General features: G+C 37.6%; 52 protein-coding genes and 1 pseudogene (2 of these 53 running past the window's edge). 6 read left to right on the forward strand and 47 right to left on the reverse strand.

Going from position 1 to position 57,671, the window contains the following annotated elements; all coding sequences use genetic code 11:
* From DWV85_RS03555 to DWV85_RS03770, 44 genes and pseudogenes are all read right to left on the reverse strand, one after another.
* A protein-coding gene (locus tag DWV85_RS03555) for a LicD family protein (RefSeq protein WP_077708315.1) crosses the window boundary here: on the reverse strand, window positions 1-841 show its 5' portion. It extends 26 nt beyond the left edge of the window; 841 of the gene's 867 nt are visible here — the first part of the coding sequence; the start codon lies at window positions 839-841; its stop codon lies beyond the left edge, outside the window.
* A gap of 11 nt (window positions 842-852) precedes the next feature.
* The gene (locus DWV85_RS03560) at window positions 853-1,539 is read right to left on the reverse strand and encodes a sugar transferase (protein WP_077708314.1); all 687 of its coding nucleotides are present in this window, start codon (window positions 1,537-1,539) and stop codon (window positions 853-855) included.
* A complete protein-coding gene (locus DWV85_RS03565; RefSeq protein ID WP_123138065.1) occupies window positions 1,533-2,732 on the reverse strand; it encodes a DegT/DnrJ/EryC1/StrS family aminotransferase in 1,200 nt (399 codons plus the stop codon). Before DWV85_RS03565 ends, DWV85_RS03560 begins: the two co-directional genes overlap by 7 nt.
* Before the next feature lie 77 nt (window positions 2,733-2,809).
* A complete protein-coding gene (locus DWV85_RS03570) occupies window positions 2,810-3,421 on the reverse strand; it encodes a CpsD/CapB family tyrosine-protein kinase (RefSeq protein ID WP_123138038.1) in 612 nt (203 codons plus the stop codon).
* A 1-nt stretch (window position 3,422) separates the two neighbouring features.
* The gene (locus DWV85_RS03575) at window positions 3,423-4,868 is read right to left on the reverse strand and encodes a GNVR domain-containing protein (RefSeq protein WP_123138039.1); all 1,446 of its coding nucleotides are present in this window, start codon (window positions 4,866-4,868) and stop codon (window positions 3,423-3,425) included.
* Window positions 4,869-5,018: 150 nt separating this feature from the next.
* A pseudogene (locus tag DWV85_RS03580) lies at window positions 5,019-6,846 on the reverse strand (nucleoside-diphosphate sugar epimerase/dehydratase).
* Between the two features lie 37 nt (window positions 6,847-6,883).
* The gene (locus DWV85_RS03585; protein WP_123138040.1) at window positions 6,884-7,627 is read right to left on the reverse strand and encodes a polysaccharide biosynthesis/export family protein; all 744 of its coding nucleotides are present in this window, start codon (window positions 7,625-7,627) and stop codon (window positions 6,884-6,886) included.
* Window positions 7,628-8,037: 410 nt separating this feature from the next.
* Window positions 8,038-8,748, reverse strand: coding sequence for an ABC transporter ATP-binding protein (locus tag DWV85_RS03590; protein WP_004693374.1), 711 nt, complete (start codon window positions 8,746-8,748; stop codon window positions 8,038-8,040).
* Window position 8,749: 1 nt separating this feature from the next.
* On the reverse strand, window positions 8,750-9,511 hold the full coding sequence (locus tag DWV85_RS03595; protein WP_024061204.1) for an ABC transporter ATP-binding protein: 762 nt from the start codon (window positions 9,509-9,511) through the stop codon (window positions 8,750-8,752).
* A gap of 11 nt (window positions 9,512-9,522) precedes the next feature.
* Window positions 9,523-10,536, reverse strand: coding sequence for a branched-chain amino acid ABC transporter permease (locus tag DWV85_RS03600; RefSeq protein ID WP_123138041.1), 1,014 nt, complete (start codon window positions 10,534-10,536; stop codon window positions 9,523-9,525).
* Entirely contained in the window at window positions 10,536-11,417 is an 882-nt protein-coding gene (locus DWV85_RS03605) for a branched-chain amino acid ABC transporter permease (RefSeq protein ID WP_024061206.1), read from the reverse strand. Before DWV85_RS03605 ends, DWV85_RS03600 begins: the two co-directional genes overlap by 1 nt.
* 14 nt (window positions 11,418-11,431) lie before the next feature.
* Window positions 11,432-12,580, reverse strand: a complete 1,149-nt coding sequence (locus DWV85_RS03610) for an ABC transporter substrate-binding protein (protein WP_123138042.1) — start codon at window positions 12,578-12,580, stop codon at window positions 11,432-11,434.
* Between the two features lie 120 nt (window positions 12,581-12,700).
* Window positions 12,701-14,620 carry an ABC-F family ATP-binding cassette domain-containing protein gene (locus tag DWV85_RS03615; protein WP_123138043.1) on the reverse strand — a complete coding sequence of 640 codons (1,920 nt, stop codon included), beginning with the start codon at window positions 14,618-14,620 and terminating at the stop codon, window positions 12,701-12,703.
* A gap of 28 nt (window positions 14,621-14,648) precedes the next feature.
* Entirely contained in the window at window positions 14,649-15,971 is a 1,323-nt protein-coding gene (locus tag DWV85_RS03620) for a type II secretion system protein GspD (RefSeq protein ID WP_024061209.1), read from the reverse strand.
* A complete protein-coding gene (locus DWV85_RS03625; protein WP_024061210.1) occupies window positions 15,953-16,801 on the reverse strand; it encodes a hypothetical protein in 849 nt (282 codons plus the stop codon). Before DWV85_RS03625 ends, DWV85_RS03620 begins: the two co-directional genes overlap by 19 nt.
* A gap of 125 nt (window positions 16,802-16,926) precedes the next feature.
* Window positions 16,927-17,916 (reverse strand): UDP-glucose 4-epimerase GalE, encoded by a 990-nt coding sequence (galE, locus tag DWV85_RS03630; protein WP_004693359.1) that lies wholly within the window; start codon window positions 17,914-17,916, stop codon window positions 16,927-16,929.
* 9 nt (window positions 17,917-17,925) lie between these two features.
* Entirely contained in the window at window positions 17,926-19,362 is a 1,437-nt protein-coding gene (locus DWV85_RS03635; protein WP_123138044.1) for a glucose-6-phosphate isomerase, read from the reverse strand.
* 83 nt (window positions 19,363-19,445) lie between these two features.
* The gene (locus DWV85_RS03640; protein ID WP_120054621.1) at window positions 19,446-19,724 is read right to left on the reverse strand and encodes a DUF1294 domain-containing protein; all 279 of its coding nucleotides are present in this window, start codon (window positions 19,722-19,724) and stop codon (window positions 19,446-19,448) included.
* Window positions 19,725-19,744: 20 nt separating this feature from the next.
* Entirely contained in the window at window positions 19,745-20,668 is a 924-nt protein-coding gene (locus DWV85_RS03645; protein ID WP_008600611.1) for an NAD-dependent epimerase/dehydratase family protein, read from the reverse strand.
* Window positions 20,669-20,690: 22 nt separating this feature from the next.
* The gene (locus tag DWV85_RS03650; RefSeq protein WP_021147963.1) at window positions 20,691-21,416 is read right to left on the reverse strand and encodes a ribonuclease H family protein; all 726 of its coding nucleotides are present in this window, start codon (window positions 21,414-21,416) and stop codon (window positions 20,691-20,693) included.
* 9 nt (window positions 21,417-21,425) lie between these two features.
* Complete coding sequence (gene ybaK, locus DWV85_RS03655) at window positions 21,426-21,917, reverse strand: Cys-tRNA(Pro) deacylase (RefSeq protein WP_021147962.1); 492 nt, start codon at window positions 21,915-21,917, stop codon at window positions 21,426-21,428.
* A gap of 88 nt (window positions 21,918-22,005) precedes the next feature.
* Window positions 22,006-23,004: a nucleoid-associated protein gene (locus DWV85_RS03660; RefSeq protein WP_123138045.1), complete on the reverse strand. Its 999-nt coding sequence runs from the start codon at window positions 23,002-23,004 to the stop codon at window positions 22,006-22,008.
* A 26-nt stretch (window positions 23,005-23,030) separates the two neighbouring features.
* Window positions 23,031-24,326, reverse strand: a complete 1,296-nt coding sequence (locus DWV85_RS03665; RefSeq protein ID WP_123138046.1) for an AMP-binding protein — start codon at window positions 24,324-24,326, stop codon at window positions 23,031-23,033.
* 1 nt (window position 24,327) lies between these two features.
* Entirely contained in the window at window positions 24,328-25,434 is a 1,107-nt protein-coding gene (locus DWV85_RS03670) for an acetyl-CoA C-acyltransferase (protein ID WP_123138047.1), read from the reverse strand.
* A 62-nt stretch (window positions 25,435-25,496) separates the two neighbouring features.
* On the reverse strand, window positions 25,497-26,009 hold the full coding sequence (locus DWV85_RS03675) for a biotin transporter BioY (RefSeq protein ID WP_004693338.1): 513 nt from the start codon (window positions 26,007-26,009) through the stop codon (window positions 25,497-25,499).
* Window positions 26,010-26,017: 8 nt separating this feature from the next.
* A complete protein-coding gene (locus tag DWV85_RS03680) occupies window positions 26,018-26,584 on the reverse strand; it encodes a hypothetical protein (RefSeq protein WP_123138048.1) in 567 nt (188 codons plus the stop codon).
* A gap of 173 nt (window positions 26,585-26,757) precedes the next feature.
* Complete coding sequence (gene galU, locus DWV85_RS03685) at window positions 26,758-27,621, reverse strand: UTP--glucose-1-phosphate uridylyltransferase GalU (RefSeq protein ID WP_060918985.1); 864 nt, start codon at window positions 27,619-27,621, stop codon at window positions 26,758-26,760.
* Window positions 27,622-27,634: 13 nt separating this feature from the next.
* Window positions 27,635-29,188: an organic solvent tolerance protein OstA gene (locus DWV85_RS03690; protein ID WP_008600604.1), complete on the reverse strand. Its 1,554-nt coding sequence runs from the start codon at window positions 29,186-29,188 to the stop codon at window positions 27,635-27,637.
* Window positions 29,189-29,225: 37 nt separating this feature from the next.
* On the reverse strand, window positions 29,226-30,338 hold the full coding sequence (locus tag DWV85_RS03695; protein WP_004693331.1) for a hypothetical protein: 1,113 nt from the start codon (window positions 30,336-30,338) through the stop codon (window positions 29,226-29,228).
* Between the two features lie 108 nt (window positions 30,339-30,446).
* Window positions 30,447-30,893 carry a hypothetical protein gene (locus DWV85_RS03700; protein ID WP_004693328.1) on the reverse strand — a complete coding sequence of 149 codons (447 nt, stop codon included), beginning with the start codon at window positions 30,891-30,893 and terminating at the stop codon, window positions 30,447-30,449.
* Between the two features lie 261 nt (window positions 30,894-31,154).
* Window positions 31,155-32,162, reverse strand: a complete 1,008-nt coding sequence (gene hypE / locus DWV85_RS03705) for a hydrogenase expression/formation protein HypE (protein ID WP_123138049.1) — start codon at window positions 32,160-32,162, stop codon at window positions 31,155-31,157.
* 1 nt (window position 32,163) lies between these two features.
* Window positions 32,164-33,282 (reverse strand): hydrogenase formation protein HypD, encoded by a 1,119-nt coding sequence (hypD, locus tag DWV85_RS03710; protein ID WP_008713626.1) that lies wholly within the window; start codon window positions 33,280-33,282, stop codon window positions 32,164-32,166.
* The gene (locus tag DWV85_RS03715; protein WP_004693324.1) at window positions 33,242-33,493 is read right to left on the reverse strand and encodes a HypC/HybG/HupF family hydrogenase formation chaperone; all 252 of its coding nucleotides are present in this window, start codon (window positions 33,491-33,493) and stop codon (window positions 33,242-33,244) included. The genes hypD and DWV85_RS03715 overlap by 41 nt, the downstream gene beginning before the upstream one ends.
* 233 nt (window positions 33,494-33,726) lie before the next feature.
* Window positions 33,727-36,006, reverse strand: a complete 2,280-nt coding sequence (hypF, locus tag DWV85_RS03720; protein ID WP_008600598.1) for a carbamoyltransferase HypF — start codon at window positions 36,004-36,006, stop codon at window positions 33,727-33,729.
* 35 nt (window positions 36,007-36,041) lie between these two features.
* The gene (gene scfB, locus DWV85_RS03725) at window positions 36,042-37,451 is read right to left on the reverse strand and encodes a thioether cross-link-forming SCIFF peptide maturase (RefSeq protein WP_039964878.1); all 1,410 of its coding nucleotides are present in this window, start codon (window positions 37,449-37,451) and stop codon (window positions 36,042-36,044) included.
* A 166-nt stretch (window positions 37,452-37,617) separates the two neighbouring features.
* Window positions 37,618-37,761 (reverse strand): six-cysteine ranthipeptide SCIFF, encoded by a 144-nt coding sequence (gene scfA / locus DWV85_RS03730; RefSeq protein WP_004693318.1) that lies wholly within the window; start codon window positions 37,759-37,761, stop codon window positions 37,618-37,620.
* A 100-nt stretch (window positions 37,762-37,861) separates the two neighbouring features.
* Window positions 37,862-38,623 carry an ECF transporter S component gene (locus DWV85_RS03735; RefSeq protein ID WP_039964875.1) on the reverse strand — a complete coding sequence of 254 codons (762 nt, stop codon included), beginning with the start codon at window positions 38,621-38,623 and terminating at the stop codon, window positions 37,862-37,864.
* Between the two features lie 49 nt (window positions 38,624-38,672).
* Complete coding sequence (locus tag DWV85_RS03740; protein WP_008600577.1) at window positions 38,673-39,515, reverse strand: hypothetical protein; 843 nt, start codon at window positions 39,513-39,515, stop codon at window positions 38,673-38,675.
* Complete coding sequence (locus DWV85_RS03745; protein ID WP_008600576.1) at window positions 39,508-39,912, reverse strand: hypothetical protein; 405 nt, start codon at window positions 39,910-39,912, stop codon at window positions 39,508-39,510. Before DWV85_RS03745 ends, DWV85_RS03740 begins: the two co-directional genes overlap by 8 nt.
* Before the next feature lie 116 nt (window positions 39,913-40,028).
* Complete coding sequence (locus DWV85_RS03750) at window positions 40,029-42,167, reverse strand: heavy metal translocating P-type ATPase (RefSeq protein WP_008600575.1); 2,139 nt, start codon at window positions 42,165-42,167, stop codon at window positions 40,029-40,031.
* Window positions 42,168-42,181: 14 nt separating this feature from the next.
* Window positions 42,182-42,442 (reverse strand): DUF6110 family protein, encoded by a 261-nt coding sequence (locus tag DWV85_RS03755; RefSeq protein WP_005376730.1) that lies wholly within the window; start codon window positions 42,440-42,442, stop codon window positions 42,182-42,184.
* Between the two features lie 104 nt (window positions 42,443-42,546).
* On the reverse strand, window positions 42,547-42,753 hold the full coding sequence (locus DWV85_RS03760) for a FeoB-associated Cys-rich membrane protein (protein WP_060918993.1): 207 nt from the start codon (window positions 42,751-42,753) through the stop codon (window positions 42,547-42,549).
* A 231-nt stretch (window positions 42,754-42,984) separates the two neighbouring features.
* Window positions 42,985-45,357: a ferrous iron transport protein B gene (feoB, locus tag DWV85_RS03765; RefSeq protein WP_060918994.1), complete on the reverse strand. Its 2,373-nt coding sequence runs from the start codon at window positions 45,355-45,357 to the stop codon at window positions 42,985-42,987.
* Window positions 45,358-45,366: 9 nt separating this feature from the next.
* Window positions 45,367-45,600 (reverse strand): FeoA family protein, encoded by a 234-nt coding sequence (locus DWV85_RS03770; protein WP_021147945.1) that lies wholly within the window; start codon window positions 45,598-45,600, stop codon window positions 45,367-45,369.
* A gap of 537 nt (window positions 45,601-46,137) precedes the next feature.
* On the opposite strand from DWV85_RS03770, the gene DWV85_RS03775 reads away from it, so the two are divergent.
* Entirely contained in the window at window positions 46,138-47,436 is a 1,299-nt protein-coding gene (locus DWV85_RS03775; protein ID WP_008600559.1) for a DEAD/DEAH box helicase, read from the forward strand.
* A gap of 212 nt (window positions 47,437-47,648) precedes the next feature.
* Here DWV85_RS03775 and DWV85_RS03780 read toward each other — a convergent pair whose 3' ends face one another.
* Window positions 47,649-49,958: a DNA topoisomerase 3 gene (locus DWV85_RS03780; RefSeq protein ID WP_123138050.1), complete on the reverse strand. Its 2,310-nt coding sequence runs from the start codon at window positions 49,956-49,958 to the stop codon at window positions 47,649-47,651.
* Window positions 49,959-50,136: 178 nt separating this feature from the next.
* Between DWV85_RS03780 and DWV85_RS03785 the strand changes: the two genes are divergently transcribed.
* Together DWV85_RS03785 and DWV85_RS03790 are read left to right on the forward strand one after the other, a co-directional pair.
* Window positions 50,137-51,732: a peptide chain release factor 3 gene (locus tag DWV85_RS03785; protein WP_008600556.1), complete on the forward strand. Its 1,596-nt coding sequence runs from the start codon at window positions 50,137-50,139 to the stop codon at window positions 51,730-51,732.
* Window positions 51,733-52,177: 445 nt separating this feature from the next.
* Window positions 52,178-53,425, forward strand: coding sequence for a sodium/glutamate symporter (locus DWV85_RS03790; RefSeq protein WP_008600554.1), 1,248 nt, complete (start codon window positions 52,178-52,180; stop codon window positions 53,423-53,425).
* 91 nt (window positions 53,426-53,516) lie between these two features.
* On the opposite strand, the gene rsmA is transcribed toward DWV85_RS03790, so the two are convergent.
* Both rsmA and rnmV read right to left on the reverse strand, forming a co-directional pair.
* Window positions 53,517-54,371 carry a 16S rRNA (adenine(1518)-N(6)/adenine(1519)-N(6))-dimethyltransferase RsmA gene (gene rsmA, locus DWV85_RS03795; protein WP_004697159.1) on the reverse strand — a complete coding sequence of 285 codons (855 nt, stop codon included), beginning with the start codon at window positions 54,369-54,371 and terminating at the stop codon, window positions 53,517-53,519.
* 13 nt (window positions 54,372-54,384) lie between these two features.
* Window positions 54,385-54,912 (reverse strand): ribonuclease M5, encoded by a 528-nt coding sequence (rnmV, locus tag DWV85_RS03800; protein ID WP_123138051.1) that lies wholly within the window; start codon window positions 54,910-54,912, stop codon window positions 54,385-54,387.
* 105 nt (window positions 54,913-55,017) lie between these two features.
* On the opposite strand from rnmV, the gene DWV85_RS03805 reads away from it, so the two are divergent.
* The 3 genes from DWV85_RS03805 to msrB form a co-directional block, all read left to right on the forward strand.
* A complete protein-coding gene (locus tag DWV85_RS03805; RefSeq protein ID WP_004697127.1) occupies window positions 55,018-55,956 on the forward strand; it encodes a LysR family transcriptional regulator in 939 nt (312 codons plus the stop codon).
* A 253-nt stretch (window positions 55,957-56,209) separates the two neighbouring features.
* Window positions 56,210-57,331 carry a 5-methyltetrahydropteroyltriglutamate--homocysteine S-methyltransferase gene (locus DWV85_RS03810; protein WP_058948408.1) on the forward strand — a complete coding sequence of 374 codons (1,122 nt, stop codon included), beginning with the start codon at window positions 56,210-56,212 and terminating at the stop codon, window positions 57,329-57,331.
* Window positions 57,332-57,671: the 5' end (the start) of a peptide-methionine (R)-S-oxide reductase MsrB gene (gene msrB / locus DWV85_RS03815; RefSeq protein WP_058948407.1), read on the forward strand. It continues 599 nt past the right edge of the window; the window shows 340 of its 939 coding nt (coding positions 1-340); the start codon lies at window positions 57,332-57,334; its stop codon lies beyond the right edge, outside the window.

The following is a 57,671-nucleotide window of genomic DNA, read 5'->3' on the forward strand; positions in this document are numbered from 1 at the left end:
AATATATGCCTTTATACTCCTTGTAAGGTGTATTTAGATCAGCAAATACTGCATCATGTTTTGCCACACGTTGTTCTATAGGTGGTAATTGCATATAGTCGCCCCAAATAAGACGCAAATATCTCTCATACCCTTTCATAACAGGTATTTGATGACCTTCAAAGTCTTTATATACAACAGAAGCAAAGTCCTCTCTAGGATGACGTAGCTTCATACCTTTTAAGCTGCCGATTAACTCCGTACATTCATCACTGGTATCAAAGTCGTATTGAGTCATTCTCTTTTCTGCAAATCGCCAAATATGATAGCGTATAGACTGGCTGGAAAAGATTTTATAAATATACCCAGCTAAAGCACGATATGTAGGCCCTTTGTTATCTGGTAAACGCTGTGCATTAAAGAGTGCAAACGTCATGGCCCACACCAACTGCAATGCACGACTAATTTTGCCGGGTGCACAGCCATCAATAGGCATAATTTCAAGTGCTAAACCATGACAAACATCTTCATGCATACTATGACGATTGATAAAGGTCGTATTATTATCTCTTATAGATGCACCTGCATCATGATAGATGTGATTGCGATCAGTACGACAATACGTAAATCGCTCAGTGTCAGCATATTCCGGCCATAATTCAGCTAGCTTTTCATAATCTGGACGAGGCATAAATAAATCTAAATCATCATCCCAAGGGATAAAGCCATTATGCCGTATAGCCCCAATGAGACCACCGCCGCAAAGATAAAAGCGCAAATTATGTTTATCACAGAACTCTTTAAAGTACAGCAACATATTTAGCTCTTTTTCTTGTATTTCCTTTGTCATAGATGTACTCATAGGGACCTCTTTCAACGTAATACAGCTAATACTGTATCAATCATCGTTTTTATATCTTGTAAAAAAGAAAACTCCTTAATACTCTTTAAATTCCAAGCCATCTTGCCCGGTAAAACCTCATTTATATAGACTTCATCAACATTTTGAGCATTTTGTAAAAGTTGATCTTCATCCTTATAAGTAATACTGGCAATACTGGTAACTCCAGCTGGCAATAATAAGGTAGCTTTCATTTCATCTGTATAAGCAGACACGTAACGTGGAACCTCAGGTCTTGTACCAACAAAACTCATATCACCTAAAAGGATATTGATAAGCTGAGGCAATTCATCGAGGCGACAGCTGCGAAGCATATTTCCGACTCTAGTGACACGCATATCATTTTGCGACGTCACTTGTGCTCCTAAAGATTCTGCATTCTTTACCATAGTACGGAACTTGTAGATGCCAAAGGTACGACCGTACTGTGTCACTCGAGTTTGACGGAAAAAAACCTCTCCCGCACTATCTCGTTTAATCATGATGGCTAGTATCAAAAATACAGGACTTAATGTAATAAGCAGTCCCGCTGCCATTACGCGGTCAAAAATGCTTTTACAAAGAAGGCTTGTACGTCTTTGATTTAATATTTCAAAATAGGGACGAACCGCTTCACACTGTAGCTCTTGTGGTAGATCATGAAAGTTTTTTACTAGCATTCGGTAATAATCCTTTTAAACTGCTCAATGATATATTGCACTTCTTCATCTGTAAGGAGCGTATGAAGTGGCAATGTAATTTCATTCTTAAATTGGTCATAAGCATTTGGATAGTCATCGATTGTAAAGCCTAAGTTTTTGTAAGCCGTATGCATTGGAATTGGCTTATAGTGAACATTCGTTGCAATGCCAGCCTCAGCCATAGCTTCTATAACCTTATTGCGATATTCCGCATCACGGCCATCTAAACGGACTAAATACAAGTGACCACTACTCTCATGCTCATCTGTATAATGGTTCAACAATGTAACAGGTAAATCCTTAAATGCTGTATCATAAGCTTCGATAATTTCTTTACGACGTGCCAAAAGTTTTGGGTATCTTTCAAATTGAGCTAGCCCAATAGCCGCCATGATATCCGTCATATTACATTTATAATAGGTACCTTTAATATCATATTCCCAAGCACCTGCTTTTGTTTTTGCAAGAGCATCCTTATCTTGACCATGCAAAGATAGCAATTGGAATTGCTTGTAAATAGTTTCATCATCAATACCATCTATATGACGCCATGTAGCACAGCCGCCTTCAGCAGTAGTAAAATTTTTTACTGCATGGAAGGAAAAGCTACTAAAGTCTGCAACATTACCTGTTCGTACCCCTTTATATGAAGCCCCAAAGGAATGAGCACAATCAGCCACAATAGGAATATGACCTAATGCTTTTTGAATATCATTAGATGGTGTAAAGAGAGATTTTTTTTCATCCACAATGGAGCGTAGTCGATCATAATCGCAAGGTACACCTGCAACATCAACAGGGATGATTGCTTTTGTTTTTGGTGTAATAGCGCGAGCGACTGCATCGTAATCCATTTCATAAGCATCTTTCTGTGTATCAACGAGTACTAAGGTAGCACCTACATGAACTACAGGACTCGCACTAGCTGTATAAGAATAAGCACTAGTTATGACTTCGTCTCCAGGTCCAATCCCCAATACGCGAAGAGACATTTCAAGCGCTGCCGTAGCAGAGTTTAAACAAACGGATTTAGGTGTACCTAACTGATGAGCTATCTTTTTTTCTAATTCTTTAGTACGAGGACCCGTCGTAATCCACCCACTTTTTAAGGCTTCAACGACTTCATTGATTTCTAACTCTGTAATATCTGGAGGAGAAAAATTAATTCTCATATAAATCACCTCAATACTTTCTGTACCATATTGATACATTTGATTTATCACATAGAAGACTGATTAAAACAGTTATATTAAGCATCAATTACGATAGATCCTAAAAGAGAAATACCTACTTGTGAAAGCCGTTTCTTAGCTTCAATCAAATCTTTTGGACTAGCTACTTCATTTTTAACAACTAACACTACACCATCTGATTTTTCTGCCAATACAACCGCATCTGTAACAGACAATACGGGTGGTGTATCTATGATAACCACATCATATTCATCACGTACATACTCAAAAATCGTAGGTAATTTGCTAGAATCTACAATATCAGATGGATATTCAACAACTTCACCCGCCGTAAGAACATCCAAATGAGGCACTACATTACGATGAATCGTCAAATCTTCATCCATCACCACCGCATTTGTAAGGCCCTTATTTTGTACATTAAAGGCTATATGTTGTGTTGGATTACGTAAATTACCATCTACTAGAAGAACTTTATTATTATTTTTAGATAAAGCTAATGCAGTATTAGCAGCCACCTCAGAAGTGCCTTCACCACTAGTGGCTGCAGTAATACAAATTAGCTTACACTTATGTTGGTTACATACATATTGAAGATTGCTACGCAATGTACGGTATGCTTCCACAAGTGGTGTATCACCACGTTCATTAGAAATTAGTCTAATCATATTAACCTCTCACTTTGCGCAACAATGCTACGAAACGATTAGTAGGCTCTTCGTATTCTACTTCTTTATGATTTGGAATCACGCCCAAGTTTTGAATGCCAAGGATGTCATTAATCTCTTGTACAGATTGGACTTTGCGATTACCGAAGAATTGGACCAATGTATAGAGACAACCAAAGAGGACCCCTAAAATGGCAGCGCCTAATAAAATAAGTACTTTACGCGGCGCAATTGCTTTTTCTGGTAATGTTGGAGCATCCACAATTTGAACTTCATTTGGTACCATAACCTCTGCTACCTTCGCTTCTTCTAAGCGAGTGGATAGCATTTGATAGATATCTTGTGCCACATCTACATCACGTTTTGCTTGGATATAACCGCGTTCTTTTTCAGGTAATCCCTTTATAGCTTCTTCGTTTGCTTTATCTAACTCAGCTAATGTAGATTGTTTACCTTGAGCTACAGCTAACGCAGCTTCATTTTTGAACTTATCCGCTAGCAATCCTTGTTGTGCAGAGTTGCTTGAAGGTGCTTGTTGAGAGGCAATGGCGTTGATTTCAGCATTTAGACCACTTTTAGCTTCTTCAATTTGTTGATTAATTTCTTTCATCGCAGGATGTTCATCAGTATATTTACCAATATAAGAAGCTTTACGAGATTCTAAATCTGCTAACTGACCCTTGTAGGCTTGAACCGTAGCACTATCAGCGGTGCTTTTACCTGCAGAACCTAATTGCTCATTGATACTGCCAAGTGCAGCTTGTGCCGTTTCTAAATCGAGTTGATTTTGAGCCTTCTCACGATCAATTAGAGTAACCTTATCAGTTAAGCCTTTCATCTGATCAGCTGTAGAGTACACCTTATTATCTACTTGGAATTGTTGCAATTTATTTTCTGCTTGCTCTAATTCAGATTTTGCAGTAACAACGCGTTTTTGTAAGAATTCACGAGTAGTTCGTTGTTCAACATGAGAAATTTCGGCAAGACGTTTCAAGAAGGTATCAATAAGTAATTGATTAGCTTCTTGTGCTTGCTCAGGGCTCTTACCAGTTACGCTTACTTGTAATAACTCGGTTTCTTTATACGGTTTAGTTTCAATGCGAGTTTTAACAAAATCTTCATATGTTGGCGCATTACCAGTACCTTCAGGATCTTCTATAGCAGTAATTACTGGCTCTACTACATTACGACTTTTTAAAATTTCTGCATCTGTGTTCATCAATTGACGAGACATAGAATCAGAATAGGCATTAGCACTAGATAATACAGAATTGCTCAAACCTTGAGCTTGTTTAATGCGCAACATCGATGTAGATTGATATGTAGATGGTGCAAGAAAGGCATACGCACCACCTAAAACCATACATGCTACCGTAATATTAATAATTTTACTGCGCTTTTTAATGAGGACTCTGCCTACCTCTTTTAAATCAATAATTTGTTCCACCCATATACCCCTTTCTGTAAAAGTATACAAACAACAGGGTCTCTCCCACTTAGAATATTAACTGTACCTAACCCTCTCAATAAAGGCACAATGTATCAAAATTAAAATAGTCTTATACATATATCGGGTAATAAATGTATCATCCACGACCTATACATTATGATTTGGATCGTATGTAGGAATGATATCCTGCAATACATTAATCACATCTATATCGGTTTTACATGTATCAAAGCGCTCTATTTCACGACTCAGCCATTCTTGATCAACATCTTCTAGAGCTGCCTCAAAAATTTTCTTATGCGTAGTAGTATTCGTACCTTCTCCGGCAGTTAATAGTTCTTCATATAACTTTTCACCTGGACGTAAGCCAGTAAATTCAATACGAATATCTTTATTAGGCTCAAAGCCAGAAAGGCGAATCATATTCTTAGCCAAATCGACAATTTTAACCGGTTCACCCATGTCCAAAAGGAACACTTCTCCTCCATTCCCCATGGCACCAGCTTGAAGTACTAATTGACTGGCTTCAGGAATAGTCATGAAATAACGTGTCATTTCTGGATCTGTAACGGTTACAGGACCGCCTGCTTCAATTTGTTTACGGAATAAAGGAATAACTGAACCACGGCTACCAAGTACATTACCAAAACGAACTGTTATAAACTTAGTATCATATGTGTGATTCATACCAAGTACAACTTTTTCAGCAACCCGTTTTGTAGCGCCCATAACGCTAGTTGGATTCACCGCTTTATCCGTGGAAATCATAACAAATCGATCTACCCCATGAGCTCCGGCTACATCCGCAACATTACGAGTACCATAAATATTATTTAATACCGCAGCAATTGGCTGGATTTCCATAAGAGGCACATGTTTGTGAGCTGCCGCATGAAATACTACATCAGGATTATAGTTTTTGAAAATTTGTTCTAATTGATTCTTATCGCGAATATCTGCAATGATTGGAACCAAGGTATCTTGGGGCGCAATATTACGCAATTCTTGGTGAATAAGATAAATACTATTTTCACCATGACCTAGAAGCAATAGCTTTTTAGGCTTTACACGTAAAACTTGACGACAAATTTCAGAACCAATAGAGCCCCCTGCACCAGTAACTAAAACAACTTTATCCTTAAGATATGTTTCAACCTTGGACGTGTCGAGCTGAATCTCATCACGCTCCAACAAGTCCTCGATTGAAACAGGATGTAAATGAGATACAAGAACTTCATCATCAAGTAATTGATACATCCCCGGTAAAATATTGATTTTACATTTTAAAGGAGAACAGATTTCCATGATTTCTTGAATAATATCTCGCTTCACGGAAGGCATGGCAATAATAATTTCTTCTACCTTTATACTTAGCAACTAATGCTGGAATATCTTCACGATTACCGAGAATTCTAAAACCATTCATAAGACGATTATGTTTAAACATGTCATCATCAACATAACCAATCACTCGACGAGAACGCTTATGATATCGTTCAATTTCACGAGCTATAGTTGCACCTGCATCACCGGCTCCTATGATCAATGTATTCACTTGGCCACTTTCACCATCGTCCCCACTGCTATAGTGAAGTGCCACATAATGAAGCAACATACGTCCCATACCAACAGCACCTGTAGTGAGGAACCATGTAATAAAATAGACAGAACGTGGTAATGACTTACCAAATACAAACATAGAGGAATAGAATAAAGCCGTACCAATTGTAGTCGCTACAAATACTGCTAATACCTCTCGCATCCCTGCATAGCGCCAAATACGTGTATATAAATGCATTATCAAGAACATCAACATATACGAAATAAGTAATAACGGAAGTGCATCCACCATTTGATTAATATATTGAGGTTCTATGTGTCCATCAAATCGAATAAAAAGACTGATAAAAGCAACGATTACAATCGTCACAATATCGGTAATAAACAATATGGATGGTAATAAATATGAACGCAAAAAAACGCCCCCTTATATGATAGATATCGCCTTATCTTTAATCCTTACCTATTCGTGATACCATATAAGCCCCTGTTAAGATTGGAGCAATATCACGAGCAAAGTTGATACGACTATTCTTAGTTAAGTAAAGAATATCACCTTCACGCATGATGTAGTTTTCAGACATATCTCCAGTTTGTAAAATACGATTTAAATTGATAGGAATCGGTTTCTCTGGATTATCTTGATGAATCAAGTAAATTTTCTTCTTTGCTGTATCCCAGTTAAAACTACCTGCAGCCCCAATCGCATCAATAACTGTACTAGATTTAGTCAACGTATAGGCGCCAGGCTTATTAATTTCACCAAATACATATACGCGAACACCGCCCAATTTCGATACATTTACTGTGATATCAGGATTAATGATATAACGAGACAAACCTTGCTGTAATTCAGCTGTAAATTCATCTATAGTTAAGCCATCTGCTTTTACAGCACCAACCATAGGAAACGATACATATCCATCTGGTCTGACCGTATACACAATGTCATTACCATTACGTGTACCAAGCTCTGCCTGCTGAACCACTTGAATATTCAGTTCATCGCCTTGACGCAGACGATATTCTTTATCAGAGCTAATTACAGATGCACTATTTTCCAATGGTGCATAACCTTCCATTTGTACATTCTTAGCATTATAAGGCTGATTAGTATTTATATTAACTGGTGCAGCCATAGCCATTGTTGTAGTACATAAGAATGTAGCCATCATCATATACTGTTTCTTCTTCATACTTACCTCTTTTTTATTCAACTTATTTAATTCATCACTTAATTATTGATGTATCTTATATCTAAAAAATCAGTCATGCTATTTTATCATTTTTTTAAATATACTTCTACAAATCTAGTATCTTCCAGGCGAACTTCATATAATCTTCAACAACAATTCCCTAAAAATACAATATTTTCAATATATGTTCATTAATTATTATTTACTTTTTTCATTCTTAATTCACTAGATTTATTATTGATTATCTTAAAAATAATAAAAAATTTATAAACTCACTTCATTATCAGCTCATATAGTGCTTCTATTTCAATCAGAATTAGTGATAAAAAAAATAAGGTGTATATACTAGAAATCTAGTATATACACCTTATTCAAAGTTTTTGACACTAATGATCGCTTTATATAATTACTTATTCAACACGACCGCCTAAATAAGCTTCCATAACACGAGGATTATGGCGAACTTCATCAGCAGATCCAGATAATACCATTTTACCAGTCTCCAAAACATACGCATAATCAGCAATCTTCAATGCTTGACGTACATTTTGTTCTACTAAAAGAACTGTTGTTCCATCTGCACTAATTTCTTTAATGGTTTCAAAAATCTCATTTACTACTAAAGGCGCAAGCCCCATAGATGGTTCGTCTAGTAATAACAACTTTGGACGAGCCATAAGTGCACGACCAATAGCTAGCATTTGCTGTTGACCACCAGATAAAGTACCACCCAATTGATAGCTTCGTTCATCAAGAATAGGGAATCGTTTAAATACCTTTTTGATATCTGCTTCGATTTCTTTATCTTTACGTGTATAAGCACCCATTTCAAGGTTCTCATAAACACTCATATCTTGTAGTATTTGACGTCCTTCAGGAACTAAAGAGATACCATTCTGTACAACTTGATGAGTTTGACGACCTGTAATATCTTGACCTTCAAAAATCACTCGACCAGATGTGGGTTTTACAAGTCCCATAATAGTCTTCATCGTAGTAGTCTTACCAGCACCATTAGCACCAATAAGAGATACAATCGAACCTTGTGGAACCTCTAGGCTTATATCTTTTAGGGCTGTAATATGTCCATAACCAGCCACAATATTTTCTAGTTTTAACATATTACACCTCTTCTTTACCTAAGTATGCTTCAATTACAGCTTCATTATTTTGAATTTCTTGAGGTGTACCTTCAGCAATTTTCTTGCCAAAGTTAAGTACTACCAAACGATCACAGATATTCATCATCAATTCCATGGCATGTTCAATAACCACAACGGTAATACCTAGATCACGAATCTTGCCAATCAATTGACGCAAAACTTCAGTTTCACTATCATTCATACCGGCTGCCGGTTCATCAAGCAAGATTAACTGAGGATGTGTCGCTAAGGCACGGGCAATTTCAAGACGTCGTTGCTTACCATACGGTAATGATGTGGCAACCTCTTCCGCATCTTCTTCAAGCCCTACAAGCTTTAAAAACTCATAGGCAATACCACGGCAACGTTCTTCTTCAATACGTTGACGTTTTGTTTTCAAGAAGCTAGATAGGAATCCAGAGCCGGTACGACAATGCATACCGGTTAATACAGTTTCAAGAGCTGTCATATTGCCAAAGAGACGAATATTTTGGAATGTACGAGCAATACCCATTTCAACAGTTCTATGAGGCTTAATGCCTACAACGGACATACCATCAAATACGATTTCGCCCGAACTTACAGGAAATACACCAGTAATCAAGTTAAATAGTGTCGTCTTACCAGCACCATTGGGACCAATAACACCAAATACTTCACCTTGTTTAACACCAAAAGATACTCCTGTGAGGGCTGCAACGCCACCAAAGCTTTTACTTACGTCATTTAATTCTAATAGCATTCAGTTCCCTCCTATCCTTTTTTTTCTTCTTGTTGTTTGCGTTTATATGCTTCAAAACGTTCTGTCAACACTTGTGATTCAGGAATATATGGAGCCTTTTTAAAGCCTAATTTGCGACTAATTTTGTCTACCATCGATTCTGTCAGAATACCATCTGGACGAACTGCCATCAAAATGACTAGTAATGCACCATAGATGATGTCCCGATAATCGGATAAGAAACGCAATACTTCTGGCAATAATGTAAGAATAAAGGAACCTAATACGGAACCCCATACTACATTAGAACCACCAAATACAGGGAATAATAAGATTTGTACTACCTTATGGTAACTAAAGTCTGTAGGATTGATAAAGTTTGTAATATGCGCATACAAACCACCGCCAATACCAGCGATGAAAGCACCAATGATAAAGGCCATCATCTTATAGTATACAACGTTAATCCCCATCAATTCTGCTGCATGATCATCAGCCTTAATCGCTGCAAAGGCACGGCCCACACGACTATTATTGATTCGTACACAAAAGGCAATAATCAATACTAAAATAGCTAACAAAATAATGATAGCCATTAGATTGCCCCATGCAACAGCATCAATGCCCATTAAACCATCGATATCAAGTTCATAGGCTAAGTTTGTTAATTCTTGAGGAATGGATGGAATACCAGAAAGGCCTAATGCACCATTAGTAATATCCAAATTCAAGAAAATAACACGCACAACTTCACCAAAACCAAGAGTAGCAATGGCAAGATATAATCCGCGAAGACGTGTTGTTGGTAAACCGATAATAACGGCTACAAGGCTAGCAACTAAACCACCAATGATAATGCCTAAAACGATAGGCAAATCAGCTTTCAAAGAAAGGATAGCGCCTACATATGCACCAACGCTCATAAAGCCAGCAGCCCCTAAAGAAAGCTGACCACTTGCAAGTGTGAAATAAATTGAAATACCCATGATGGCATTGATGATGAAAAACATCACGATCTGTAGATAATACGGGTTCAATAAATCCATTATGGTCTACCCCCTTTATCTTTAGATCCAAACAAGCCTTGTGGGCGCCAGAATAATAATAGGATGATGAGACCAAAGGCCACAGCATCACGGAATGTAGATGCGCCATATGCAACAGAGAAGATTTCTGCTACGCCTAAAATGAAGCCGCCAACCATGGCACCTGTAATATTACCAAGGCCACCTAAGATAAGTACTGCAAGGCCTTTAAAGCCTATAATAACCCCCATCGTAGGCTCAATAGCATTAAAGGACAAGCCTACCAACACGCCTGCAGCAGCACCTAAAGCAGATGCAATCATAACTGTAACAGATATAATCATTGTTGGATTAATACCCAAGAGAGCTGCTGTTTCCGTACTCATAGATACAGCGCGAATAGCCTTACCAATCTTAGTTTTCTTAATAACTATATTAAGAATCAGCATTAAAACAATAGAAACGCCTAAGCCAATAATTTGTACCATGGAAATTTTGAAAGCTCCAAAGTCGATTAGGCCACCAATATAGTCTGGTGGGAACGATCTGGTTTGAGGGCCCCAAAGCAATAATGCCAAACTTTCAAGGAAAATAGAAACACCAATGGTACTAATAAGTGGTGCCAAGTGAGACACCTTTTTCTTACGAAGTGGACGAAGCGCCACAAATTCTAAAAGATAACCAAGGATAGCACCGACAGCCATAGCTACGATAAGGGCTACAAAAATGTTAACGTCAAAAACAGTTACCATAAAAAGACCAACGAAGGCACCTATCATAAAGATGCCTCCGTGAGCCATGTTGATAATATTCAAAACACCGAACACTAGTGTTAAGCCAATAGCGAGTACAGCATATAAGCTACCGAGGGTTAACCCGTTAACTAATTGTTGTAAAAACACTATACTACCTCAACTTATTTTGTTAATGCGTCAAATTGACCGTTTTTAATTTGTAATACTTGAACTTCCATGGAAGGATCGCGCTTTTCGTTGAACTTGAATTGACCAGTTACACCAACGAAGTCAGCAATATTTTTCAATGCTTCTCGGAATTTTTCACGATCTGTAGTGGAACCTGCTTTTTTCAAAGCTGCTTCATAGAGGTATACCGCATCATAAGCTTGAGCTGCGAATTGGTCTGGTTCTTTACCGTATTTATCTTTGTAAGCTTTACGGAAATCTTTTACCTTTTGATCGTCTTTGTTAGGGAACCAAGGTGTACCTACAATAACGCCATCAGCTGCAGCACCTGCAATTTTAATGAATTCAGGGCTGTTAAAGCCATTGGAACCAACTACAGGTTGATTCATACCCATTTCACGCATTTTTTTCATGATCAATGCGCCTTCTTGGTAAAGAGAAGCAACTACGATAACATCAGGTTTTGCTTGTTGAATCTTAGTTAATTGTGCAGAGAAATCAGTATCTTTATCTGCAAATGTTTCAGTATCAACGATTTGTACGCCTTCAGATTCCAATGCTTTACGAGCTGTATTATTTACAGATACCATTTGGTCATTGTTGTTGGAGTACATAATAGCTGCAGTTTTGAAGCCTAAAGTTTTATGTGCTTCTTTAATTGCAGTATCTACTGCCAAGGATTCAGGTACAGCATTACGGAAAATGTAATCGCCGATATCCGTAATACCTTCAGCCGTTGTAGATGTACCAAGAGCAACTACTTTACTCTTGTTTGCTACAGGACCAGCAGCCATCATTTCACCAGATAGCATAGGTCCAATAACTGCTACTACTTTATCTTTTGCAATTACTTTATTCATCGCATTGATAGCTTCATTTTTATCACCTTTAGTATCTTCTACTAATAAGTTAATTTTTACAGCATTTGCATCAGCGTTAATTTCGCTTACTGCCAATTCTGCACCAGCTTTAATGGACTCACCATATGCTGCTGCACCACCAGTTGTTGTTGTTAACAATGCAATTTTAGCTTCATTGCTATTTGCATTACCTGCATCTTTATTACTGCCACAACCAGCAGCAACTGCCATTACACCAGCAAGGCCAAAAATGGCTGCTTTTTTTAACATGGATTTATTCATGCTACACCCTTCCTTTAAAACATAAAACTTTGATTCTATACCTATATTATGAGAAATTTCAATCTTTTGTCAATTAAAAGAAAATGATTTTAATTCCTTAATAATATATACATTAAAAAGCTATTCACATAGCCGTTCCCACTTCTCATATAATGAATCCAACTCAGTTTGAGTCTCTTCAATTTGTATGGAAATTTTAGACATTTCATCTAAATCTTGCTGAACTACAGGATTCGCTAATTGCACCTCATACATTTTCATCGTCGCCTCGAGGCGAGCAATTTCAGCTTCTACCTCAGCTAATTGTTTTTCTACCATATAAGCATTTGGCTTCTTCTGATTTTCCTCTATAGTTTCTGATGCTGAAAGCATTGACTCATTAGTAGGAGTAGCTTTACTATCACGCTTACTGCTCTCAAAGTTTTTATCATTTGCTAATGCTAATAAGTCTTCTTGCTCTTTCAGCTTTTCCTTATAGTATGAATAATTACCGAGGTACTCTGTAATTTTACCTTCATCTAGAATTACTGTTTTTGTAGAAACTTGATCTAAGAAGTATCTATCATGAGAAATAATAAAGCAAGTCCCTTCAAATTGTTGTAATGCGCTCTCTACAATTTCTCGTGTAGGAATATCTAAATGGTTTGTCGGTTCGTCTAAAATTAGGAAATTATCTCCTTGAAGAAATAACTTAAGTAAAGCTAACCGAGCTCGCTCACCACCCGACAATTCACCTACTAACTTAAATACGTCATCCCCTTTAAATAAGAACGACCCAAGCACATTACGCGCCTTATCCTCACTGTAGTTAAAGTGATTCATAATCTCTTCTACTACCTGCCAAGAGTCGTGCAACTCTTCGTGTTCTTGCGAGAAGTAACCGACTTGTACGCGATTACCAATATCTACATGACCATTTTCAGGGAATAATTCTCCTACAATAGTTTTCACTAGTGTAGACTTACCAGCTCCATTAGGCCCGATAAGTGCTACGGATTCACCACGTCGAACAACAAGAGAGATATCATTAATAATGCGACTTTCACCATATCCGACAGATAAATGATCCAAGACTAAAACTTTGTCAGCACTCATCGCTGCGGGAGGAAAAGAAAATTGTAAATGATGTGAAGTAACAGGTGCCTCTAGACGTTCTAATCGATTGAGTTGAGACTGACGGCCACGAGCCATTTTAGACTTGATACCAGCACGGTATTTATCTATATAAGTCTCTGTTTTCTTAATGTACTCCTGTTGCTTTTCATAAGCCACCATATCTGCCTTTAAGCGTTCATCCCGTTGTTGAATATACCGACTATAGTTACCGCGATAGGTTGTGGCTTTGTGATTATCTAACTCTACAACACCTGTGACAATACGGTCTAAAAAATACCGGTCATGACTTACAATGAGAATTCCACCCTGATAGGCAGATAAATAACCCTCTAACCACTCAAGCATATCCATATCTAAATGGTTTGTCGGTTCGTCTAAGAATAAAAAATCAGGACTACGTACTAATGCTTTAGCTAAGTTAATACGTGTTTTTTGACCACCTGAAAATGCATTAGCCGGCTTATCTAAGTCATCGTCAGTAAAACCAAGACCATAGACTATGCGCTTTGTCTTTTGCTCGTAGTCATACCCACCTAACCATTCTAGACGATTCTGTAAATAATCTAAGCGTTGTAAATCCGATTCGCTAGCCTCTTCAGTTTCCAAACGACTAGTGAGCTTTTTTAATTGTTTTTCCAATGCATGAACATCGGCCCAAGCCTTTTCTATTTCCGTAGCAAGGCTATCATCTCCCAGATTTACATCTTGTTGTAAATAGCCAATACTAGCAACAGGCGACTTGACTACATTACCTTCATCCAGCTCTTCATAGCCTAATATGCACTTTAACAAAGTAGATTTCCCAGCCCCATTAGGGCCTACCAAAGCGAGTCGATCCCCTTCTTTTAACTCAAAGGACACATTGGAAAATACTTGGCGCACTCCAAACGATTTTCCAAGGCCTATCATTCGAATGCGTTCCATTCACAACCTCCTAATCATTTACTCTTCATTATACCACAGTTGCCCTCACTAACATTAGCATTTCTATAGAGTCTTTTGTTTTTCGACTATGACGGAATAATTTTCCTAACAAAGGGATATCTCCTAAAATAGGTATCTTTTGTATTTGATGTTGATCTCGATTGTCCATGAGTCCACCAATAACCAGCACTTCTCCTGGTTGTAATCGTACTCTTGTATGTGCTTGACGTGTGCTTATTTTATAGGCTTTCATTTCAGATACCATAATAGGTGTACTCACCTCTGCATGTATTTTAGCATCTACACCATCATCAGCAGTAATAATAGGAGTATAATTCAACTTAATGCCCACCTCTTCATAACGAGTAGAACGCTTTCGTTCTCCATTCACTTCCGATTCTTCTATAACTGGTATTCTTTCACCTATCAAGATATGTGCAGTCTCACCATTGAGAGCCATAATAGATGGCTTTGCAATTAGAACGGCTTTACCTGAGCTTTCCATAAGACTTAGCTCTGGTTTTACAAAGAACTTATAGGCCTCTCCAGTCGGAGTTTTGCCAAAGGTAACGGCACCATAGGAATGTGTTTTATCTTCTCCATGGCCGGTCAAGCTAAGCCAAGACCATCTAAATCCTTGTTCCTTAGCATAGGATTGTTCCATAGCAATGATGGTAGCTTCTAATTGCACTTGTTTTGGTTCCTTGTCGATAGCACGTACTAAGGTTTCTACACGTCGCTTTTCTCCACTCGTCAAATGCATAATTACTTCGTTTTGTTCTGAAAGCACTGCCATTTTATCGTTTTTTACCACTGTGCCTACCACATTTTTCAAAGACTCAGCCGGCAAATGTTCAGGTGATATAACATATAGCTCTCTTTTTTCAAGTGTTTCATCATCAGAATCAATAAGAAGGGTATTATGCTCCTTCGATACGGAAAAATGATATAACTTACCTAATTCACTAATAATTGCTTCTGGTGATTCTCCCTTTACAGTGGCCGTAATACTCCCTTTTAACGACTCTACACCAATTACGGATATACCATAACTACGACAAATGCCTAAGACGGTCTCCTTTAAGGATGCATTGCGTACAGAAATCGTTATGAGTTCGTTCCCAACCTTTTTTTCATTTTTATCTACTTCACTACTATTTACGATAGTTTCAGAACTACTAGCAGTTATTCTATCATTTCTATTAGTACCTATCCTATCAGTACTATTAGCAAATACCATGAACGGAGTTACAAGCATGACGACCATCCATAAGCTTATTCGCAATATAACTATCACTATAATCTTATCTATATATTTTAGACCTAGAAAGTTTACTCGATTCTTAGCCACCGTGATGAACCTCCTTCAATAATTTCTACACCACTTGCAGTTATCTTAGATACTGATATTTCTTTCCACACACTTCCTATACTAACCATTTGTTCCTCTGTACCTTTTCGTAAAATGGCAATATTCTGTTGGCCCTCAATAATACCTATAAGCTCTATGGGATGTTGTTTGATAGGATTACTTATAGTAGGTTGTATACTAGATTCAACTCGTCTAGCACTAGTATCTTTAGATTTTAATTCAATATAATTACCACTATGCTTTTTATTATTTCTTATTTGTTGATATTTTCCATTTCTACGACTTTTATCTTCCGTTTTTCCAAAAGTACTCATTTCATCATCGGACTCATATAAATCATTATTTATATCAACGAAATTGCCATTACTATCTTTAGTTATCTTATTCTGACCAAGTAAATCATCTATAGGAATATCTTTAAAAACCTCTCGCCAAGGATTTGCTCGTTCAACACCGGTAATATCATATAATAATCGTCCATGAACATTGCTTTTTACCTCTCTATCCTTTACATTTTTTATATCACTTTCATCTTTAAAATAGTTCTTTCCTTTCCCTGTTCTATTACCATGTGTTGTTTCTTTTGATAATTTCTCTGAGCCTCGTTCATTTTGATTACCATCTCTACCATTAGATTGATCTAAACTAATATGAACATTTTCCTCCTCATGAGGATAAAAAATACCAATACCTAAAAGGGCCACCGTAATGATAAGGAAAATACCAAGTGCAAACTTATAGTGGCGCATAATAAAATGCTGCTTATCAATCCACATTTTCATACATTCTATATAGTCTCGTAAATTCATAATCCACCTCCTGCTGACATATTCTAGGAGGCTCTTTTAAAATCCTACAAAAAAATGACTCTACCAGTCACCACGGTGACTAATAGAGTCATTCATTATATTGACAAATCAAAACTATTTGTTCTTTATTTACTACTAAACCCATCTGGATGAGATGTATGCCAATGCCATGCATCTTTGATAACATCAGCAACATTACTAAATTTAGGATCCCAACCAAGTAAATTTTTAATTTTTTCAGAGGACGCAATTAATGTTCCTGGATCACCAGCACGGCGATCACCATATTGAACAGGAATATCGATACCTGTAACCTCTTTTGCAGTCTCGATGATTTCCTTTACAGAGAATCCATTGCCACTACCAAGATTAAATACTTGAGATTCTCCGCCTTTACGTAAGTAGTCCATAGCCAATACGTGAGCAGTTGCTAAATCATTGACATGAATATAGTCGCGTACACATGTACCATCAGCCGTATCATAATCAGTACCAAATACAGTAATATGCTCTCTTTTACCGCGAGCCGCATCTAACACAAGTGGAATCAAATGAGTTTCAGGATGATGGTCTTCTCCAATCATACCAGACGGATCTGCACCGGCCGCATTGAAATAACGCAACGCAACATATGTAGAACCATAGATAGAACTATAATCAGACAACATTTCTTCTATCATCAATTTAGTGCGACCATATACATTTGTTGGTTGCAGTTGAGCATCCTCACGAATAGGCACTACCTTTGGCTCACCATACACAGCAGCCGTACTAGAAAATACAAAATGCTTTATACCTGCGGTACGAGCAGACTCAATAAGGTGATAGGAACCAACTACATTATTTTCATAATAAATAGCTGGATTTTGCATGGATTCACCAACTTGTGAGTGAGCAGCAAAATGCATTACACCTAGGATGTTATGTTCTTTCATAATGCCTACTAGTTTAGGATCTGCAATATCCATATTGTAGAACTTTACCCCTTCAGGAATAGATTCTACATGCCCTCGAGATAAATTATCTACAATGATTGGTGTATATCCTGCTTGTTGTAAAGCACGTACAGTATGACTCCCAATATAACCAGCACCACCTGTTACTAAAATATTCATAGTTCCCCCTCATGAATTATGTACATCCTTTGCTCGAGCCAATTTGGGCCCAATGAGACGCTTATAAACCTCTACCCCTGGTTGATCAAAAGCATCAACGCCCGCAAAAATGGACTCAAAATAAACGGCCCAACAATGCATAAACATAATTTCCCCTAAATGGAATGCGTTTAATGTTGGTACAGTTATAGTCATGTTAAAACGATTGTCACTAGACAAGGCTTCTCTATTAGCATCTAAAGCAATGTTTAAAATATCACAAATGCCTACATCAGATAGAGAGTGTAAACGTTCATATTGACTATAAGAATCTGGAACAATGAGATTATGTTTCCAGTCCTTAACCTTAATAAATTGAACTACCTTATTTAGGCGCCCCTCTTGATGCTCTTGAACTTGAGCATGCATATCCATAGTACCTACTGCAGCTACTGGCGTACGGCCATATGGTAGACAAGTATTACTCATTTTTCCAAGAGATTCGGATAGGAGCTGTACATACCAATCAGATAATGAGTGGAGTGCTTCACTATAAGGCATAAACACCTCTATAATACGACCATATCGTTCAGATGCAATATATTTCAATAATGCACTTAAAAGGCCTGGATTTTTAAAAATGTCTTCTTCTTGACATGCTACATCCATAGATGCAGCACCAGCTAAAAATCCTTCAATATCAAATCCTACAAGAGCGGCCGTTACAAAACCAACTTCTGTAAATACAGAGAAACGACCACCTACGCCATAAGGAATACTATAGGTCTTCCAATTATTTTCTATCGCCATAGATCGTAAAATCGTAGGATGTTCATCATCAGATACATCTGTCACAGCTATCACTTCATAGTTAATATTACGATCTTGTAAAGCCTTCTCCAAAATCATGAAGTTAGCCATAGGTTCAATGGTAGATCCAGACTTAGAATTAATAACGAGCATCACCTTATAATCAGGACCCTTTTTCTGAGCTTGACACTCTAACGTACGAATTAGCCCTACTAAGTAATCACCATCCACATTAAAGCCTGCAAAGTACATCCTAGGATAGCCGTCGCGTTCCTCTGCACTGTAGTTATTCCAAAATGCTCCACATTGTACATCAAAAATAACTTTGCTTCCCAAATAGGAGCCCCCAATACCTACAGATACAACTGTATCAATATTATGGCGTGCATAGTCACGTAATTCGTAAAGCCGCTCTAACATATCTGGTGTATTGATACCATCTTCTGAAATATATGGAAGTTGGTAAAACAACACAGGTTCAGGTAAACCATCTTTAGAAACATGACCTCCTTCGAAGCCTGTAGAGCGCAAAATATTTGTATGACGCCATACATTTTGTATAGCTCGTTCAAAATTATTCACATCGCGTTCTTGTATGCAACTTTCATTATATATATTAGCATAATCTAACTCGAAACCTGATTGTAATCGCAACATCAAATATCTCCTTCACTGACATTTTATGTACAATATTCTTTTATTATACCATAAAAGAATGAATAAAATATTAGTTTATACAATCATTTTACCCACAAGCCATAACCGAATCCAACTGCATATACAGACCAAAGTAATGCAAAAGGAATGGCTAATTTAAATTTAAGCTTTAACGTCTTATGACGCCATAGGACCATGCCTAATAAAGCACCAACACCCCCAAAGGCAAACGCTAAAAATAATAATGTAAACTCTGAAATCCGATCATATTCATTAATGGCACATAATTTATCGTATCCGTACATACTAAATACGATAAGATTCCAGACACCTACAGTTACCCAAAATTGTGTATCACTCATATCCCCAAACCTTATTTTTCTTACTTATGATGAGCTTTAAAATATTCCAATGTCTTTTGTAAACCAGCTTCTAATGTTGTAGTGGCAATAAAACCAAAATCACGTTCAGCTTTCACATTACTTAAGCGCGAATGTTTAATATCCCCTATACGTTCATTTTCATAATAAACCATAAAATCTGTCCCACTAATAGCCCGGAATCGCGTAATCAACTCATTCACAGATGTTCCCATATTGGTAGATACATTATAAATACCTGTGCATTGACCATTTTCCATAGCCTTAATATTAGCATCTACCACATCATCTACATAAATGAAATCTCTAGTTTGCTCACCATCACCAAATACAGTTAATGGTTGCCCTTCGACAATCAAGCGGTTGAAAATACTGATAACGCCACCTTCACCGCCATCACCTTGACGTGGTCCATATACATTAGCATATCTAAAGCATACTGTATTTAATCCAAAAGCTTCATGATAAATACGCAAATAACCTTCTGCAGTAAGCTTTGTCAAGCCGTAAAAAGACGAAGGCATACCACTCAAGTCTTCAGTCAATGGCAATACTGCCAAGTCACCATATACAGCAGCTGATGAAGGCATTAAAAATTGTTCAACTTTCACTTTACGACAAGCATCGAGAACATTAATAAGTCCTATTAAATTTACATCACAGTCATAACTTGGGTTCTCCATGGAGGATTGAACCATTGTTTGCGCCGCTTCATGAAATACGATAGACGGCTTAAACTCTTCAAATACAGATAGTAATTTTGGATCTCGTACATCCATCTCAATAAATCGAGCATCTTCATGTACAAAGGAGCGCATACCTGTAGATAAATCATCTATAACGAGTACATCGTGCCCTAATTCAATTAATCTATCAACTAAATGGGACCCAATAAATCCGGCCCCACCAGTAACACATATATTCATAGCGCCCTCCCTTCTAATATCTTTAAATACCTGCACCTTGTTTTGCTAGTGCATCAGCCATTTCATTATATGTATCGCCTGTATGAGCAGCCACCTTGTGAAAGTATACTCGCACATGATTTTTTATAGAATCATAAAATGCTGAATACTCTTTGGTTAGCTCATTATTACGTTTCCATCTCTTAGTAGCCCACATTTCTATGCCCATATAATCATAGTAAAGTGAGCATTCAGAAATTCCATTATCAACAGCATATTTCATAACATGCATAGCAGCCAACAACTCGCCAGCTACATTCCAAAACGATGTATATCGTTCATCAGTAGAGGGAAAAGAAAAAGTTTTCCTCTTGCCATTCAAAAAGATAACCCCACCTGCACCAACAGTATTAGTCTCTTTATTATAACTACCATCAATATACGCAACCATATAGTTTGGAATAGTAAAATCTGGTTTCACAACACTTGCTGATACTTTACCTTGAATACTAGAACTAGAACCTATAGGCCTAGAATTTATAGATTTAAACTTCACTTCTTGTGGCAATTTAAGTTCACTCTTTTTAGCGCTCATAAAATCACTTAAAGACAAACCTGAATTCTCTACAAAAGCACGTGCTTCTACTTCTGTCGAAAATGATTTGTAGATAGCACCACCATAGCCCTTTACTTGTTTCTCACAGTCAGACCATGTAGTATAAACTCCTGGTACACGGCCCTGACGAACAGCATAAAACTTTTTTGCCATACGTCCCCCTTAATGGTCCATTGTCAGTTCAACAAATTCAGCATTTACAACAGATGCCAAATTCTTTGGATCTACCTTCATTTGCATACCGCGTAAACCTGCACTTACATATACAAACTTTTTGGGTTCCATAGTAGCATCAAAATAGGTAGGAAATGCTTTTTTCATGCCTACTGGAGAACATCCACCGCGCAAATAACCTGTAATACCTAACAAATCCTTAACATGAACAAGCTCTACAGACTTATTATGACTAACACGTGCTGCCTGTTTCATATCTAACTCTTCAGCTACAGGAATACAGAATACTACATATCCAGTTTTGTCACCTTTACCAACTAATGTTTTAAAAACTTGTTTCTCATCGAGTCTTAATGCTTCTACTACATGAAGGCCAGCGGCACGCTCTTCAGACCACTCATATTCGCTAATACTATAAGGTATCTTATGAGTATCTAAAATACGTAATGCGTTTGTTTTTTTATGTTTTTCTTTACTCATCATAACCTCCATATACTAGCATAGCAAATAAATTTAATCATTACATATTACATAATATATTTCTATAGACAAATATAATTTTTCATTACTATTTATTTACGATTTTATTAATATTTTTTAATTCAATACGCAAAGTACCATCATCATTAGTTTTTATCTCAATAAACTCACGATTTTTCATATATTTCACAGGAAATGAAATCTCAATACCTGTATCTGTTTTAATCTTATGATGCTCTCCAACCTTCGTGGCAAACTCACGATTTACTGGCAAAGGACGCAACATATCCACATCAGCTAATTCTTTCTTTGCCGCCTCTTGTTGAATAGGATTCGCTTTAAATACCTCTTCTACAATACGAACAGGATCAACGGTATCTGATACTTCTGCATTTTTAGCAATCATAGATTTAGCCGTTGTCAGTTCAATGACGCCATCAGACTCGTGCGCTTGAGCCACCTTATCTACGATAGCTTTTACCTTTCTCACCGTATCTCGCGAGGATTGATTAGTCCCTAATTGCAAAACCTTATCTGCTAGGATATAGGATACCTCACCATCAAATTCACCTTTAGGTTCAAAAACACGAACACTAAAATCATTTAGATTAATAGATGCAAAGGCCCGTAATTTTTGTGATGGCATCGGCAACACAGCCTTATGAGAAACGAGTTCTGTAGCCAATGTACCATCATCTTCACTGAATAATTGATGGGTAAAAGCATCATGAGCTTGGCACAAAAGAATACAAACATAAGGCGTATCCGTAACGGCTTCACAGATAATTGTATCAATAACAACAGAATCAGTAGCTTGTTTCATGTATGAAAATAAGCTTTCACCTAAATTCTTACATAAATCAATAAACTTAAGCTCTCCATTTTTATAATCTAATAATTGTTTACCTACAGGGCTCGCATCATGTAAGGTTCCGGTTCTAGCCCCTGGATCTTTAAAAGCCTTAACTACATGATTTGCTATATAATCTTGTATAGCTTGATCCCCAACCTTTAATTCATGTTCAGAATATACAGCTAACGAGGATGTAAAGTCGAAAATCTCTAGCGCTGCCTTATTAATCTGCATGATGCCTCCTTGTGGTACTAAAATGTTTACCCTTTATTATACCACTCTTTTAACTTTCGTTTATCAACTTTTGAACATTCCGTAAGGGGTAATATCGGAATTTCTATTATAGTTTTGGGCCACTCTACAGAAGGCCTTTCATTATGAATATGTTCTATAATTTCACCCAATTTATCCTCACCATCTAGCACCATATAAGCTACATAGTCTTCTCCTCGTATCTCATCAACAATATCAATAATAGCAACCTCGGACACACCATCTAAGGATTGTATATATGATTCCATCTCTGGGATAGAAATTTTATATCCCCCTTTATTGATTACGTCACCTTGTCGCCCATTAAACATAAGATAGCCATCGCTATCGATATATCCACAATCATTTACAGTATATGTATCGAGAATCCCTTCAATATGATATTTTGTGGTCACATAAATAACGCCATCATTCTCTGCTATCTGTATGGTTGGGAATGGTCTCCCCACCGTACCTTCTCGCTCTAGCCATTCCTTACCTGTACAATACGTTATATAGTTAAGTTCTGATGCGCCATAGTACAAGATAAACTCCATATCAGGACATATATGTTGTAACTGTTCCATTAATTGTTGATCTAGAACTTGAGATCCTGCAATGATATATTTAATAGATGATAAATTACTTTTACAGTGTCGTACCAATAATCGTAGTTTTGTTGGTAATGCATATATATGATCTACATTGTATTCCTCTATGAGCTGTATCCATCTACTAGGACGCAATGAACTCGTAGTAACAACCGTCCCGCCAGCCCATAAAGCGGCAATGACCATATTGCTAACACCTGTAAAACTAAAGCTTCCCTGTAAAAAGATTTTAACATCTTTGTTTATATGAAAAATATTATTTTGAATATCAAAAAAATCACGCCAAGACCTCTCTCGTCTCCACAAAGGTTTTGGTCGTCCCGTAGTCCCCGATGTAAGTACCCCAAAATCAGCTAATGGCGGTACACCTTCATAGGTTATAATACGAGCTAGCTCATCTACATAAACCTTATCCATCTCATTGTGACATACCATAGGAATATTACCTTTATGCAATGCCCCAAGCCACTGTGTAAGTTGTTCAACAAACGACAGTTCCTGAATTAAAAGAACCTTAGTTTTTAAATGCTCTTTAGACTGAGTAAGATTTACAATGCGGCTTGTATTATTAATATCTACCGCTAGAATAGCATCATATAGTTCACCATATGTATATTCTATATCATCTACGATTAGAGCAATTTTATGAGGCTCTAATTCTTTATACTGTTGTAAGCGTTCAATAATTGTCATATTACATGCGTTCCATAATTAAAGCCGTTCCTGTGCCCCCTGCACCAGCAATAGCGCATAAACCATAACGACCACCACAAGATTCTAAAGCAGCCATACAGTGAAGCACTAATATAGCGCCAGAACATCCATAGGGATGCCCGTAAGCTAACGCTCCACCAAACATGTTATATTTCCCAATATGATTAGGATAAGTCTTATCAAAAAGAACATCAATAATGGCAAAGGCTTCATTCCATTCCACTACGTCAATATCATCCATAGTTAAACCTGTACGTTTTAAAATAGCTTCTGTGCTTTCAAGGGCACCCTCTGGACTAAACTGAGGATTTCCTGCCCACGGCATGACGTTATGAATTTTAAAAGGCCCTTTTTCATTAGATAAATATACAAAGGCCGCTCCATCATGAGTTAAACAAGAGTTACCAGCATTTGTAATAGAATCAGCTCCCAACAAAGGTTTCATCCTAGACAAGAGTTTTTCGTTCATCGTAGGTCGAATACATTCATCTATACATCTTTTACCATCTATAGTAATAGGCATAATATATGACTGTAAATATGGGTTATCTAAAGCGGCTGATGCTCTTTGATGACTGCCAATAATATGCGGATATAAATCTTCCTTTGTTACATTGTGTTTATGAATAGTCCGCTCGGCCCCTTCGAGCATGGCTAAAGGCGATTGATCTTGGGGCGTAAATTGAGCGACCTTATAGGCACCTTCTCGGTCATCCCCAAATGCATACACCCGCTCTGGCTGTAACGACGAACTTTCAATACCGCCTGCAATAGCAGAATCCATAATACCAGACACAATATGTGCATATGCTATCTCAATACTCATCAAAGCTGAGGCACATTGCATATCAACGGTGATAGCAGGCACAGAATTTGGTAAATTACACATAAGACCCATGAGACGGCCAAGGTTACCACCAGTACCAATTGCATTACCACAGAAGATTCCATCTATATGTGAAATAGAATAACGATTAATTATTTCATCAATTACTTGAGAGCCCAAAATCTCGGGTCTCATATGTTTATATTGTCCATTTAAAACGCCGATAGGACTTCTAAGCCCACCATGAATATATACTGACATATATACTCCTTCTATTAAAAGCAAAAAAGAGGCATCCCGCAGAATGCCACTTTAATTGTATTCTAAATTTTAACTTTAGTTGCTAACCAAGAAGCAACCAGACATTTTACGATATCTCCAGGAATAAATGGGAACATGACTACAGGCAAGGCCGCCCAAAGTTCTGTTTTTGTAACAATCATAAAACCTGCTACACCAAAAAGGTACACTACAGGAATGGTAATCACAAGAGATCGCCAGGCATAAGAGAAAAAGCTTTTTTTAGAACCTTTAAATATACTTAGTAATGTATATGCAACTGGCCAAGAAAAAATAAAGCCACCTGTTGGTCCCAACAATTTGCCAAGACCAGCCGTACCGCCAACAAATACTGGTAACCCAACTGCACCAAGCAAAATATAAATGATAAATACGATAAGTGCATCCTTAGGCTGTAACAATAAGCCGATTAATGTGGCTACCAAAGTCAAAGCCGTTACCATAGCGGGACTAAATGGCAATGGGAAAGAAATATATGCTGAAATACATAATAAGGCTGTTAATAAAGCCATTTTTGTTAAACGTCTTGTTTCCATAATTACCTCTAACTAATACATCTTTGTTTCAAAGATGATGAATCTTCATTTTCACCGAAAAACGTAGCCGAAAATGCCAATGTATCACCAATGTAACCTTCTACATGAGCATCTTCAGAATATTCCACCAAAGTTACCTTGTCATCTGCAATAACTGGTGCATGAAAATAAATCGCCATTTGCAGAGCAGATTTACTAATATTCCAAAAATCCCACATCGTTTCTAAAATCATGCAGCCAGGAACAACATAAGGATTCTCACGATGGATTGGATTCGTATCATTAATATCATTTACAAATCGTATGACCTCTTCCTTAGAAAAAGATATAGCACCATCTGTTCCCTGTTGGTTTATAGTAGAACGAATGTTAAATTGTTTTGGCACTGGTCGTAAATCGACCATTAAGAAGCCAGACGTATCCATAATACCAATTGTGGTTGTTTTAGCTACTTTCGATACAATTTCACATACGGTTCTATCACTACCTGAGGAATCATAATGCATATGTTTAATAACGCTATGTCCCGGTAGGTTCAAATCATTATTACATAATGCTTTAAATAATGTTCTCATATAATCACAGTCCTTTTATTTATTCAATATCTTGATTATAATCAACATTATTTCATTCGTCAACAAAAGGCATTATTCATATGTTAACAAATATCAAATGAGTTTGAAACTATAAACAAAAAGAGCCTATGACACATATCATAGGCCCTTCACGTGGAAGTCTCATAGATTATCTATTTTAGATCCAATTCCTTTAGGTAAGCTTTAAAGCTTTCACCCAATTCTTCGTTGCGCAATGCATACTCAACAGTGGCTTTTAAATAGCCCAATTTATCCCCTGTATCGTAGCGAATACCTTCATATGCTAATGCATACGTATCCGTTTTAGAGGCTGCCAATGCATCAGTTAATTGGACTTCATTACCTACACCAGGCTTAGTAGCTTCTAAGATATTAAAAATATCTGGTGTTAAAATATAACGACCTAATACAGCGAGTTGAGATGGAGCATCCTCTTTCTTAGGTTTTTCCACCAAGTTATCAACGCGATATAAATTATCAGCCAATGCTTCACCAGATACAATACCATAAGAACTAACTTTATCTTCCGGTACAAATTGAGCGCCTAAAATAATACCAGGATGCTCATTATAGCAATCAATCAACTGTTTTAAGCATGGATTTTCTGGATTGTAAACAATATCATCACCAAGTAATACTGCAAATGGCTCATCACCAATAAATGCTTTTGCACACAATACAGCATCACCAAGTCCACGAGGTGCTTTTTGACGAATAAAGTGAACTTTAATGTCCGCCAAATCCTTGATCATAGCCAATGGTTTATTTTTACCTTGACTTTGTAATAACAATTCTAATTCAACACTACTATCAAAATGGTCCTCAATAGCACGTTTATTACGACCTGTAATAATTAGAATTTCTTCAATCCCAGAATCTAAAGCTTCTTTTACAATGTATTGGATAGCAGGTGTATCGACAATAGGAAGCATTTCTTTTGGTTGTGCCTTGGTAGCTGGTAAGAAACGTGTACCAAAACCAGCTGCTGGAATTACAGCTTTTCTAATGCGTTGCATAGTATTCTCCTAACTAAAAGTCTTTACCTACAAATTTAATTTTCCATTGATCATTTTTATTTTTATGTCCATCTTTATATGTTAAGTACATATCGAAGGAGTGTAAATCACGATGCCATGTATAATAGACAGAATCAATATCCCCACTCATCATGTTATTCTTAACACTTACAGAAATATCATCAAGGCGAGTCAATTTATAGGTACCACCATAAATAAGCTCTTTTGGAAGCTCTGTCGTATCAAAACGATAAGGTGAATTATTGTAGGTAATATTTCGTTGATTATAGCTAACCCATACATTAGCACGATTACCAACTTTAGATTGGAATCTAGCCCCCCAATAAGGCATGCTACGGATACTACCATCATAGCCATAGTAGTCACGTTGGTAACCACCTAAGAAGCGCAAATCAGCATTTTTGCCAAGCTTAATCGGATCATGAGAAACTTCTGCATAATATTCTTTATGAGAACCTTTTACAGAACCCTCTTTCCAATAACCAGCATTAATACCACCACGTACAGTAATTGGAGAATTCCCTACATGATATGTATGAGTATCCAAACGAGCTTCACCTATTTTTTCTACCCATACTGTTTCATCATTATATTCATTAGACTCCTTGCTATACCCAACAGAAGCAGTCCCCCAAGGTAAATAATGACGATATCCCACCTGAGGTTTAAAACCAGATTTAGAATACCAACGATAGTCAATATAAGCTTCACCGTTTTTACCGATAGGATATTCTGTACTACCATGTAAGCCAATACCATCATCGTTACTATACGTAGGTTTTGGTATTAAGGAAAAAATACTAAATTTGCCTTCTTTGTCATGACGCAATGAAGTCGTATAAGATGGCAAGGATAATACTTTAAAGTTTTTAATATAAAAGGATGGTTTTTTAATAACGACTTTATCACCAGGATATACCTGAATATCTTGACCCTCCACACGATAATCTGGAGTATGAACAAAAGCCATTGCATGTTTTGTAGTTACCATGCCCTTTTCCATATGGCCTATTTGTCCATCAAAAGTGGCGTTATTGCCCTTTACATAATAGGGATCGCTCCATCCCATGGCTTGGTCCGCCTCAAAGTGACGATCGCTAGTGCGATACGTCATATTTTGACCTGTAATATCTTTTGTTTTACCGCCATCTTCCAAATAGCGATAGCCCCCAACAGTACGATACTCTGTAGTTTTAGTATTACCTTCAATACGTGGAGCCATCAAAGTTTGATTACCTTGAGACACCACAACATCGCCTTGAGCATATACATCACCTGTAGAGCCAGTATAAGACATTTTGTTAGCATCGATACGTGTAGGCAACTGTTCAGCAGGAGTAGCAGATTTCGCTTTTTCACCACGACGTACAACACGGATATTACTATATTCAGGTGTAGATGCTTTAGAAATTTCTCCTGCATAGGATTGACCTACGCTATCCAATGTATCTTGATATACAATAGTTGACTCAGTAGCGGCCCATACAGGTTGTGCTAAACAAACAACACATGCCGCTGCCAGCCATTGTACTTTACGTTTCCTCATGGTTACTAGAACTCCTATTACTTTAAGAATTTGTTAATTATTGATTACGCTTTACAACAACGATAGGTTGAGAAACATTTTCTACAGGTTCTTCTGGCTCCTCAACTGCTGTAGCATCTTCAGCTACAGCTGCATTTTCATCAGTATCATTATTTTCTACATATTCTTCAGATTCACCTGTTGTATTAGGTACAGTTACAGCATCAGCTAATTCATCATCACTATGAGCTAAACCATCACCACCAATAACAAGACCTTGAATTGTTACGGAATCTTGAGGTTGTACATATACAGTAGCACCAGCTGGGTACTCAATATTTTTACCTTTGATGAAAGCGCCCCCTACAAGCCCAACAGGACCGAGTAGAACTGCGCCCGCCACAGATGCACCTGCTGCTTTAACTTCACTACGAGTTTTATCCTTAGCCTCTTTACCTTGTACAGCAGTAAATTCTGTACCATCAATAGCTGGGATTGTATCAAATGTAATATCTAACGCACCATTACGACCAAAGGAACGAGCCTTTTTCAAAGAAGTAATTGTTCCGGAACCTACAGTGCCCGCAGGTACTAATAAGACATTGCCATCCATTACATTTTCTGCAACAGTAAAGGATACAGTATCACCTTCACGACTAGTTTTAGAAGAAACCGCTTCATTTAAAGTCACTTTGAACACTTGATTACCAGACAATGTGCCTACTTGGTTAGTAAGAGACACATTGCTACCATATACCTTTGTCTTCAAAGAAATAATACGTTTTTGTAAGGAACCGCTACCAATGCGACCATTAACGCTACGTTCCATCTTTTCTACACGGTCTACAAGAGATCCTGCGTTAATGCTATTTTGATATGTATATTCCAATGCATCCATTTCTTCGCGCAAAGAGATATTAGTACCACTGCCTTCTACAGAATTGTAGAGGGAGTCAACACGTTTGCTCAATGTTGCGGAATTACCATTGAAACCAGTACCATACACGGTTTCATCAAGTTGATTAATGCGGTCCACAACAGCACCATCTTGTACAGTTCCATATACAGTAGTTTCTAAAACATTTGTTTTTTCAGTTACTGTACCAGGAGCGGCAAATGCAGTGCCTGAAATTAGGGATGCCATTAAAAGTGTAAGTACTTGTTTCTTCATAAATTCCTCCACAATGTATCTAATGTATAACTGTTATACAACAGAATAAGCACGGGCCTAAGACCGTGCTTATTCCCTGAGTCTATCAATTTATATGCTCAGTGGCCATTAAATTTTCAAATCAATAATAGCAGATACACCTACGCCTTGAACACGAGATGCACCAACTGGGTTTGTGCTATCAACAGGAACTAAGCCTTTTACACGAACCATACCATTAAAGCTACCTTCTACTTGAGCAACAGCTTTAACTTCTTCAATGCTAGAAGCAGGCCCAGTAACTTGAGCAGCACCGATATAACCTTTTGTACCAATACTGATAATAGGAACTACTTTAGTTGTATATTCAGTACTCAAGTTATTTTGTTTCAATAATTTATTTAGGAAAGAGTCAATTTGTGGACCAAATTTGTTAACAACAATGCCGATACCACCAATTTTAGCTGCACCACCAAGAATGCTGCTAAGTCCACCAGCTTGAGTTGTCAAGATACCACCAAATGCAGTTGTAGTTAAACAAATCCCTAGAACAGCTGTAATAATCTTCTTTTTCATAATAAGCCTCCTATAGATACTTATATTTTAACAAATTCTATACATAGATTCTAGTGAAAGTATAAGAACTTACACATAAAGATACTAACATAATATAGATTTTCGATGAATTCTTAATGAATTTTACGCAACTTAATTTAATGCTATCATCAATGATAAATCGTGTCAACATCTAATACGAGCTACATCTAGAAAGCTCAAAAATTGAAATAAAAAGATTAACAAAATGATATAGTTTAATTACTTTTATTAATTATAAATTTAACAAATTCGTGGAACCTGATCTTCTCCTAATAAATCAATCAAACGAACACCTCCAATAGCCGTTTGTAGACCAACCTTACCAATATTTTTATCTAAAGTTTTACCAATTAGAACAGCTTCGCTTCCCTCTTCAAAACTATGAAGAATCTTGAGAACTTCGTCCGTAACAGATGGTTCAACGATAAGAACTACTTTCCCTTCATTCGCTAAATATAAAGGGTCATACCCCAATATATTACATACTGACTGCACTTCTTCATGAATAGGTATGGCCGTTTCTTCAACTTTAATGCCTACTTGACTCTGATCAGCGATTTCTTTTAAAACGGTACCTAGGCCACCACGAGTGGGATCTCTCAACAAAGCAACTTGAGTTCCTACTTTATCTAATACTGCTTGAACCATCTTATTTAGTGGTGCACAGTCAGTTGTTAAGGAGTCAGATAAATCTAACCCAAACCGTTGCCCCATAACGGCAATGGAGTGATCTCCAATAGCACCTGACAAAATGATATCTAGCCCTGCTTTCACACGATATGGACCAATATCTATTCCATCTGGAATCATGCCAATACCAGCAGTATTAATGTAGATTTTATCTACTTCGCCCTTTTTAACGACCTTTGTATCACCTGTAACAATTTGAACATTTGCGGCTTTTGCCATTTCTGACATAGTGCGAAGAATTTCATCTAGCTCTTCAAAGGCCAAACCTTCTTCTAAAATAAGACCACAACTTAAATATTGAGGTATCGCGCCATTCATGGCTAAATCATTCACAGTTCCACAAACAGCCAACTTGCCAATATTACCACCAGGAAAGAACGCAGGTTGCACCACATAAGAATCTGTAGAGAAGGCCATGCGCCCGGCTGTAACAGGAAACTGGGCACCATCGTGTAGGGGCGCCAATAAATCATTTGTAAAATATTTCAAAATAAAACGGTCCGTCAACTCATGACTAAATCGTCCACCATTACCATGGACTAAGCGAACTCGTTCCATATTAATCCTCCCACGTCGATCCACCACTAGAATAACCATATTTATACCATGCAGCACAGCTACCCTCTACAGATACCATACAGGCACCCACCGGATGATCTGCGGTACAGCTTTTACCAAATAACGGACATTCACTCGGTTTAATAAGGCCTTGCAAAACACGTCCACATTGACAGCCTTTAGGATCAAGGGATGGTTTATCTAAGTTAATAGGAAGGACAAGCTCTACATCATAAGCTGCATACTCACCCTTTAATGCTAAACCAGAGTTAGGAATCACACCAATACCACGCCATACATCATCGCATACTTCATATACTTCCTCGATCATAGCTTGGGCTACAGGGTTTCCCTTCTGCATAACTACAGAATGATACGTATTGCCCACCACAATATTACCAGACTCACGTTGCTCTAAAATATTAGCTATGGCAGACAATATTTCTAAGCCATCAAAGCCAGCGATACAAGATGGAATACCGTATTCTTTGGGCAAAAATCGGTATGGTTCTTCACCAATAATAACACTCACATGGCCAGGTAAAATAAATCCATCGATATGACCTTCTTGTTTATCTAATAGTGCACGCAATGCTGGAGGCACTAATTTATGAGATACTAAGAAGAATACATTCTTAAGTCCTGCTGCGTGAACGGCTTTCACAGTAGCACATATAATCGCAATAGTCGTTTCAAAGCCAATAGCTAAGAATATTATTTTCTTTTCTGGATATTTTTTGCTAAGTTCTATTACCTCTAAAGGCGTATAAATAACATGGATATGAGCTCCTTTTGTTTGAGCTTCATTGAGACTACTATAGCTACCTGGAACCTTTAACATATCCCCAAAGGTAGCAATAATAACATCCTCACGTTCTGCATAGGCTAAAGCCTTATCCATATAGGTTTGATCAGTTACACATACTGGACATCCTGGTCCACTAACAAGTTCTATGCCACTTGGCAATAATTGACGAAGACCTTCTCGGAAAATCGATACTGTATGCGTACCACAAACCTCCATAAGCCGCACAGTTTCACCGGGCTTATGAAGCGCATTGATGCGCCTTAACAAAGCATCAGCTGTGTGCTGCTTTTCCTGCAAAGTAAGCTTCTTCAAGTTCTTCTAACTCCTTAAAGGCCTCTAATGTTTTTTGAGCCTCTTCTTCATCAACAATTTGTACAGCAAAACCTGCATGAACTAACAACCAGTCCCCGACCTTTGCATCTGGTACGAGGAGCAAGCTGCAGTCACGGGTAGCACCTGTCAATTCAACGGTACCAATAGCATCATTCACAGCAATCAATTGCGCTGGTACAGCTAAGCACATATTATCTCCTTATCTATATCATTTATAACAAGTTTTATATACATTTACTTCAATAAAACAGCTCCGAAATATATGAATAAAATTAATATTATTGTATCACAGTTACACTCATTATTTAGTGATAGTGTGCACAAACAACTAGAACTTAAACTAGCTATGGCACTCACATAGATTAAACAATATTCAGGACATTACTAAATAAATTTATCTAAGAATAAGAGCTATATGACAATTTATAATTGATTTCCTAACCACAGTTGTCCTAAAGCAAGTCCACCATCATTAGAGGGAACCGCTTCATTCATATATAAATTACCTATATGCCACGTCTTATATATAAATTCTAATAGTTTACGATTTTGAAATACACCACCAGACATAGCCACATCACTAATATTATATCGCTCCATCAAGTCTGCAGCCGTTTCGCATAGTGCTATTGCCATTGTTTTATGAAATGAAGCGGCTAAATGAGCTCGACATTCACCACGAACAACGCCATCCATAATAGATTGAACTGTAGGTGTAAAATCAAGAATATGTCCGTCATAATTGTAAGCAAGTAGTGATCCTTTTTCATCACCACATAGAGTTTCTAAGGAAATGGCAATTTGTGCATCATAACTATGCACCATACCAAGACCTAATAAAGCACCTACAGTATCAAATAATCGCCCACAGCTTGTAGCTTGAATCATGGGCATCGTAGATTGTAATGCTTTATCTAAAATTTCCCATCCCTTTGGAAGTTCTTTCATCCATTCTTGATATACAAAAGGGATATCATCGCCATAATAATTACGAATATACCATAAGGCTTGTCGCCAGGGTTCAGAAACAGCCTTTTCTCCACCAGGCAATGGAGCCGCATGAATATGTGCCAATCTCTGATATTGATTGCCTTTACAAAGGAGAAATTCTCCCCCCCATATAGTCCCATCTGGTCCATAGCCAGTACCATCCATAGCAATTCCTAGTACCAGCCCCCTTAAATTGTGTTCTGCCATAACAGACGCTATATGAGCATGATGATGCTGAACAGGTATTACAGAAAGATGGAAACTTTCACCTATTCTTTCACCTAACCGAGAAGAGAAAAACTGGGGATGACTATCTATAATAATCTTTTCTGGTTGTATAGAAAATAAATTTTTATATCGTTCAATGGTCCATTCTAAGGTTTTATGAGTAGATGCATTCTCTAAATCTCCAATATGGGGTCCTACAAGAACTTCACTACCTTTATTCACAGCAAACGCATTTTTCAAATCACTGCCCATAGCTAATATCGAAGTTTGTTCTAAACCGTCACAATGAATTGGCTCAGGTACATAGCCACGACTGCGACGAATAAATCGAGGTTTATTATTGATGACCACCACCACAGAATCATCAAGAGGAGCATAGATTTCACGATTATGAACGAGGAAATAGTCTGCTACCTCACCTAGTTCATTAAACGCTTGGTCGTCGTTATATAATACGGAATCACCACTTCTGTTACCACTGGTCATAACCCAAGCTGCATCAGAGGGCAATAACACCTCATGCATCGGTGAATAAGGCAACATCACACCCAACATATGATTGTCAGGTGCAACGTGAGGACTTAACCGAACAGAACTATTATGATTTCTTTCTAATAACACAATAGGACGTTCCATCCCCGTTAATACATCTAGTTCTACATCGTTAATATGTACTAACTCAATCGCCATATCTAGAGATCCCACCATTATTGCTAATGGTTTATGCGGTCTATTCTTCCGCTTACGTAATCGTTGTACAGCAGCATCATTTCTAGCATCGCAAACAAGATGATACCCTCCTACACCTTTTATGGCGATAATATTACCTTCATTGATCAATTCCCGCGTAGTATTCCATACATTTACCATATCTACAGCCATGCGATTTGGCTTGTATAAAGTATAACGAGGTCCACAATAAGAGCATGCATTTGGTTCAGCTCTATAACGACGCCCCTCTATATCTTCATATTCAGCCTTACAATCTTTACACATGGGGAACTCATTCATCGTCGTCCGTTCCCGATCATAAGGCAAAGATTTGATTATCGTATACCTTGGTCCGCAATTTGTACAATTGATGAAAGGATATTCCTTTCTACGTTTATCTTGTTGTAACTCTTTAAGGCAATCATTACAAGGCGCAGTATCAGCACTAATAAAGGTACTCACGGATTCACCTAAAGGGGATGCCTGCACAACAAAATCACTTTCATGCATATTAAGTGTAAGATGCTGTACAGTTTGACTAGTAATACGACATAAACGAGGTTGCTCCTCTTGAACAGCATCTAAAAATAACTGCAATTCACCTAAAAAACCTTGAACTTCAACATACACGCCTTGACTATCATTATATACAAAACCTGTTAATCCTAGAGAATGGGCCAACATAGAAACAAGGGGTCGGAATCCGACCCCTTGAACTATACCGGTATAGCGAATTCCCCAGCGTTCTGTAGTTTGATTACTATTTTGTTTCATATAAACTCCTACTATACTCGGAGAATCAAATGTAATTAACCTAATGCAACAGGAATACTGCCATCAATACCAGCTTGTTCTAATTCGGCTTGAATCATGATAGCACATTCAATACGTTTCTTCTGTAAACGACAACCAAATTCATAAGGTGTCTCTAGATCGCCACCTAATGTAATGTTGTTAGCATGACAGCCACCGGAACAGAAGAATTTCGCCCAACATTCAGCACAAATTGGCTTAGAGAATACATGTGTATTGCGGAAATCTTTAGGAATCTCTGTATTTTGTAAACCATCATACACATTACCAAGCACGTATCCATCTTTGCCTACAAATTGATGGCATGGATAAATATCACCATTTGGTACAATCGCCATATATTCATGACCTGCCCCACAACCGCGAAGGCGTTTCGCCATACATGGCCCACGATATAAATCCATGCGGAAGTGGAAGAAGTTAAACTTCTCACCCCAGCCTTCTAACTGGCGTTGTAAATAAATATCTGCTAGTTTTTCATATTCTTTCTCTAAAGCTGGCCAATCTTCTTCACGAAGTACATAGTCCCCTTCTTCACCGACAACAGGCTCCATGGACAAATGCTCAAAGCCAAGATCAGACATTGCCATAACGTCTTTAGTAAAGTCTAAGTTTTTATGTGTATACGTACCACGTACATAGTATTCAAGACCGTGACGCTGTTTTACAGCATTGACAAGATTCTTTGCAATATATTTATAGGATTCAGCACCACTACCCGCTACAGGTCGCATCGCATTATGAACGGATTCACGACCATCCAAAGATAATACAAGACTCATCTTATGCTCATTCACATAATCAATTTTATCTTGTGTTAAAAGCATACCATTCGTGGTCAATGTAAGTTTGAAGATTTTGTTGTGCTTTTCTTGAATAGATTCAATGTATTCAACCGTTTGTTTAACTACATCCCAGTTCAATAATGGCTCGCCACCAAAGAAATCAATCTCACAATGTTGACGAGATCCACTCATTTTAATAAGAAAATCCACAGCCCGTTTTGCTACATCAAAGCTCATTAATTCTCGTTTAACACCGCCGTAATCACCTTGACTAGCAAAGCAATATTTGCATGCTAAGTTACAATCATGAGCAATATTTAAGCATAATGCCTTAACAATAGGTTTCTCACCTACTACAAGTTTAAACTCTTTACTCATCGGCGCAAATAATTGCTCCGCTTTGATGAGCTCATCTAACTCGTCCATAATCTCATCTAGTTCTACTGCATCTTCTTTAGCATCTAACGCAGCATGTACAGCATCGCGATTAGTGCCATCATATATGTCAAGAACTCTATCGATGAGTTCGTCGATAACATGGATAATACCGCTATTCACGTCTAAGCAGTAATAGTTATCCTTCATCCGAAACTTATGGATCATTGGTTTTAATTCTAACATGGTACCTCCAATTAATTTGTATGGTAAAAGCCCTAGTATATAGAACTTTCTAGATAATTGTACCACATTTCCACACTAAACGTTATAAAAAGAGTCATAAAGATATACCATACAATGTATGTCTTTAAAACATAAATAAAAAAGGCCCGCTAAGCGAGCCTCTTCATTATTTTTGTTTGCAAACTTGGTTACCAACTGTGCAGCTTGTTTTACAAGCGGATTGGCAAGATGTTTGACATTCCCCACAACCGCCAGTTTTAGCAGTTTTTTGTAAGGATTCAGTGTTGATAGTACGAATACGTTTAGCCATGATTATCCTCCTCAATACTTATCGAATGATATTTATTTTATCATATTTATAAAAAGCCTGTAAAATACTATTTCGTTATATTTTCGTCTACAACTTCAACTTATTTAGTTTCTACCGCTTCAGTTTCTGTTAATTGAGGATCTGCAACTTTTACTTCTGTTATAGCTTCACCTTTAGTTTTCTTAGGAGCATCTTTGCGCAAGACTTTACGTAATGCCATTGCCACTGGTGTTACAATTACAGCAGCAAAAACGGCTTCTGGAATACCATGTGTAACAGACAAGAATACGACAGAGCCTAATACTTGATCTGGACTAAGATTCATTTTAAGAGCAAACATATCTGCATAGAGTAAGAAGATTAATCCCATAACCATGATTGTATGGAATACGGTCCCCATAAAAGCAGAAACAATAATACGTGGACCTTGCGGTGCTTTCCACAATAATAGATATACCAAATATGCTAATACTGGGAAAAGTATACGTGGTAATACGGAAATAATTGGATTAATAAATAGTGGGGATAAAATATTAGGAGCTGTAATATTTTGCCACAAACTATAGCAACCAAAGATAAAGCCTACAAAGGCTCCCACTTTTGGTCCTTCTACAATAGCACCAATTAGAGTTGGTACGTGTAAAGTTGTTACATTTAGCGGACCTAATGGAATAATACCATATCCAGAAAGGCCTAATGCAATAGTGATACCGGCTAGTAAACCAATAATCGTCAATTCTCGAATCGTAATGCCACTTTTCTTCTCTTTTTTGGCTTCTTTACGTTCAACTTGCTTCAGTTTTTCATTGTCGTGGATTGATACAGTTGAGTTATCATCCAATGGACGTTCAATGTTGTTCATAGATCCTCCTTCGCTCTCATTCCTTACGGATATAAGTCGAAACTAGAAATTAAATACGTTCACGGCATCGTGAAATAATACCACGCTCTACCAATGCACCTATAATCACTGCTACACCTGTCACACCAGCTTCTAATAAAGCTGGAGTTACAAACACTAGTGGATTACCTTGGTACGTTGGAAAAACGGTGGGAACTAAAGATAAAATAAATTCTGGAATATAACCACCATACAAAATATGAGCGTTCATAGCAAGCCATATACCTGCAGTAATAATGATACGCAACAAACGTACACCCTTATATGCTAAATCTCTTGGATACAAATAGAATACAAAGACCAATAAAGAAACTAGTAATAATACAAGTTCAGCAAATAATATATTTACATTCATAGATGATGCATACATAAAATATACCATCGGATCCTGTAAATCTATATATAGGATTGAGCCAATATACAAGAATGGAATCGGTATAGTATAGACAATTATATCTAATGCTTCATCAATCATACCCCATCGATGAGTACGATTGAAAAACTTTGTAGCTAATAAGCCACATAGCTCAATAAGAACTTGAACGATAAAATATACTACAAATAAAAGTAGTACTTTTGCTAATCCATTATCTACATTAAAGCTAAATGGTGTATGAAGAAACGAAAATACCGTCCACCAAGCCCAACTATAAGCATGATAGCCCATGCTTAGCGGTAAATCATCGTTAAACTTGGCATTCTTTAGTCGTCGCACCATAATTGGTATGACTAGCGACAAAACGGGGAACACTAAAATGGGTATTGATAGTGCCCCACTTAATGAAAGTACTGTCGTAATAGCACTTACAAAAAGTGAACAAATTAACGTAAATAACCAAAAACTTTTATTCATTACGGTCTCCCACCAATCGAGTTAAGCCATAAGCTATAATCAAGCTAAATGTGACACTAAAATACATAGCTAATAAAAAGGCTATATCACGACCTACTGTTGGCCATCCCCACAACATGGATAAATCAATACCTAAGAAAATTCCTTTATAGCTGATACCGTGAACGACAACCCAGCTCACTACATAAGCGATACGACTTATAGATTTACCCTCACCAAAGGTACTGCTTTTAAATGATAAATAGGCCCAAGGCATACACAAGGATAACAACAAATACCATACTAGTGCTACTGTCGCACTCGATCCATTATGAATCATATATGCAATAATGGGAATTACCACAATAAATAGATTCAAATAGAAGGAGCGTCTGCAAATATCTATCAAAATGTTCATATAAATCTCCTACGATATGTAATCTCCTTGTATTTTACAATAATCATAGATAAATGTCATCAAAAAAGAAAAACCTCCATATAGGTAAATCAATACCTATATGGAGGTTCCTTTGATTAAGCTACTACAGAATCAGCTGTTACATCAATTGTAGGAACAGTTTCCTTTGGTTCTTCTTTTTTCAACAATGGTGTCATGCTTTCAAGCCCGATCCCCAATGTGAATAGATTATGCAACCAAGCAGTTTGACTTGGTGGCATAAAGCCAAGTACACCGCCACCAACAAGAGCACCATTGAAACCAACGATACCATTGTAATTTGCTTTGATACGTTTCATCAATGCAATAGAAATGCGGCGCAAATCTACAAGAGCTTGTAGATTATCGGAAGAAATAGTAACATTCGCAATCTTTTGAGCAATTGGAGCGCCTTCATTCATAGCGATACCAACATGAGCCTCAGAAATTGCTGGGGAGTCATTGATACCGTCCCCTACCATCATAACAGTATAGCCTTCAGCTTTGGCTTGTTTTACATAACTTGCCTTATCTTCTGGCAATACTTCTGCATGCACTTCATCAATACCAAGTTCATCAGCTACGCGTTGTGCATTACGCTTAGAGTCACCAGTCATCATGACAACCTTTTTAATGCCTAATGCATGCAAATCAGCTATAACTTGTTTTGCCTCTTCACGTACAGGGTCTTTAATGCAAATAACCGCTGCTAATGTACCACCAATAGCGAGGTAAATATGTGAAGATGTATTTGGTAAATTATTGAATTTTTCTTGTTCATCAGCAGGAATCTTTGTTTTTTCATCATCAAAGATATAATGAGCACTACCAATGCGTACACGATAGCGACCAACCTTAGATGCAATACCATGAGCCACAACGTATTCTACGTCAGAGTGCATTTCCTTATGAGGTAATGCATGATCCTTAGCAGCACGTACAATTGCTTTTGCCATGGAATGAGGGAAATGCTCCTCAATACATGCAGCTAATTTCAACATTTCATCTGCATCATGACCGTTAAATGGAATAATTTGTTCAAACTCAGGTTCAGCTTTAGTAAGAGTGCCTGTTTTATCGAACACAATCATATCTGCTTGTGCAATTTGTTCTAGGAACTTACCACCTTTAACAGTGATACCGCGTTTAGATGCTTCTTGCATAGCGGAAAGTACTGCTAATGGAATGGATAATTTAAGAGCACAAGAGAAGTCAACCATTACGAAAGACAATGCTTTCATCACATTACGAGTCAACAAGTATGTTAAACCAGCACCAATAAAGCTTATTGGAACTAATTTATCAGCCATGCGGTATGCTTGTTGTTCCATACCGGATTTCATTTGTTCAGACTCTTCAATGAGGTTAACGATTTTTTCGTAACGAGATGTTTTGGATGTGCTACGTACTTCTACAATAGCTTTACCGTCTTCAACAACAGTACCTGCATATACAGAACTGTCTTGATCGCGACGAACCGCTTCTGGTTCCCCTGTCATGGAGCTTTCATTAACAAGAACAACCCCGTCGATAACGACACCATCCAATGGAATCACTTCGCCTTGACGAATGATAATTTGATCACCAGCTACAACCTCATTAACAGGTTTGCTTACTTCAATATCATCCACCAATACCCATACTTTATCTACGTTCAAGGACATGCTTTGAGCGAGATTCAATACGGATTTACGGTGAGTCCATTCTTCTAAGATATCACCAATACCCAATAGGTACATAACGGCTCCAGCTGTAGGATAATCTTTTTGAAGTAATGCAGCACCAATAGCTACACCATCAAGTACTTCTACAGTTAACTTACGTTGCCACAATGTTTTAATCGCTTTACCGATAAATTTAATCCCATCAAACCATGCCCATGCAGCCGCAATTGGTGCAGGTAACACTGCTTTTTTACCTAAGTAAACTGCTGTGCGGTTAATCATCATTTCACGGTATTTTTTATTTACCAAGCGTGGAGAGTATTCGTTCAAAGCTGGTGCTTCGGACAAATCTAAATCGCGTAGACCAAGTACTGCATCACGCACAGCATCAGAATCACCATTATGTTTAATGGCGATTTGACTGCTACGAGTGTAGAAGGTTACATCTACAATTGCATCATTAAGGAGCAATGTATCCTCTACATAAGCAGCTTCTGCTTCTGTAAAGCGATGCCCAGACACCTTAACGTGTAAGCGATTTCTGAGTTTTCGTACAACAGAAAATTGTAACATAGTTAAATCCTCAATTATTTGTTTTCTTCAAAGATTTCTTCGTTGCGTGCTTCGTTGATTTCTTGAGCTTCTGCCAATACATCAGATGCGGATGCTTGTACTTTTTCAGCTGTTTCTAATACAGTTTCTTTAGCGCGAAGACCAGCTGCTACGATACCAGCATATACTTTTTTAGCGTCTTTAGAAGTTAACACTTTAAGACCTACAGTACCCAATGCAAGACCTGCTGCGAATAAATTAGCGTTTTTAAGATTGTTTTGGTTGAAGTTGAACATAATAATATTCCTTTCTACTGAATATATATAAAAATTACTTACTATATTTGAAAAGAGGAGCCTATTATAGAGACCCCTCTTTCAAATTCAGAATTCGTATTAGCTTACTTAGCGGTACGTTTAATGCCTAATGCCTTATTGGAACCATCACAGCTGCAGCTACCACCACAACCAGAAGATTTTTTAGAGCCAGAATCGGAGCCACCGCCACTACAGCCGCAGCCACCTTTACCAGACATTTGTTTGTAAAATTTATTACCGATATAAGCTAATGCTAATACAACTATGAGTCCTATAACAAGATTATCCATTACTATGCCTCTTTCTCAATATCTACTAAATTACAATATCTGTCTTAGTGATAAACAAGATAAAAGCAATATCTAAAGGATATTTCCCTTTTCTCATTATCATTTAACCACGAATATTGATAATTATCAAGTATTATTTTTAAATTACTTATAACAAAATCGCAATGTTTTAATTCATTTTTGTTCAAAGTATCTAAAAGTGGCTAAACTCTCCTATTTAGCGATTTTAGATTAGAAACCTAATGCGCGACCTATGTTATAGAAGATGAAACATGCAATCCAAGCAAATGTATTTTCATAGAAGAACATGAAAGCAACCCATTTCCAAGAACCTGTTTCACGTTTGATAACAGCTAATGTTGCCAAACAAGGTGGGTAAATTAAGATAAACAACATCATTGTCAAACCAATTAATGGTGTAAAGTGAGAGTCGTTTTGTAGGTACTCAGTCAACGGTGCTGGATTTTGATCATCACCACCTACAGCATAGATAGTACCCAATGTAGAAATTACTACTTCTTTAGCCGCTAAACCAGCTACTAATGATAGGCCCATTTTCCAATCAAACCCCAATGGTTCTAGCACTGGGTTAATAGCTTTACCAAAAGATGCTGCATAGGATTGTTCAATTTTTTCAGAAGCTTGTTCTTTATCAAGTTTGTCATTTTCAGCATCTAAGTTAGCACTGTTTTTATACATTGCCCATGCTGCTGGGAACAAGTCTTTATTTTCATCTTTAATATCATTGAATAATTCAGGTGCTTCAGAATCTTCTTCTACTGCTACTTCAGGTTCATCTTCTCCTGCGTCCTTAGCAGCATTAGTAGCATCTTGTACAGTAGATTTCATATCTTCAACAATTTTATCAACTGCATCTTTTTGGTCATCTGTAGCGATACCGAATTGAGCTAATGTAGCTGCATCTTTTACTTCATACTCTTGAGCAACTTGTTCTTTCATTGCATCATAGTCTTTAGAGTATTCTACATCCATTGGGTACGCTGTAATGAACCAAATCAAAATAGATGCGGCCATGATGAATGTACCAGCTTTAATGATGTACAATTTAGCACGTTCGTACATGTGCATCCAAGTAGCTTTCAATGTAGGTAAATGATATGGAGGTAGTTCCATTACAAATGGTTCAGCTTCACCTGCAAATAAGAACTTACGGAAGATCTTTGCAAAGATAATACCGAAAATAATGCCCAAGAAATATACAGAAAATACAACAAATGTACTATCCCAACCATTTGGGAAAAATGCATTTGCAAATAAGATATATACCGGTAAACGAGCAGAACAACTCATGAATGGTGTAATCAAAATAGTAACCATTCGATCCTTATAGTTATCAAGGATACGAGCACCCATTACAGATGGCACGGAACAACCAAATCCCAATAACAAAGGAATAAAGGATTTACCATGCAAGCCACATGCGCGCATTACACGGTCAATTACAAAGGCTGCACGAGCCATATACCCTGTATCTTCCAAGAAAGAAATGCCAAGGAAGAGTAATAAAATTAATGGCAAGAATGAAAGTACTGCACCTACGCCGGCAATAATACCATCAGATACGAGTGACTGTAATTGGCCCTCTGGAATAGTCTGAACCACATAAGCCTGTAATGCAGCGAAACCATCTTCAATCCAACCTTGAGGTATCCCACCTACAAAGTTAACAAACGCGAATAATAAGTACATAACAACCATGAAGATTGGTAAGCCCCAAATTCGATGCGTTAAGATTTTGTCATAACGGTCAGAGCGTGTTTCCAATTGAGTTGGCGCTTGTGTTAAACATGCATTGTATACTTCTACAGCAAAGCGGTGACGATATTCTTGGAATACAATATCAAGATCAACTTGATCCTTAATTTCTTCACGAATAGCTTCAGCCTTTTGAATAACAGCTTCCGTATTATCAAAGCGCATAACTTTGCCAATAACGTCAGCATCTTTTTCTAACAACTTAACAGCAATCCAACGAAGTGGATATGTAACAGTGCCAGCTTGTTTTAGTTCTTCTACAAGCTCACTAATTTTGCCTTCTAACAAATCACCATAATTAATTGTTACACCAGGAGCTTTTTGAGAAGCAGCTACACTAATTGTTGCTTCTAACAAGTCTTTTGTACCAATATTTGTACGACCTACAGTACTAACAATGGTAGCCCCTGTCATTTCTGCCATTTTTTTTAGGTCGTATTTGATGCCCATTTCTTCAGCAACGTCAGCCATGTTTAGAGCAATAACCATTGGCTTTTCAAGTTCCAATAATTGTGCAGCTAAATATAAGTTACGTTCCAAGTTAGATGCATCAAGAACATTAACAATTACATCTGGGTTATCATTTACGATAACATTACGCGCTACTAACTCATCCAAGGAACGTGCAGTTAAGCTATATGTACCTGGTAAGTCAATAAACAATAACTCATGGCCATCAAATTTCGTATGGCCTTCCTTTTTTTCTACTGTAACGCCGGCATAGTTACCAACGTGTTGCTTCGCCCCTGTGATATTGTTAAACATTGTAGTCTTACCACAGTTTGGGTTACCTGCTAAGGCAATGCGAATTTGCCCATTTTCTGCCATGTGAACCTCCTATTGAACATCTACATCAATCATGCCAGCTTCGCTTGTACGAAGTGCTAATTCAAAGTTTTTTACTTTGATCTCCACCGGATCACCCAAAGGGGCAAACTTCATAACATGGATTTTTGTACCATGTACGAGACCCATGTCAATTAGACGATGCTTAACATTGCCACTGCCATGTAGTGCAACAATAAGACCAGACTCACCTGGCTTCATGTCTTTCAACTTTTTGATAGCCATACGACACCTCCTAATTATTGTACCTAACAACCTCATATTAACCACACAAAATAATAATGCGTATTAATATCTTAAATTATTATATCAAATCAAGCATTAATTTCAACAATTATTATCATTTTTATGGTTATTTTTTATCTCATATCTATATTTTATTATCATATTTAATATGAGATTATCTATATAATTATCTAATAAAATACTGAATACTAGCTGAAATTTAATATTTCATAGCTATATATTTAGATACTGTAATCAATAAACTCTATTAAGATTATCATTTACAAATACTCTCACATTCTCAATTAATAGTTTATAAACAGTTTAAATGTAGCTATTTTAATATTTTCATTTCTCATTTTACTTAGTTATATCAGTATTTTTCCATATATTATCAAAAAAATATACCCAAAACACTATAATATTTATTGAGCCTAGAGTATGTTAAGACTATACATCTTCCAAGTTCAATTCATTTGCCCCTAATATGTGCATACGTTATAATTAATATAATATGTATTATAGAAAGGACGATTCATGAAATCTTTTAAATCTTTAGGTGTTTGTGATGAACTTATCCAAGCCCTACAAAAACAAGGTATAAAGGAGCCTACGCCAATTCAAGAACAATCCATTCCTGTCGTCTTTAAAGGGAATGATGTCATAGCCAAAGCTCAAACCGGCACGGGGAAAACACTAGCATTCTTACTGCCAGTTCTACAACGTGTACATACTGATGTTCATCAAGAACAAGTGCTTATCATTGCGCCTACACGAGAACTAATTAAACAAATTTCCGATGAAGCGAAGGAAATAGGTTCTATTTTAAATGTAGATATCCTCCCTCTTATCGGCGGCAAAACAATCGAGGCACAGTTACAACAGTTAGGCCGCCGACCTCAAGTCATCTTAGGTACACCTGGTCGTCTATTGGATCATGCAAAGCGCGGTTCTCTCCATCTAGACTGTATTCGTCGTGTTGTACTAGATGAAGCAGACCAAATGCTTCACATGGGCTTCTTACCAGATATCGAAAATCTCATCGGCCAAACAGATGCCAATAGACAACTATTACTATTCTCCGCTACAATTCCAGATAAAATCCGAAATCTCGCAAAGGCATATATGTCTAAACCCGTTTCAGTAACGGCAGAAGGAAAACACATCACTCTCGAATCAATTGATCAACGAGTGTATATGATGAATCCTGAAGAAAAAACACAACGGCTCATCAAAATGATTGAAGATGATAATCCGTTTTTAGCTATAGTTTTCTGTAATAAACGGGAAGGTGCCATTCGTTTATCCTACGAATTAACTGCAGCGGGGCTCAATATAGCAGAAATGCACGGTGACTTGACACAAGGTCGTCGCACACAAATTCTGCGAGACTTTGCAAAAGCTAAAACACAAATCTTAGTGGCTACCGATATTGCGGCTCGCGGTATCGACATCGAAGGTATCACACATGTATATAATTACGACGTACCTCGCGATGTAGATTACTACATCCACCGCATTGGCCGTACAGGTCGTGCTGGTAACTCTGGCGTGGCTGTAACCTTTGCGACACCACAAGACGAATCATGGTTACGACGCATCGAACGAGCTATCCAAGCTACACTTACAAAATATACTAAGGATGGTCAGATCAAAACTAAGGGCAATGCTAGCACTGCTCCAAAACGCACAAAATTAGCTAGTAAACCTAAGATTACAAGCACTTACCAATCCACTAAGGCTAAAGCTCACAAAGCACGAGGCCATAAAGGCTCCAATACACGCCAACGCCGTGCTTCTACCTCCCAAACTGGTCGTCGTGGCAAACGCAGATAAAATTCAGCTTAATATCCTAAACTAAATGAAGCAATTTTTCTTCTACAAGAACAGTTTCAAAAAAAGACGCGCACAGCTAAGCTGTACGCGTCTTTTTATTATCACTGTAAAAATAGTTGTTTCTTGGTAATCTTAGATAACTAAAAACTTTACAATAATCTATATTCGATTATATATATTTACCGATAATAAGTTACCTTTTATTGGTTACTTTATTTGTTGGCATAAATGCTCGGTACCCCATCTACATCAGAACATTGGGTCTTACATTGAGATCGATTGCTACAAATCCAGTTTGTTCGACCTCTCACCTCTTGTTTCACAAAGTAACCTACGTTACATCTAGGGCATTTATATTGTTTATCTTCATCAGATACTTCAATATTACCTTCAACACTAGAAGTATCCCCTTCTACTGGCTGAGTATGTTTACACGTAGGATAATTCGTGCACCCTAAAAAGGCACCAAATTTACCATTCCGCTGTTGCAAATGTCCTTTTTTACATTTAGGACATACAGGTAAGGAAGACAAGTCTACGCTTTCACTATCCATAGGGCGCTTACGATTTTGACTCGTTATAGTTCGCACCACATTGGGCATCATTTGATCAGAGCTTACTACTTTATCAAAACCAAGTTTATCAATTAATAATTTTAAAAACTTAATTTGATCCGCTAAGAAGGAATCTAATGTATCCTCTCCTTCGCTCATAAGTGCTAAGCGTTCTTCCCAAACAGCTGTTTCATCAGGATAAAGCAGCTCTTCTGGCAGAGCATCTACTAAGAGATAGCCCGTTTCCGTTGGAGATAAGACTTGCTTCTTCCCTGACGTTTTCATAAAGTCTCGACTGATAAGCTCATCAATAATGTTTGCCCGAGTTGCTTCTGTACCAATACCAGATACAGCCTTTAATTGCTTTTTCAAGTCTTCATTTTTTACGAATTTATGAATTTCCTTCATCGCTTGTAGTAATGTGGACGGCGTAAAACGGGATGGTGGTTTCGTTTGTTTAGACTCTATAGAAGAATCCGTATATAAAACAGTATCGTTCTTTTTAACCGCTGGCAAGTGGTCCGTTTCTTCAATAACCTCTTTTTTAGGGTCTGATTCAGCCCCACGCTCATCGGTTAGATCGGGCTCGTCATTGTCCGTCGTAGATTTAGACTTATGTCGTTTATAAAGCAATTTCCATCCTTCTTCGATAACTACACGACCATTAGCTACAAACTCTTCCTTACTTTGTTCTACTACAATTTTAGTTTGCTCGTAAATATGCTCCCCATAAAATTGCGCAATATAAGCTTGACTGATGAGGAAATAAATATTTCGCTCCTCTTGGGACAAACTATTTATATTGCAAGCCACCGTTGTAGGAATAATAGCATGATGGGCGGTAATTTTCTTTTCATTCCAAGCACGGCTCTTAATAGAACGATCTGCATCGGCAGCCCACTGTGCTAATCTCTCATCACCTGCATTTTGTAGATTGTTGAGGATTGCATTGCGATCATCATATTGATTGGGTGGTAAATATTCACAATCAGAACGTGGATAGGTAGTTAATTTCTTTTCGTATAATTTTTGCGCTGTATCAAGTACAGTCTGTGGATCATAAGAAAAGGCTTTACCTGCCAATACTTGTAAGGATGATAAGGATAAAGGCAATCGTTGTACATCTTTTTTCTTAGACTTTGTAACACCTTTAATAAAACCGTCTGGTCCAGCTTGTAAACATTCTACTAATTCATCAGCAATAGCTTTATTAATGAGTCGTCCATCTGGGTCAAGCCCCTTTTGTTCGTCTGTAGGCTGCCAAGTCGCCCAAAACACCCCATTAGGATGGTTATATAATACCTTTACAGTAAAATAGTCTACTGGTTTAAATGCAGCTAACTCTCGTTCTCTACGTACAACAAGAGCTAACGTTGGCGTCTTTACACGACCAATTGGCAATGTTACCTTATGACCTTTATAACGTTCAGATAATGTATAGGCCCGAGATAAATTCATCCCAATGAGCCAGTCTGCTCGCGCTCTTGCCAATGCAGATTGATATAGATTGTGAAAGTCCTTGTTATCTCTCAAATCATCAAGAGCAGAACGAATAGATTTTTCATCGAGGGCATTTAATAGAATACGCTGCACTGGTTTTGTATTACCTACATAGTACAAAACTTCGTCAACTAAAAGTTGACCTTCTCGATCCGGGTCACCTGCATTGACAATGACATCTGCTTTACTAATAAGGTCTTTTACAATTTCAAACTGTTGACGGCTGCTATCTGTGACAAGCAATTTCCACTCATCAGGCACGATAGGAAGATCTTGAGGGCGCCAACGGATATATTTATCATCGTAATCTCCTGGCTCAGCCTGATGCAATACATGACCTACTACCCAAGTCACCACATCATCCCCTTGGATAAAATAACCATTCCGTTTTTGGATATTCTTATTTTCTGGTAAGCATTTACTGATTTCGCGAGCCATGGATGGCTTTTCTGCAATAAATAACCGCATGGATCCCCTCCTTAACCTGAAGATAACGGCTAACCCCAAGCCGTTCTATGAAATCTCATTATACTACAATTTAGTGGTCATAACTAGAAAAATCATGTATAATTTTTACGATATATAGACTGTGAAAGTAAAACCTAAAGATTTATCTGCTTTCACAACACATTAATAGAGGTGAATCATGACATTTTTAGAAGAAGTACAACGTCGCCGTACGTTTGCTATCATATCTCACCCGGATGCGGGTAAAACAACATTAACGGAAAAATTACTATTATATGGTGGTGCCATTCACTTAGCCGGGTCCGTAAAGTCTCGTAAAACTGCAAAACACGCCGTATCCGACTGGATGGAAATTGAGAAACAACGTGGTATCTCTGTAACGAGCTCCGTGTTGCAATTTGACTACGACGGTTGCCGCGTAAACATCCTCGACACCCCTGGTCACCAAGACTTCTCAGAAGATACATACCGTACATTGATGGCTGCCGACAGTGCAGTCATGCTTATCGACGTAGCAAAAGGCGTAGAGGCCCAAACAAAGAAACTATTTGCTGTATCAAAAGAACGCGGTATTCCTATCTTTACATTTGTTAACAAAATTGACCATTTCGGTCGCAGTCCATTCGATCTAATGGAAGAAATCGAAAATGTTCTCGGCATCCGTACGTGCCCTATGAACTGGCCTATCGGTATCAACGGCGAATACAAAGGCGTCTACGATAGAGAGCACGAAACTATCGAACTCTTTGCAAAAGACGAAACTCATGGTCAAGAAAAACTTGCATCCGAAAAAGGTGCTTTAACGGATCCGCGCATGAAAGAGCTATTAGGTGACGATGTATACCAAGCATTGCTCGACGATATTGAGTTGCTAGACGTTGCTGGCGATCCATTCGATTTCGATAAAGTTCGTGCTGGTGAATTGACCCCTATGTTTTTTGGTTCTGCTATGACGAACTTCGGGGTAAAACCATTCTTAGAAAAATTCTTGGAACTAGCTCCATCCCCTGCTCCACGACAAGCGATAGAGGAAATGGTACAACCCACTAGCGAAGACTTCTCTGCTCTAGTATTTAAAATCCAAGCAAATATGGACCCGAACCACCATGACCGTATCGTATTTATGCGTATCTGCTCAGGTAAATTCGAAAAAGGTATGTCCGTATTACACCGCCAATCTAATAAAACAATCCGTCTATCTCAGCCTCAACAATTCTTGGCTACGGAACGTACCATCGTAGAAGATGCGTACCCAGGCGATATTATCGGTGTTTTTGATGCAGGTACTATGGGGGTAGGCGATACACTTTGTGCACAAAAACACAAAGTAACTTTCGGTGACTTCCCTGTATTCCCTCCGGAATTCTTTGCCCGCGTATCCCCAAAGGATACTATGAAACGTAAACAGTTCCAAAAAGGTATGACTCAATTGGCTCAAGAAGGGGCTGTTCAAATCTTTGAACAACCAGGCGCCCTTGATTCCTTCGTAGTCGGTGCCGTAGGTATGCTTCAATTTGAAGTTCTTGAGTACCGCCTCAAAAATGAATATGGTGTAGATTTATTAAATCATACTTTGCCATATGGTGTTGCTCGTTGGATTGACGGCGAAGTTGATATTGCATCCTTGAAAGGTATAGATAATGCGATGATTGTAAAAGATAATCGCGATCGCACCGTAGTTCTTATCTCTAACGAATGGCAAATGGGTTGGGTTCAAGAGCGTAATCCGGATGTAACATTCTTAACGGCCCCTAAATTACACCATGAGCTATAACGCCTAATTAACTTATTGCTAGGTCTATACATTTTAGTTATATCTTAACATGCATTTATAGAGCGAATTTATCACCATATATAATTTAGAGTCTTACTAAATCAACATAAAAATATTAAGTTTTAGAACTGGAGTATATTTTATATGATTATAAATATAAAAAATATATTCCAGTTTATTTTTTTATAACAAGAAGGAAAATCACAGATTTAAGTCGAATACATATAGTATGATTATGTACATAAGTAATATATATTATTACTTTTCTATATTTATATGTATAATCATAAAATTAGTTTTATTAATATTATTGTTTTTTGTGTTGTTATGAGTGTTTAAAGATAAAAATATAAACTTTTTATACGTTATATATTCTATAGTATTTTTTGACCATTCATGATACCATAAAACTCAGATTTATTTTTTATTTTAAAGGAGTGATTTTATGCCACTTATTGACTTAGCCTTAGTCAACAATGTATGGACCTTAAAACTGTCCATGATTCAAACTGTAGGTCTTGCCGTAATTACCTTATTCATCGGTACTTGGATCAATAAGCATTCCAAGTTCTTACAACGTATGTGTATGCCTGCACCAGCGGTAGGTGCTCTTCCATTTGCATTTTTAACTGCTATTTTATCTTATTATAAGATCTTAAACATTACCTTTGAAGGTTCCTTACAAACATTTTTAATGCTTGCCTTCTTTACCACGATTGGTTTAATGGCATCTTTAAAAGTCCTCAAAAAGGGCGGTATCTTCATTATTTTCTTCTTCTTAGCTTGTGCAGTGTGGATTGTAGTACAAAATACTGCAGGTATTATGATTGCCAAAGCATTAGGGATTGAGCCGATTATCGGCATCATGGCAGGTTCTGTATCTATGATTGGCGGCCTTGGTACAGCTGGTGCCTTTGGTCCATATTACGAGCAATTACTTGGTATCCCTGGTACCGCTTCCGCAGCAGTTGCAGCTGCAACATTCGGCATGGTAGCTGGTACAATCCTCGGCGCGCCTGTAGGTGAACGCATTATTAAAATGCATAAAGTTAAAACACCTTATGAAAATCCTGAGTTAATGGAGGATGAAGGCATCGATATAATTGAAGATCACGTTGAGAGCGGTGGCAAACAATTCAACGCTCAAGATCTTTTAACAATCTGTATGTGGATTGGCCTTGCATTAGGTATCGGTACCATCGTAAGTGCTGGATTATCTGTTCTTACTCCACTACCTGCATATATTGGCGCTATGATTTGTGCAGCAGTAATTCGTAACTTTGGTGATTTTACTAAAGCATACAAAATCAACGATGCAGCTCTTGATGCAGTATCTAATGTAGCATTATCCTTATTCGTAACAATGGCTATCAACAGCTTGAAATTAGTTCAATTAATTGATCTTGCTTTACCACTCATTACAATCTTAGTTGTACAAATGGCACTTATCTGTGTATTTGCATACCTTATTTACTTCCTCTTTGGTCGCAACTACGATGCAGTTATGCTTGGTGCCGGAGCTATCGGTTTCGGACTGGGTGCTACACCAAACGCATTAGTTAACATGTTATCCTTAGCAAGTAAACACGGCCCATCTCCTCGTGCTTGGCTCGTAGTTTCCTTAGTAGGTGCATTCTTAATTGACTTTGCAAATGCTTTCCTCATTACAACCATGGCTGGTATTCTTTACTAACTAAAAAGGACCCATTCGGGTCCTTTTTTTCATGAAAAAGAGCTTACTGGAATGATATTTTATCAGTCCAATAAGCTCTTTATGTATTATACTATTTGATTAATGCTGCCCATGCGTTGGCTACATCAGCAAATTCTTGAAGTGTAAAGGTCTCACCTCTTCGTTGACCATCAATATTTGCTTTTGCTAATAACTCTTCAATTCTATCTCTTGTTAAACCCGTTGTCTTCATCGTATTAGAGAATGTTTTACGGCGTTGCGCAAAACCAGCTTTCACAACGCGAAAAAATAGTTTCTCATCAATCACATCTACAGGTGGTTTATCACGCAATACGCAACGGATAACAGAACTTGTCACCGCTGGAGCTGGCAAAAAAGATTTAGGCGGTACATCAAGAACAATATCTGGTTCCGTATAATACTGAACAGCAACAGATAATGCGCCATAGTCCTTTGTACCGGGCTTTGCTATCATCCGTAAGGCCACCTCTTTTTGCACCATCACAACTAGACGTTCAATAGGTAATTTACTTTCCAACAAAGACATAATAATAGGTGTTGTAATATAGTATGGCAAATTGGCAACCACTTTAAATGGTTTATGATTCATAATCGTTGGCACATCAAGCTTTAACACATCACCATGAATGATACGTACATTGTCATAAGATGCCAATGTCGTATCTAGTACCTCCAATAAGCGACGATCTAGCTCGATAGCCGTTACATCTGCCCCACTTTGAGCTAAACCTTGTGTCAAGGTACCAATACCAGGGCCGACCTCTAGAACAGGTTCTCCCACGGTTAATTCCGCAGCATGTACAATTTCATCGACTATACCTCGCTTAATAAGGAAGTTTTGTCCTAGCTTTTTGCTCATTTTAATATCAAAGCGCTTACATATATAATGCACAACCTCTGGGCTTGCAATTACTGATTCTAACATCTTAACTCCTATTTTAACAATTTACTGCCTCTTCATAAGCATCTCGGGTTATACCATAATGATTTAAACGGTATAAAAATTGCTTTCCATTACCGTATCCAATACCTAATTTAGCACCAATAACCGCTCGACGAGCTGCACTATCAGGCATACCAGACAATCCGTGACGCACTAAGTCCACCATAGTAAATTCGTTAGATGATTCTAGAGATTCTACGTGTAATGTAGATAGAGCCTTCCTGATTGACTCTGGAGATGCTTGTTCTATGCCAATATCATTATTTGCAAACGCTTCGTCACGAGGCACAAAAGCATGTTGTGCATTAGGGAATTTTTTAGTTAAAACGCGTCGGATTCGCTCCCCTGCTGTATCAGGATCAGTTAATATAATAATGCCACGTTTCTCATAGGCAACGCGAATCATATCGATAACACCTCTTCTGAGGGTAAATCCTTCTGTAGCAATGCAATCAGCGTCTACAGCTTGAGCGATACGTTGTATATCAGATTTTCCTTCTACGACAATGACTTGTTTTAACATATATCCCCCTTTATTCTATTAATACATTGTAACATATATATAACATTGCTTAAATACTTATAATCGAGTAGTATTAATAGTGTAATATATAAAAGGAGGCCAATTATGACCTTACAACAATTAAAGTATGTCACAACAATTGCCAATATAGGCAGTATTAGTGAGGCAGCCAAGAGATTATTTGTGTCTCAACCGAGTCTCACCAAGGCTATTAAAGAACTAGAGAAAGAAATGGGTATTACCATTTTCGATCGTACTAATAAAGGAATTACCGTATCTAAAGAAGGGGAACGCTTCCTCGGCTATGCGCGCCAAGTGTTAGAACAAGCAGCCCTTTTAGAGGAGCAATATAAGAGCCAAAGCGGTGGTAAAAAACAATTTTCTGTGTCTACTCAACATTACTCCTTTGCAGTCAATGCCTTTGTAGAGCTTTTAAAAGGCGCTGAAATCGATCAATATGATGTATCCTTACGAGAAACACAAACCTATGAAATTATCGATGACGTAGCTCATATGAAGAGTGAAATTGGTTTGCTCTATTATAATGATTTCAACCGTCCTGTATTAGAAAAATTAATTCACACTAACGAATTAACCTTTACTGAATTATTTACGGCCCATCCTCATATCTTTATTGGTAAAACGCATCCATTAGCCCATAAAGAGGTAGTCTCTATGGACGAATTAGAGGAATATCCATATATTTCCTTTGAGCAAGGCGATCACAACTCCTTCTACTTCTCTGAAGAAATCTTCAGTACCGTAGTGCGCCCAAAACATATCCGTGTTCGCGATAGAGCATCTTTATTTAGCCTATTACTTGGCCTTGATGGATACACTGTATCTAGTGGTGTAATCGATAAAGAGGTAAATGGTGAAAATATCATTTCCGTTCCACTTGCCGAAGAAGGTTTAATGCACATTGGCTACATTACTAATAATAAAATGCAACGTAGCCGTTTAGGTCAAGAATATATCCACGCCCTAGAACAATACGTTAGTAATTACGGTAGACATATTCAATTACCGGAAAACAAAAAATAATTATATATCATATTATTTATAGAGCGATACAACACTATTGTTCAATTTAGATGTATCAGATAATCCATAAAGAAGGCACTCTCTATTTTAGAGAGTGCCTTCTTGGGTATAACTTAAAGCATAAAATCACTCATAGACATAACTTTAAACTATACACAACTTAAACATATTGATATTTTTATATATAATCATACTTAGCTATAATTAACCTATCAAAATTATCGGTTTAATCGTTTATATAAGGAGGATTATTATGTCCAAACATACAGCACCATTCCACTTTGATATCGTAGGTTCCTTCCTACGCCCAGCAGAATTAAAAGAAGCACGTGAAGCTTTTAATAAGGGAAATATTACTCGAGAAGAATTAACAGCCGTTGAAGATCGTCTTATTACAGACCTCATTCAAAAACAGAAAGCAGCTGGCCTACCAGTGATTACAGATGGCGAATTCCGTCGTGCCTATTGGCATCTAGACTTCATGTGGGGCTTTAATGGCGTAAAAGAAATTGAACTGGAACACGGTTACAAATTCGTCGGTCAAGAAACAGCGCCAGGTTCCCTCGCCCTTACTGGCAAAATTACGGGAACAAACCACCCATTCGTTGAACATTTCAAATTTGTAAAACAATTTGAAGACGAAAATACTACGGCGCGTCAAACGATTCCTGCTCCCTCTCAGTTTTTGGCAGAGTTATTCCGTGAAGACAATGGTATTACAACACGTTCCTTCTATCCAGATTTAGAAGAATTGATTCAAGATATTGCTGCCGCTTATCGCCAAGTAATTAAAGACCTCTACGATGCAGGTTGCCGCAATATTCAATTTGATGATTGTACTTGGGGTATGTGTTGTGACCATGCTTATTGGACAGGTCGTCAAAAGGATAAAAGTGTAACCATTGAAGGAGAAACTGCTAAATATTTACGTTTGAATAACTTGGCACTCGAAGGTCGTCCTAAAGATTTAGCATTTACTACACATGTATGTCGTGGTAACTATAACTCTACATGGGCCGCTAGTGGTGGATACGAACCTATTGCACCTATTCTATTTGCTAAAGAAAATGTAGACGCTTATTACTTAGAATTTGATGATGATCGCTCTGGAGGTTTTGAGCCATTGCGTGAAGTTTCTCCTAATAAGAAAGTTGTATTAGGCCTTATCACATCTAAACGCCCTGAGTTAGAAGATAAAGAAGTCATCAAAGAACGTATCAAAGAAGCAACAAAATATATTCCACTTGAAAGACTTTGCTTATCCCCTCAATGTGGCTTTGCATCCTGTGAAATCGGCAATCAATTGACCGAAGAAGAACAATGGGCTAAACTCGCATTAGTCAAAGAAATAGCTCATGAAGTTTGGGGTGATTAAATGAATGAACATACTATATATTTAGGCGGTGGTTGCTTCTGGGGCCTTCAAGGGTATATCAGAAAGATCTCCGGTGTCCTTTCTACCGAAGTAGGCTATGCCAATGGTCCTACAGAAAATCCAAGTTATGAAGATGTATGCCACAACAGTGGGCACGTAGAAGCGCTCAAGGTCATTTACGATGCTGATATACTATCTTTAGATCACTTAATTCAATATTTTCTACGTGCTATTGATCCCTTTAGTGTCAATAAACAAGGTGGTGACGTAGGCATTCAATATCGTACGGGTATTTATTATACTGATCCAACCGATAAAGCCGTTATTGAAAGTACCTTAG

Source organism: Veillonella sp. AF13-2, from assembly GCF_003603295.1.
Taxonomy (GTDB): domain Bacteria; phylum Bacillota; class Negativicutes; order Veillonellales; family Veillonellaceae; genus Veillonella; species Veillonella parvula_E.

Coding starts and splice junctions, on each gene's coding strand:
- DWV85_RS03560 (WP_077708314.1), bottom strand. CDS start 1,539: ATGCTAGTAAAAAACTTTCATGATCTACCACAAGAGCTACAGTGTGAA.
- DWV85_RS03565 (WP_123138065.1), bottom strand. CDS start 2,732: ATGAGAATTAATTTTTCTCCTCCAGATATTACAGAGTTAGAAATCAAT.
- DWV85_RS03570 (WP_123138038.1), bottom strand. CDS start 3,421: ATGATTAGACTAATTTCTAATGAACGTGGTGATACACCACTTGTGGAA.
- DWV85_RS03585 (WP_123138040.1), bottom strand. CDS start 7,627: ATGAAGAAGAAACAGTATATGATGATGGCTACATTCTTATGTACTACA.
- DWV85_RS03590 (WP_004693374.1), bottom strand. CDS start 8,748: ATGTTAAAACTAGAAAATATTGTGGCTGGTTATGGACATATTACAGCC.
- DWV85_RS03595 (WP_024061204.1), bottom strand. CDS start 9,511: ATGCTATTAGAATTAAATGACGTAAGTAAAAGCTTTGGTGGCGTTGCA.
- DWV85_RS03600 (WP_123138041.1), bottom strand. CDS start 10,536: ATGGATTTATTGAACCCGTATTATCTACAGATCGTGATGTTTTTCATC.
- DWV85_RS03610 (WP_123138042.1), bottom strand. CDS start 12,580: ATGAATAAATCCATGTTAAAAAAAGCAGCCATTTTTGGCCTTGCTGGT.
- DWV85_RS03615 (WP_123138043.1), bottom strand. CDS start 14,620: ATGGAACGCATTCGAATGATAGGCCTTGGAAAATCGTTTGGAGTGCGC.
- DWV85_RS03625 (WP_024061210.1), bottom strand. CDS start 16,801: ATGAATTTACGAGACTATATAGAATGTATGAAAATGTGGATTGATAAG.
- galE (WP_004693359.1), bottom strand. CDS start 17,916: ATGAATATTTTAGTAACAGGTGGTGCTGGTTATATTGGGAGTCATACT.
- DWV85_RS03635 (WP_123138044.1), bottom strand. CDS start 19,362: ATGTTGCGATTACAATCAGGTTTCGAGTTAGATTATGCTAATATATAT.
- DWV85_RS03640 (WP_120054621.1), bottom strand. CDS start 19,724: ATGAGTGATACACAATTTTGGGTAACTGTAGGTGTCTGGAATCTTATC.
- DWV85_RS03645 (WP_008600611.1), bottom strand. CDS start 20,668: ATGAATATATGTGTTACTGGTGGGGCCGGATTTATTGGGTCCCATTTA.
- DWV85_RS03650 (WP_021147963.1), bottom strand. CDS start 21,416: ATGGCAAAAAAGTTTTATGCTGTTCGTCAGGGCCGTGTACCAGGAGTT.
- ybaK (WP_021147962.1), bottom strand. CDS start 21,917: ATGAGTAAAGAAAAACATAAAAAAACAAACGCATTACGTATTTTAGAT.
- DWV85_RS03660 (WP_123138045.1), bottom strand. CDS start 23,004: ATGCAGATTAATAAGGCAGCGCTAGAGATTTTCGACTTTACATCCTCG.
- DWV85_RS03665 (WP_123138046.1), bottom strand. CDS start 24,326: ATGACAATTATTGAACGCTTACAACAGTATAAAGAATTAGAGCCTCAT.
- DWV85_RS03670 (WP_123138047.1), bottom strand. CDS start 25,434: ATGTCAGTATATATTCATGGTGGGCTTAGAAGTCCTATCGGCGTTTTA.
- DWV85_RS03675 (WP_004693338.1), bottom strand. CDS start 26,009: ATGGAAACAAGACGTTTAACAAAAATGGCTTTATTAACAGCCTTATTA.
- DWV85_RS03680 (WP_123138048.1), bottom strand. CDS start 26,584: ATGAGAACATTATTTAAAGCATTATGTAATAATGATTTGAACCTACCG.
- galU (WP_060918985.1), bottom strand. CDS start 27,621: ATGCAACGCATTAGAAAAGCTGTAATTCCAGCAGCTGGTTTTGGTACA.
- DWV85_RS03690 (WP_008600604.1), bottom strand. CDS start 29,188: ATGAGGAAACGTAAAGTACAATGGCTGGCAGCGGCATGTGTTGTTTGT.
- DWV85_RS03695 (WP_004693331.1), bottom strand. CDS start 30,338: ATGAAGAAACAAGTACTTACACTTTTAATGGCATCCCTAATTTCAGGC.
- DWV85_RS03700 (WP_004693328.1), bottom strand. CDS start 30,893: ATGAAAAAGAAGATTATTACAGCTGTTCTAGGGATTTGTTTAACTACA.
- hypE (WP_123138049.1), bottom strand. CDS start 32,162: ATGGAACGAGTTCGCTTAGTCCATGGTAATGGTGGACGATTTAGTCAT.
- DWV85_RS03715 (WP_004693324.1), bottom strand. CDS start 33,493: ATGTGCTTAGCTGTACCAGCGCAATTGATTGCTGTGAATGATGCTATT.
- hypF (WP_008600598.1), bottom strand. CDS start 36,006: ATGAAACAAAATAGTAATCAAACTACAGAACGCTGGGGAATTCGCTAT.
- scfB (WP_039964878.1), bottom strand. CDS start 37,451: ATGTTAGAATTAAAACCAATGATCCATAAGTTTCGGATGAAGGATAAC.
- scfA (WP_004693318.1), bottom strand. CDS start 37,761: ATGGCTAAACGTATTCGTACTATCAACACTGAATCCTTACAAAAAACT.
- DWV85_RS03735 (WP_039964875.1), bottom strand. CDS start 38,623: ATGAACAACATTGAACGTCCATTGGATGATAACTCAACTGTATCAATC.
- DWV85_RS03740 (WP_008600577.1), bottom strand. CDS start 39,515: ATGAATAAAAGTTTTTGGTTATTTACGTTAATTTGTTCACTTTTTGTA.
- DWV85_RS03745 (WP_008600576.1), bottom strand. CDS start 39,912: ATGAACATTTTGATAGATATTTGCAGACGCTCCTTCTATTTGAATCTA.
- DWV85_RS03750 (WP_008600575.1), bottom strand. CDS start 42,167: ATGTTACAATTTTCTGTTGTACGAAAACTCAGAAATCGCTTACACGTT.
- DWV85_RS03755 (WP_005376730.1), bottom strand. CDS start 42,442: ATGTTCAACTTCAACCAAAACAATCTTAAAAACGCTAATTTATTCGCA.
- DWV85_RS03760 (WP_060918993.1), bottom strand. CDS start 42,753: ATGGATAATCTTGTTATAGGACTCATAGTTGTATTAGCATTAGCTTAT.
- feoB (WP_060918994.1), bottom strand. CDS start 45,357: ATGGCAGAAAATGGGCAAATTCGCATTGCCTTAGCAGGTAACCCAAAC.
- DWV85_RS03770 (WP_021147945.1), bottom strand. CDS start 45,600: ATGGCTATCAAAAAGTTGAAAGACATGAAGCCAGGTGAGTCTGGTCTT.
- DWV85_RS03775 (WP_008600559.1), top strand. CDS start 46,138: ATGAAATCTTTTAAATCTTTAGGTGTTTGTGATGAACTTATCCAAGCC.
- DWV85_RS03780 (WP_123138050.1), bottom strand. CDS start 49,958: ATGCGGTTATTTATTGCAGAAAAGCCATCCATGGCTCGCGAAATCAGT.
- DWV85_RS03785 (WP_008600556.1), top strand. CDS start 50,137: ATGACATTTTTAGAAGAAGTACAACGTCGCCGTACGTTTGCTATCATA.
- DWV85_RS03790 (WP_008600554.1), top strand. CDS start 52,178: ATGCCACTTATTGACTTAGCCTTAGTCAACAATGTATGGACCTTAAAA.
- rsmA (WP_004697159.1), bottom strand. CDS start 54,371: ATGTTAGAATCAGTAATTGCAAGCCCAGAGGTTGTGCATTATATATGT.
- rnmV (WP_123138051.1), bottom strand. CDS start 54,912: ATGTTAAAACAAGTCATTGTCGTAGAAGGAAAATCTGATATACAACGT.
- DWV85_RS03805 (WP_004697127.1), top strand. CDS start 55,018: ATGACCTTACAACAATTAAAGTATGTCACAACAATTGCCAATATAGGC.
- DWV85_RS03810 (WP_058948408.1), top strand. CDS start 56,210: ATGTCCAAACATACAGCACCATTCCACTTTGATATCGTAGGTTCCTTC.